Origin of the sequence: Bradyrhizobium nanningense (assembly GCF_004114535.1) — a bacterium.
In the GTDB taxonomy this organism is placed as follows: Bacteria; Pseudomonadota; Alphaproteobacteria; order Rhizobiales; family Xanthobacteraceae; genus Bradyrhizobium; species Bradyrhizobium nanningense.
Window position 1 is genome coordinate 110,804 of record NZ_LBJC01000027.1, and the last position, 55,684, is coordinate 166,487.

A 55,684-nucleotide genomic window follows, 5' to 3' on the forward strand; every position below is an offset into this window, starting at 1 on the left:
TCATCCGTTCCTCCCAATATGCGCGCCTTTTGACGCTGCGGGAACAACACTCCGTCGGAAACCAAAACGCGTCAATACGAAAGTCGCAAGTGTCGTGCCGATATCGCTGGTCGCTGTCGGTCACCTGACGGAAACCTTGCGGTGCACTTGTGCGGAGACGCTGAAAAAATTCCGCGCCACGAAGCAGCGCCGGGCGTAGGTCTCAGCGCGCACGGTCGAGTTCCCCGGGGGGCGTCGCGCGCGCAAGTTGCAATTCCGGACTTGAACCGGGAGCTGCTTGTGGATTTATCTCGTTGCTGGCCCGCCTCGCACCGAGGCTCTTTGTCTGGGAGGTCTTGATGATTTCGCGTCGCTCAGTTGCGCTTGCGCTCACGATCGCAATGTTGTCCGGTCCGGCGTGGTCGGCCTCCGGCAACGCCGTCAAGTTGTTCGACACCGACAATGACGGCACGCTCGATCTGGCCGAAGTGAAGAAGGCCGCCGCCGCATTGTTCGCGAAGCTCGACCCCGATCACGACGGTACGCTCGATGCGCGCGAATTGCGCGGACGGTTGACGGCGAAAGAACTCGCCGCCGCCGATCCCGACCGCGACGGGACCCTGACGCTCGACGAATATCTGTCCGTGGTCGAGCAGCGCTTTAACGCAGCCAATCCCGACAAGGACGGCACGCTGGACGCGAAGGAGCTGAATTCGCGCGCCGGCCGCCCGCTGTTGCGATTGTTGCGGTGAGCGGGGCAATCGGAACAGACGTGACGAGGGCGGCTTTTTGCGAGCATTTCCGCTCCGACACTCGGAACATCGGGCAGCTCGATCTGTTCTCCTCGCGATGTCCTGCCCGGCGCCGGGGCAGCGCGGCGGGAGAAGAGGAGATGCAGATGAACACGAAGCGTTCCGTTCTTGCCGCCTGCGCGATCCTGACGTTGAGCGCCGGCGTCGCCATCGCCGGCCCATGCAATACGGGCAGCGCCAGCACTGACAAGGATGCTGGTTCTGGTCCGGTCACCGTGGGCTCGGCGCAATCGCACTCGTCCAGCTCAGCGGGCGAGTCCAGCCAGCATCCGCCGACCAGCACGATGAATCGGGCAAGCGGCGAAACGCCGGCGTCATCCGAAGATGCGCAGCGGCAAATGCAGAGTGAGCCGACGGCGGCTCAGCAGGCCGAAGGCGCCAAGCCGAACGGCGCAGCAATGGCCGACAAGGGCTGCTGACGGCGCGATGTCGTTCGTGTCGATTCGACGCGCGGTGCGTCGCACAAGCCAGCGCCTCCCAGGTCGTGTTTGACCAAGAGAGAACTGGCTTTGTCCGAGAGAGAAATGCAGCCGTGAAGAATCGACACAGACGCGCTCGACAGACGAATCGAGGCTTGAACTGCATCTGACGCAGCCCTAGGTTTTGCGCCGCGCGATGTCGCGCTCAATACCTTGGGAGACCCGAATGGCTTGGAAAGCTCCGAAGATCGTGGAAGTGTCGGTCGGCATGGAAATCAACATGTACGCCTGCGCTTCGCGCAAGTAACGACGTGGCTTGAGAGTTCCGCGGCTTCGACGGTGAGTTCCGTCTGAGCCGCGGAAATTTTTTGGCGCTTGTGGAGAGCTTGTTGTGACGAGTCGGCCCAATCAGAGCTGCTGCCGGATGCGAGCCCGGACCATTACAACAAGGCGAGCGCACGGTCGGCACGGCTTTTGAACTGTGCAAATCGAAGCGCAAGCGTGGGCAGGACCAGCAGGTTCAGCGCCATCGACGTCATCAGGCCGCCGAGGATGACGATCGCCATCGGTCCCTCGATTTCCCGGCCCGGTTCTCCTGCGCCCATTGCGAGCGGCAACAGGCCGAGGCCCGTCACCAGCGACGTCATCAGGATCGGAATGAGGCGGTCGGCCGCACCGTCGATAGCCGTATCGGGCCCCCATGCGCGGCCTTCGACGAGAACGAGATGCTCGTAGTGCGAAATCATGAGGATGGAGTTGCGCAGAGTGATCCCGAACAGGGTGACGAATCCGACCAGTGAGCCGAGCGATAGCAGGCCGCCGGTCGAGGCCAGCGCGAACACGCCACCGACAAACGCAAACGGCAGGTTGATCATCACCAGCAACAGGTTGCGCCAGTGGCCGGTGACCATGGCGAGCAGGACGAAAATGCCGGTCCCGGCGAGCAGCGAGTTGACGAGGAGGTCGCGCCTCGACCGCGCCTGCGCCTCGGCCGCTCCGGCGAATTCGACATGCGTCCCGGGCGGCAACTTGACCTCGCGCGCGATCTTGCGCTTGGCAGCTGCAACGAAGGATTCGAGATCGCGCCCGCTGACATTTCCCGTCACGGTCTGAACGCGCTGCGCGTTTTGATGTGGGATCTGGTTGCGCCCCGCGGTCTCGTAGACGTCGGCGACCTGCTTCAAGAGAATGTAGCCCCCGCTTGATGTGCGCACCGGCATGTCTCCGATCTGACCGATGCGGGCGCGATCATACGCGTCGAGGATCACGATCACGTTGAAGACGGCGTTGCCTTCGTAGCCCTGGCCGACGACATCGCCCTGATAGGCGGTGCGGATCAGCTCGAGGACCTCGACGGCATCGAGGCCCCAGCGCTGCAGGTCGGTTGGACGCAGCGTCACGTTAACCTGGGGGATGCCCGGCGGGGATCGCTGCTGCACCTCGATCGCACCCCTGACTTCGCCGAGCTCGCGGGCGACGTCGCGCGCGGCTGCATCGAGCAGGTCGAGATCTGGCCCGTAGATGTTGATAACCACTGCCCCCGTGAAGCCGGAGACGGTTTCCTCGACGCGCTCCGTAAGGTAAGTCTTGCTCGAGGCGACAACGCCTGGAAAATCAGCCAGTGCCGCCCTGATACGCTCTTCTGTTGCAGATTGGTCGCGGCCGGAGAGGTCCGGCTGCAGGTCGACCTCGAACTCGCTGGAATGCGGGCCGACCGTGTCGATGCCGGCTTCTGCGCGGCCTGCGTGCTGCGCTACGCTGCGCACGCCCGGAATGCCGAGGAGCGCATCCGTCATCAGCTTGCCGACCCGGAGCGACTCGTCGAGCGAGGTGCCGGGAATCAGCGAGACGTGCAGGATCAGATGGCCTTCCCGCAGATCCGGCAGGAAGGTACCGCCGAAGAACGGCAGCAGAGCGGCGCCGGCGATCGTCAGGGTCGCCGTCATTGTGATCACGAGGTTTGGGAAACGGCCGATCCGGCGCAGCAGGGCCCGGTAGTGGCATTGCGACCACCGAACGGTAGGGGGCTCGTGCAGGCGCTCTCCGCCGGACCGGCCGACCAGCAGCAGCATGGTGAGCGCAGGGGTGACTGTCAGAGCCACCGCGAGCGAGGCCAGCACCGCGAGTATGTAGGCGGTGCCGAGCGGCGCGAACAGCCGGCCGGCAATGCCGGATAGCGCAAGGATCGGGAAGAACACCAGGATCACCGCGAAGGTCGCATAGGCAACGGCAGTGCGGACCTCGAGGAAGGCCTCGAGCGCGACCTGGGCTTCGGCCCTCGGCGCGGCCGCACGGCGGTTCTCGCGCAGCCGCCGCACGACGTTTTCGACGCCGATCACGGCGTCATCGACGACTTCGCCGATGGCAATGGCGAGGCCGCCCAGCGTCATCGTATTGAGGGTCTCGCCCATCCATTGCAGTGCCAATACGGCCGCAATCAGCGACAGCGGAATGGCGGTGCAACTGATGACCGAGGTGCGCCAGTCAAACAGAAACAGGAACAGGACGATGATCACGAGCGCTCCGCCGATCAACAAGGCGTACAGCACGTTCTCGGTCGCCGTGTCGATGAAATTGGCGGGACGGAACAGGTCAGCATGGAGCCGAATCCCGCCGGCTTCGAGGCCGGGTCGCAGTTCTCCGAGCGCGGCCTCGACCCGTGCGGTGACCTCACGCGTGTTGGCGCCGTACTGTTGACTAACCATCAGCATGATGCCGGGCACGCCATTGATGAGGGCGGCGCCGATCGGCGGCTCGGGCGCGGTCACGACGGTGGCAACGTCGCCCAGAACCACGCTTGCCCCGCCCTGGTGCAGGAGAACCGTGCGGGCAAGCTGGTCGGGCGTCAGAGACTGCCCCTGGGTCTGCAACGTGATGCGCTGGTTGGTCGTGTCGACGAACCCGGCACCGCGCACGCCGGTGGCCTTGCGCGCGGCGGCGAGAACGTCGTTCATGCCGACGCGGAAGCGGATCAGATCGTCCGGCCGGACCTGCACCTGAAGCGATCTGACGTCCCTGCCATAGGTGGAGACTTGCGCCACGCCGGCCACCGCGAGCAGCCGCCTCGCCACCGACCAGTCCGCGATGGTGCGCAGGTCCATCAGCGAGCGCTTGCTCGATGTCAGGCCGACGACCAGCACGGTGCCGGCGAGCGGCGTCAACGGGGTCATTGACGGCGGCTGCACGCCCTGCGGCAGCCGCGCGGCGACGACAGCGAGGCGCTCGGTCACGAGTTGCCGCGCGCGGTAGATTTCGCTGCCCGGCTGGAAGATCACGGTGACGACGGAGAGGCCCTGGATCGATGATGAGCGCAGGCTCTCGACGCCGGCCAACCCGTTGATCGAGGTCTCGATCGGCTGCGTGACGAGAATCTCGACTTGCTCGGGACTGAGGCCGGGAGCCTCGGTCTGGATCGTGATCTGGGGAGGCGCGAATTCCGGAAAGACGCCGTATTTGGCTTCGCCGAGCGCGATCAATCCGTAGCCCAGGAGCGCACATGCTAGCGCGAGCACGATGCCGCGGAAGCGAATGGCAAAGGAGACGAGAGCGACTTGCGGCCCTGATGTGGCAGTGCCAGTGCCGTCAGTCATCGTCAGCGCCGCCCCGAAGCTCGCTTCTAGCTTCCTCGGACAACAGGACCTGCGCGCCCCGGATCACGATCTCCGATCCCGACGGAATGTCCCGGACCACGTAGTCATCATCGGAGACCGGCTGATCGGTGCTGATCGGATGCCGCTTGAACGCGCCGTTGTCGACGCGAAGGTAGACCCACGACCGCCCTTGCCACCGCACGATTGCCGTATCCTCGACGAACACGCCCTCATAAGTATTGCCCGACGGCACATAGACCGTCGTGTTCATGCCGGGCAACATTCCGCTGTTGCCGGGCGCCGAGAAGAAATAGCTCAGTCCCTGGATGCGAGTGTCGGTACGCGTCGCCGGAGACACGTATGCAAGGTCGATATTCGCGTTGCGCGTCGGCGCCTGCGCGAGCGCCGTTCCCGGAGTCCCCGTGATGGTCACGCCGGGCGGTAGCGTGACTTGGACCAGAAACAGGTCGCGTTCGATCAGCCCGACCACGACGGGCGAGCGCTCGACGATTCCCTTGCCGACGATTGGTCCCCACTCCTGCTGCGCCGTTGCCGCGAGAGTCCTGAGCTGCGACTCCGCGGCCGCGAGCGCGGCCTTGTCGGTACGGAACGTTCCCTCCGCAACCTCGGCCTCCTTTTTCGGGAGCGCCGCCGACTCCACTAGATTCCTGATTCGGTCGAACGCGCTTTTGGCAACCTCGAGCCTGGCCTGTGCCGTCTGGAGCTGGGCCTGCGCGTTGGCGTAGCTGTTCGTCAGCTCCGTGATGCGGGAGATATCCAACACCGCGCCATAGGCGCGGAATTGTTCGGGATGGGGGGCAGCTTCCAGAACGGCGGTTTCGAGGCCGATCTGGCTTTGCTGGTTTGGCTTGAGCTTGACCAACGGCTGACTGGCGTCCGGGGCTCGAGAAGCCCCCTCGCGGGCCGCATTCGGACTTTCCGGCTGTGCCGATGCTGCAAGAGAACGCTGGCCCGGTCCGCTGACCACCATGCCGGCGGCCTGCACCAGCAAGCACATGGCGACCGCGAGGCCGCGCGAAGGGGTTTTCGTAAGGACCATCAGCGTGTTAGTAGTTGCATGGAACAAGCTTATTGACGAAATGAACCGGCGGCAAGGCGCTTGGGGGCGTGCAGTTCGCGCGGCCGGCACCGCCGAAGTCATTCGCCGCCTCTTTTCACACGCTCTTGAAACCTCACGCGGCGTCAAGCGTAGCCCTCTGTGCTAACTTCGACCACTGGCCGCGAGGATCCCGGCATGAGCCCGATTGACCTGGTGTTGACTGTGTGTGCGGTACTCTCGCCTGCGACCTGCGAGGAGCAGCATCTGATGTTCAACTATGGTGGGTCGCCGCGGCAATGCGCGATGGCCGCGCCGCCCTATATCGCGCAATGGGTCGGTGAGCATCCGAAATGGCAGGCGGTGCGGTGGCGCTGCGAATATCCGCACCCCAACGACAAGGCGTGAGGCGGCTTGCGCAACCCTTAATCCCTCATGGTGAGGAGCCGCGAAGCGGCGTCTCGAACCATGCAGGCCCCGCCGCTGCAGCCGGGCCCTTCATCCTTCGAGACGCCTGCTCCGCAGGCCCTCAGGATGAGGGAGAGCCACTGCGCTACTTGGTGCAGTCCTTCAGATCCTTGTCGGCAATCGAGAACACCGCATCCGCCCTGATCTCGATATCGCGAACGACGCATTGCCGCCCGTTGGGATAGCTGACCTTGGCGTCGTAGCGGCCGGACTCGACGCCGGTGATGCGCAGCCGCTCGTCGTGGTCGACCTCCTTGTCCTTGTCGTTCAAGCACTGGTTCGGGCCCCACTCGGTCTTGCCGGCGGGTGAGAGCTGGAAGCCGGAGATCGTCTCCGTCGTCAGGTTCCAGAGCCGGATGCCTTTGCCTTTGGTCTGCGCGGCGGCTTCACCGGCACACACCAACACCGCGATCAAAACGAGACACCAACGCATCACCTCATCCTCCCCAAAGCCCGCGCCGCTATTGCCTGATCAGGCGCTCACGGTTCTTTGCCTTGTCGAAATTCTTGGCCCGGTCAAGGCCGATCGGCGCAATCAGCCTGGCGGAGGTGAGATCGGCGCCGTCGAAATCGGCGTCGATGATGGTCGTGCCGGTCAGGTCGGCGCCGCCGAGCTGAGCGTTCCTGAGCGATGCGCCGGTCAGGTCGGCCCCCTTGAGAGAAGCAAATTCGAGGTCGACCCGCGACAGGTCGGCGTTGCGCGCGTTCAACCGCGCCAGATTGGCAGATCGCAGCACGGCGCGCATCAATCCCATCGACTGGTTGCGCATGTCGGCACCGAGATGCGCATCCGCGATCGACGCGCCGACAAGGCTCGCGCCGCTGAGATCGGCCGCGATGCGCGCACCGGTGAGATCGGCGCCGTCGAGGCGAGCGCGCGCCATCTGTGACGCGAACAAATTGGCTCCCTTCAGGCTCGCGCCTGTGAGATCTGCATCCAACAGCCACGCCTGATCGAGGATCGCCCCATCAAGCCGGGCGCCGGCGAGTTTCGTCTTGTTGAGCCGTGCCGTTCGGAGAATTGCGTTGGTCAGGTCGAGACCACTGAGATCGAGCCCCGATAACCGCTTGCCGGTCAAATCGGCGGGCGCGCCGGCGCCCGCTTTGGCCAGCGTGGCCTCGACCTCCTGCCGGCTCATCTCGGCGGAGACCATGGCGGGAGAAGTCAGATCTAGGTCGCGCATCAAGTCCTGCGCGCGCGCAATTGTCGCGAGCAGAGCGAGGCCAAGCGCCGTCATGGCGATCGTTCGCTTCATCAGCAGACTCCGCTGCGACCCAATCTAGCACGCGCCTCGCGCGGTTGCCTATGAGACATCCCGCCCGGCGCGTTCGTCGCCTTGTTCCCCTTGGATGCGCCGCGCAAGCCCGGCCTTGATCGCCGCAATCTCGGCATCGGCGCGCGCGTCGCGCGGGATGGCGATAGGAACCTCGGCGAGAATGCGCGCCGGGCGCGGCGACAGGAAGAACAGTCGATCGCCGAGCCGAACGGCGTCATCGAGGCTGTGGGTGACGAGCAGCGTCATCACCGGCCGGCTGGCCACCAGCGTCGCGATCTCGTCCCGCAAGCGGCCGGCGAGCGCGTCGTCGAGCGAGGCGAGGGGCTCGTCGAGCACCAGCAGATCGGGCTCGACCGCGAAAGCGCGGGCGAGCGCGACGCGCCGGGCAAGCCCGAGCGACAACTCGCCGGGAAAGTGGCTGCGATGCGCTTCAAGCTCCAGAATCCTGAAAAGCTCCGACAGCTTCGCGTCGGTTACGTCGGGCGCAGCTAACCGCACATTCTGCTCGACCGAACGCCACGGCAGCAGCCGCGGCTCCTGAAACACCATGCCGATCCGCGCCTGCGGCGGCCGCGCGATGCGCCCCTGAAATTCGTGATCGAGGCCGAGGATGATGCGCAGCATCGTGCTCTTGCCGCAGCCGGACGGACCGATGAGCACGCCGACCTCGCCGGAGTGAAGCGCGAATTTGAGCGGCGCCAGCACCTCGTGCGTTCCGCTCGTGGCACTCCTGAACGTCTTGCCTGTGATCTCGACCTCAAGCCGCACGGGGCCGCCACCGGGTTGCGCGGGCTTCGAACGGCTGCACCAGCAAGGTTTCGATCACGAGCACGACCGCGGCGAATGTCAACGAATAGGCCAGCAGCCGCGGCGTGTCGAACAGCTGGAAGGCGACGCCGATCTCGAAGCCAACGCCGTTCGGACGTCCGAGCAGTTCGGCGACCAGCACGATCTTCCACACCAGCGACAGTCCGGAGCGGGCGGCGGCCGCGATATAGGGCGCAAGCTGCGGCAGCACGACATGGCGGAACGCGCGCCAGCGCGGCATCGCGAACACGCTCGCCATCTCGTCCAGCGAGCGGTCAAGGGCGCGGGTACCCTCGCGCAAGGTGACGACCGCGGTCGGCAGCTTGTTGATGGCGATCGCCGCGATCGCAGCGGCCTCGGTCAGGCCAGCCCAGATATAGGCCAGCACGATCACCACCAGCGCGGGCAGATTGAGCAGCAGGATCAGCCAGGGATCGCCGAGCTTGTCTGCGAGCCTGACCCGTCCCATCAGGTAGCCGATGGCGCTACCGAGCGACATCGCCAGCACGAAGGCGAGTGCGACGCGCGCCAGCGTGGCGCCGAGATGCAGGAACAGCGCGCCGGATGAGGCTTCCGCGATCATCACCTCGAGCACGGCCGGCGGGGAGGGCAGCTTCGCGCCGCCGACGAACAGCGCGGCAATCCACCAGATCAAGAGAAATAGAGCGAACGACAGAAGACGCAGCACTTCAGTCTCCGGGCACGGCGTGATAGAAGGTGCCGGGATCGAGCTCGGCTGCGGGGCCGACGAGGTCGCGGCCGCCGGTCTCAGCCAGCACGCGATACAGCACGCGCGCGTCCTGTTCCTCATCAGCGATACTCCGGCGCGGAATACCGTCGCGATAGCGGTCGCGATAGGTCTTCAGCAGGGTGGCATCGCTCGTGCCGGTGAGCGGCGCGATCTTGTCCCAGGCGGCGTCCGAGGTCACCAGCAACTGCTTGGCCTTGCGGGTCATCGCGATGAAGCGCGCCACGGCGTCGCGATGGCTCGCGGCCCAATTCTCGTCGAAGACGTAGCCGACCGCGGAGACCGCGCCCTTGGCGCCAAGCTTGGGTAAAATCTCTTCGATGCCGGCGAGGCGGCGAAAACCCTTGGCTTCGAGCTGGGCACAGAAATTCCAAAAATTGAGGCTCGCCTCCATCTCGCCGTCGAGCGCCTTGGCGGCGATCAGGGGCGGTGCGCCATAGACGATGGTCGCTTCCGACTTCAGGTCGATGCCATCCTGCTTCATGCGCGCTTGCAGCAGCAGCCAGCTCTTGTCGATCGCCCCGCCGGCGATGGCGAGCTTGCGTCCCTTCAGGTCGGCGAGGGACTTGATCGGCGAGGAGGCCGGCACCATCACCGCGCCGAGCGCACTGGAGTAGGGATAGAAGGTGAGCTTGGCGCCGAGCGCCCGCTCGCGCGACACCCACAGCCAGTCCGACAGGATGATGTCGGCGCTGCCCGCGCGCATCGCGATCTTGCCGGCCTCGGTGCTCGCGAGCTCGCTGACCTCCAGCGCGAGGTCCGCTTCCTTGTCGAGAGCGCTTGCGCGGATCGCGGCCAGCTCCCAGGAGAATGTTCCGGTTTTCTGCACCGCAAGGCGGATGGTCTCCGCGGCGTGGCCGGGTGCGGCCAGCGTCAGCGCCAGCGTCGTTGCGAGCGCCAATGTTCGACCAAAGGCCTTTATCACGCCAAGTGCTCTCATCACCTTGTGAGCCGTTTCCTCTGACAGAGTGCTTTTCAGGACAATACGCATAGCATAGCTTTGGTCGCAACCCGCGGGAGGATGCGCATGAAACTGGCCGGACAGCTAGGACCGATTGTCGCCGCATTGACGGTGCTGGCGGCGAGCGCGTGCGTGGCGCGGGCCGAGGAAGCCAATGATTATCCCACGGCTGCGCGCGCGGAGTATGTCTATGGCTGCATGAAAGCCAATGGCGAGAGCCGGCAGTCGATCGAGCAATGCTCCTGCTCGATCGACGTGGTGGCCTCGATCGTCCCCTATGAGCGCTATGTTACCGCGGAGACCGCGCTCAGCATGTCACAGGTGCGCGGCAATCTCGGCGTCCAGTTCCGCACCTCGGAGCAGGCCAACACGGCGGTGAATGATTTGCGGCGGGCGCAGGCTGAGGCTGAGGTGAGGTGTTTTTAACGGCCTCGTGCTTTGTACTGACCCTGTACGTCATGCCCGGGCTTGTCCCGGGCATCCACGTTCTTGCCGTCGGCCCCAAGTTCGTGGATGGCCGGGACAAGCTCCGGCCATGAGGATCGAGATGATCACGTCCCCGGCTTCTCCACATCCCACTCGTTGCGGAACACGTGTCCCTCCGTGTCCTTTGCTTCCGCGCGGAAACGCCTGGCGCCGTTGGAGACGTAGGTGAAGCGCAGATTGGGATCTTCCGAGATCGAGATGCCGCCTTCCATCGACAGCACGGGGCTGTCGCCCTGCGTCAGCTTCAGCTGGTTGATGAAGAAGGCGGGAATATAGAGCTGCGTGACCTGGTCCATCTGCAGGCCGGAATTGTTGGGATGGCCGATCATGATCTGCGCCTCGCGGATGCGGCTCGCCGGAGCCTCCTCGCGCGCGAACTGCCGGTAGCGCATCTGGCCGAGCCGGTTTTGCGCCTCTTCGGCATTCTTTCCTGCCGGCGCCGAGCAGCCGCCCGAGGCCTTCACGTAGACCTTCGAGACATAGAGCTGGCCGTCGCTGAGCTCGGCGACCGCGTGGACGTCGGTGTAATTGTTGACGCGCACGCGCGTCGAGATCTCCGTGACATTGGCATCGGAGCCGAGCTCGAACTTTGCCGCCATCGGCGCGGGATTGCGGTCGATCACGAGCGTGATCGAACGGATACGGCGGGCATCTGCGGGCGACAGCTTGCTGCGCAGCGTCACCGGCACGATGGCCGCGTCCTCGGCGCGATACGGCATCTCGATGCCGATGACGGCACTGCCGTCATTCATCGGACGGCTATTGAAGATGTCCTGCACCAGGCCCGGCCAGGGATCGTAGGCTTCTTCAGCCTGCACCGGCACAGCAAACGCGATGCCCAGCAGTGCGGCGATCAGGGACAGGCGGCGTGTCCATCGGGTCATGTGGTCTTGATCCCCCGCGTCAGCGAAGCTGATCTCCTGCTGATGATAGCGCGCTCGCTACTCCCATTCAATTTCCGAAAATGCTGCAGTTGCGTTCCGGGCGTTGTAATCGCCGAACAGCTCCCAGCGCGACCGCTCCTCAGCAGCCGCCTTGTCGGCGGCCGCTCGGATCGGCTCGCCGTTCTTGTTCAGCGCGCGGACGTCGGACAGCAGCGTTGACAGGTAACGCCGTTCATCGGTCAGCGCGGCAGGCCAGTCACTCACGGGTCCGTGACCGGGAACGACGCGTTGCGCCGGGATGGTCTCCAACTCCCTCAATGTGTCGAGCCAGCCGCGGATGCTGCCGTCCATGACCGGAATGTGGCGAAGGAAGACGAGGTCGCCCCCGAACAGGGTCTTGGTCGTCTCGTCATACACGGTCACATCGTTGTCGCTGTGCCCGGCTCGCCAGGCGCGCAAGGTCAGGCGGCGCGAGCCGAGATCGAGCGTCATCGTGTCTGAAACCAGCAGGGTAGGAGCAATGATCTTCACGGGGTCTATCAGCTCGCGCCCCATGATGCGGCGAAAATTGTCGAGATAATAGGGTCCGCGCGTCGCGAGCGCCTGAGGCAGCTTGCTATGGCCGACGAAGATCGTGTCTCCGGCGGCGAAGGCTGCGTTGCCGAAGACATGGTCGGGGTGGCCATGGGTGTTGATGACATAGCGGATCGGCTTGGGCGTGCGAGTCCTCACGGCCGCCAGCAGGGCCTCGCCTTCGCGCAAGCTGCCGCCGGTGTCGATGACAGCCACGGCATCGTCGCCCACGATGAAGCCGACATTGGCAATGTCGCCCTCGTTCTCGCGACTCATCAGGGCAATGGCCCCGGAGTGTACGAAGATTCCGGTTGCGACTTCGCTCACAGGCAATTCGGCCGTCCCGGCCCGTGCTAGCGTTGTGATCCCCAGCAGGGACAAGGCTGCGATCACTCGAGCGATGCGAGACACTTTTCCGCCTCAGTTCAAAGGGTTTACTTCATTGCACTGCAATAAAGCGAAGCCAGCAAAGTCTGGCAAGACAATGCCTGCAGGACTTGGCGCGTCATGCGTTGCATGGATAGCATTCAAACAAAACGAGGAGGAAGCGCGATGACGGAGGCCGGACGACATCGTCGCTGGTTGTTTTCACTGTGGGTTCTGGTTGCGTCCTGCGCGCTCGGCAATATCGCCATCGCCCAGACCAATGACAGCGGCGACCTCTCGTTCGAGCTGGTCGATCCGAACGTGCTGCGCGTCTGTGCCGATCCACGCAATCTGCCGTTCTCGAACGAGAAGGGCGAGGGGTTCGAGAACAAGCTGGCCGAGCTGTTTGCAGACAAGCTCAAGAAGAAGCTCGACTACGTCTTCTTCCCACAGGCCACGGGTTTCGTGCGGATGACGCTGGGTGCGCATCGCTGCGACGTCATCATGGGCTTTCCGCAGGGCGATGACATCGTGCAGGGCACCAATCCCTATTACCGCACGACCTATGCGCTGGTCGCAAAGGCCGGCAGCGGGCTCGAGGACGTCGACACGCTCGAGGACCCGAAGTTGAAGGGCAAGCATGTCGGCATCGTCGCCGGAACGCCGCCGGCGACCAACATGGCCATTGCCGGCCTGATGAGCGATGCAAAACCCTATCCGCTGATGATCGACACGCGCTACGACAATTCGGCGCAGGCCATGATCGACGACCTCGCGGCCGGCAAGATCGATGCCGGCGTGCTGTGGGGTCCCATGGCCGGCTACTACGCGAAGAAAGTCGGCTCGCTTCATGTCACGCCGCTGGTGAAGGAAACCACGGGGCCGAAGCTGGTCTACCGCATCGGCATGGGCGTGCGTCCCGCCGACCAGAACTGGAAGCGACAGCTCAACAAGCTGATCCAGGAGAACCAGGCCGAGATCAACAAGATCCTGATCGACTTCGGCGTCCCGCTGCTCGACGAGAGCGACAAGCCGCTCGGCGCTGAGACGGCCAAGAAGACGCCATGAAGCGCCTTGCCGCTGCGCTCGTCGCTGCCGCGTTGGCGGTGCCGTCGTTCGCGCAGCAGCAGGAACCGTTCGAGCCCGAGGGTTATCGCGCCGACAATTATCGCGCGCCGGTGCCGGCGACGCTCGCCGGCGCGCGCGTGCTGACCACGGTGGAAGCCGAAGCGATCTGGCGCGCGAAGGGCGGTGCGTTCATCGACGTGCTGCCGCGCCCGCCCAAGCCGAAGAACCTGCCCGCAGGCACGGTGTGGCGCGATGCGCCGCGCAGGAACATTCCCGGCAGCACCTGGCTGCCGGATACCGGCTACAGCACTTTGCCGCCGGCCATGGAGGATTATTTCGAGCGCGGGCTCGCCCGTGTCTCGGGCGGCGACAAGGCCGCGCTGCTGGTGATCTATTGCCTTGCCGATTGCTGGATGTCCTGGAACGCCGCCAAGCGCGCGCTGGCCTACGGCTATTCCAACATCGCCTGGTACCCTGACGGTACCGACGGCTGGGAGCGCGCCAAGCTTCCCACCGAAGAGGCGCAGCCGGAGCCGCGGCCGGAGCAGTGAGTGTCTCGATTGGCTCCGCAGCTACATCGGCTCCGCACCTGCGGCCTCAAGAGCGGCGCAACTTTCTCCGCGTCATTGCTTGCAATGACGATGGGGGCGGAGCTTCGCGCATCTCCCCGCATCCGCCCTCACCGAAGCTCCGGCAGGACGAGAGCGGGGAGTGAAAGAAGCCCTACTGCTTCTGCAACTTCGTCAGCGTTCCCGTGCCGTTCGTCTCGGTCGCAGAATAGTTGACCCTGTCGCCGGCATGGACGGCGTCCAGCATCGCGGCGTCCTTGGCCTTGTACTCCTGCAGCGCGCCGGCACTGCCTGAGCTGGCCCCGACCGTGCCCTTCTGCGTCTGTTGGATCGAGATCGTGCCGTTGAGCCGATCGATCCGCGTGATCATCCCGGTCATGTCGTCAGCTAGGGCGCTGGTTGCGAGCATGCCGAGGGCCGCAGCGCCCACGAACATGAATCTTGTGGTTCCCATCGAGGCCTCCCGACGTCTTGGAGTTCACTTCGACAAGCCATCCTAGATCGATTTGGTTCCGGCAGATAGATCGGCCAAAGGTTAACGATGCCCGGGTCGATCCCGGAACTGTCGGGGCGCTATTCCATTTCCTGCTGAATCACGCGGCCGAGCGCGAACAGGCGCTGATCGATCGCGGTTGGAACCTCGCAGACGAACCGCACCACCTTGTTGCGGTCCTCGAAGATGCGGGTCTTCCAGATCAGGTCGTTGCTGAGCGCCTCGACCTTGGCCTCGTCACGCGGCGTGGCGCCCTGCAGCGTCTGGAGCTGAATTGCCTCCTCGCGGATCTTGTCGGCGGCCTCGCGCTGCTTGTGGCTGACGCGTTCGAGCCCGTTCATGACCTGTGAACGCTGGGCGTTGAGCGTATCGAACAGGCCGGCGAACAGCAGCTTTGCGTTCGTGGTCTTGTCGGCGGAGGCGGCCAAGAAGTCCTTCACCGACTTCTCGGCCTCGTCCATCGGCGTCTTGCGCGCCGACAGCTTTGCGACCAGCGCGGTGATTTTCGCGTCGTTCTTCCACTTGGTCTCGGCGTCGTCGAGCGCAGGACCGGCCCAGACGGCGGCGAGCGAGATTTCCGGCACCTTGGCCTGCGTGCAGGGCCAGTTGGGATAGCGGGGATCGGCCGCGCGGGCGGTCGTCCCCGACAGCGCGAGCGCCAGAGCAACCATCGCCAGAACCTTCATCCTTCGCCTCCTGCAGGCCCCCGTCGCGCCAGCCCACGCGAGGGATCATAGGCCCAAATCGCGCCGATCATGAAGACGATTGTGCAGGCCGCGACCACCGCGAGCGAGATCCAGTTGATTTGCCCGTAGAGTGCAAAACGGATCAGCTCGACCGCATGGGTGAACGGATTGGCCTCGCAGAGATAGTATAGATAAGGACTGCCCTCTTGCACCCGCCAGAGCGGATAGAGCGCGGAGGAGGAGAAGAACATCGGGAAGATGACGAAATTCATCACCCCGGCGAAATTTTCCAGCTGCTTGATGCCGGAGGAGATCAGCATGCCGAGCGAGCCCAGCATCAGCCCGGACAGGATCAGCGCCGGCAACACGGTGAGATAGCCCGACGACGGCGGCGTGATGTCCCAGAACCAGGCGATCAGGAGGAACGCATAGACCTGAAGCAGCGACACCGCGGTGCCGGCCAGCAGCTTGCAGAACAACAGAAAGCCGCGCGGCAGCGGGCTCACCAGCAGCGTGCGCATATTGCCCATCTCGCGGTCATAGACCATCGACAGCGAGGATTGCATGCCGTTGAAGAGCTGGATCATCGCCATCAGTCCGGGCGCGATATAGACCTCGTAGAGGATGTAGGTCTCGTAGGGCGGGATGATGGAGATGCCGAGCACCTGGCGGAAGCCGGCGGCGAAGATGAACAGCCAGACCAGCGGCCGCACCAGCGCCGAGACGAAGCGCTCGCGTTGATGCAGGAAGCGCAGGCCCTCGCGCCAGACGATGCCGGTGAGGCAGGTCATGTACTCGGCCAATGAGAAGCCACGCGGGGCCTCGCGCGTCGTGATGCTGCTCATGCGCCGCCTCCCGGCATCGCTTGCGCGCCGGTCAGGCGCATGAAGGCGGTGTTGACGTCCTGGGCGCCGGCTTCGGTGACGACGCGGCTCATCGGCCCCCGCGCCAGCACCTTGCCCTGGTGCAGCACCACGAGGTCGTCGCTGGGCATGATCTCGTCGAACAGATGCGTGGCCCAGAGCACGCCGATGCCTTGCTCCGTGACGAGCTGGCGAACCTGGCTGATGATGTCGGCGCGCGCCTTGACATCCAGGCCGACCGTCGGCTCGTCGAGCAACAATAGCCGCGGCCGATGCAGCAGGGCCCGGGCGATCTCCAGCCGCCGCATCTGCCCGCCCGAGAGATCGCGCACCTTGCTGCCGGCGCGCTCTTCGAGCCCGATGCGGCCGAGCAGCTCGGCGCTGCGCGCGGCGGCCTCGCGCCGGCTGATGCCGTGGAGCGCGGCGTGATAGAGCAGGTTCTGTGTCAACGACAGATCGAGATCGAGCGTGCGCGGCTGGAACACGACCCCGAGCAGCCGCAGCGCCTCGCCCGGGCTCTTGCTGATGTCGTGACCGAAAATGCCGACGCGGCCGGACTGGATGCCGAACAGGCGCGTGATCAGCGAGAACAGCGTGCTCTTGCCGGCGCCGTTGAGGCCGAGCAGCGCCGTAAAGCTCGCCGGCTGCACATTGAAAGAGACGTCGATCAACGCGCGGCGCGGCCCATAGGCATGGCTGACGCCGTCGATCGACAGCGCCGGCACCGCCGCCGGATCGGGCTGTGGCGTCTCGCGTTGTTCGGGAATCGGAGCGGGGCTGGTCATGGTGCGATCGCGATGCCCCAGGGCAGTTCGCCCACCTGAATGGTCTTGATCACCTTTTGAGCGGCGACGTCGATGACGGAGACGTCGTTCGACACCCCATTGGTGGTGAGCAGATACTTCTCGTCGGGCGTGAACGCCATGTGCCAGACCCGCTGGCCGACCAGCAGATATTTCGTCACCTTGCGCGAGGCGACATCGACCACGGCGATGCGGTTGGCGGGCCCGAGGGCGACGAAGGCGGTCTTGTCGTCCTTGGTCATGCCGATGCCGACGGGTTGGATCGCCTCTTTACGCAGGCCCGGGATCTCGAACACAACCTTGCCGATGACCTCGTGCTTCTTGGGGTCGATGATCGAGACGGTGCCGCCGATCTCGGAGGACACCCACAGCTCGGAAGAATCGTGCTTGAACTCGGCGAAGCGCGGCCGCGCATCGACCAGCACGTTGGCGACGATCTGGCGCTGGGCCGTATCGATGAAATGCGCCATGTTGGTCGTTTCGGACGTATTGATCAGCGTCTTGCCGTCGGGACTGATGGTCATGCCTTCGGGCTCGACGCCGACCTGGATGTCGCCGAGCCGGGCGCGCTTCTCGAGATCGATCACGGTCACCGTGTTGTCGTTCTCGTTAGCGACATAGAGGGTCTTGCCGGCGGCATCCTGGACGAACAATTCCGGATCGGGCCCGGAGGGCAGGCTGTCCACCACGCCCTGCGTCTTGGCGTCGATCATCTGGATGGTGTCGTCGTCGCCGACCGCGACCATCACGAACTTGCCGTCGCGTGTGAAATCGATGCCGCGCGGGCGCTGGCCGACCTTGATGGTCTTGGTCACGGTCCAGCTGTCGGTGTCGATCACCGAGACGGTGTTGCTCTTCTCGTTCGAGACATAGGCGATGAAGGCGTGCGCTGGCGCCGCCGCCAGCGCGAGCGCTCCTAACAAAGCTGCTCTTAGAATGTGCGATATCTGTCCGCGGGCGGTCCTCACCTCCCCCGCAAGCGGGGGAGGGGGCGCACTGTCTCTGCAGCGGCTCCATCGCATCACTTCGCTCACTTCAGCTTGCATTTGCTCTCCGGACGATCATAGCCGAGCGTGTCGAGCTCGGAGACCTGGTGCAGAAATCCCTCCTGCGGCGAGACCGACACCACCATGCGGCCGTCGACCAAAAGGATCGGTTGGCGTAGCTGCCAATTCCAGTCGCGCAGGGTCAGTCGCGTGCCCTTGAACGCGGCGACCGAGAAATCCGGGCCCTTGATGAAGTCCGTCACCTTCTTGACGTCGCCGGAATTGGTGCGCGAGGTCGCTTCGCCGATCATGCGGGCCGCGGTCCAGGCTTGCATGTCGAGCGCGGTCATGCGCCGCGAGTTCAGCTTCATGAAGCGGTTCTGCATCTGGATCGCGCCCCACTGGTCCTGCGCTGCGTCCCAGCTGCGCGGCACGAGGCCGGCCGAGCCTGCGACGGGGCGGGGATCCCAGGTGCGGTAGGGCAGATAGGCGCCGAACACCTCGCTCTCGTCGGCGGCGACGAGCACGTCATAGGCGGGCGCGCCTTGCGTGAACACCGGCATCTGGCGCTGGATCAGCGTCACGCCGCTGTCGGTGCGGCGCGCGCCGCCCTTGTCCTCGAAAGTCTTCTCCTGCACGATCTTGGCGCCGAACCGCGCGGCGGTGCGCCGGAGCGCGTCCGCGAACAGCTTGTCCTCGTCATGCGAGCCAACCACGAGCAACCAGCGCGACCACCTCTTCCAGACGAGATACTGGCCGAGCGCATCGGCCAGCATCGCGCGCGTCGGCGCGGTGTGGATGACGTTGGCGCGGCAATCGGCCTCGCGCAACCGCTCGTCGATCGCCCCCGCATTGAACAGAAGCGTGCCGCGATCGCGCAGGGCATCCGAGACTTTCAGCAGAGCATCGGCCGGCAGGTCGGTGATGATGAAGCCGTTCTTCTCCGCAAGCGTGGTGGCGGCCTGCACCGGGTCCTCGCCCTCCCTCATGCGGCGCTCTTCCAGCGCGAACCGCTGACCAAGGAATTTACCTGTGGTGTTGTTGTCCTCGATCGCGAGGCGCGCGCCGGCGACGCCGTCATTCTCCGCAGGGAGATCGACCAGCGACAGCGTCGATCGGGTAGGAGCGACGCCGAGATAGCCGACGCCGATCACGGCAGGCTCGGCCGCGAGCGCGCTCGTCGCAGCAAGACCAAAGCCGATCAGACCGGCCAACCATCGGATCATGTTTCCTCCGAACGATCCCCCCGGCTTGACCGCAGGTGGAGAATTGTCTCTGCTTCAAGCATGACCAATTTGTCAGGGCATGCAACCCCGCATTTCGCCCCCGCGCATGTGAGGCCCGGAATCACGATCATGCGAGCATTGACGGTGATCGCCGCTTTGCTGTTGACGCCTTCGGTCGCGCGCGCCGATCCGCCGAAGCTGGCCGTGTTCGATTTCGAGCTGATCGACACCAGCCTGCCGGGCGAGTTTTACGGCTCCAAGCCCGAAGAGGCGCGGCTCGTGCTCATCAGCGAGCAGCTGCGCAAGGAATTGACTGATTCCGGCAGGTTCCAGGTGCTCGACATCGCGCCGATCAGGGATGCCGCCCGTCACGCCAATTTACAGGCCTGCGGCGGCTGCGATCTCAAACTCGCCGAACAGCTGGGCGCCGAGCTCGAGATCACCGGCATGGTGCAGAAGGTCTCGAACCTGATCATCAACCTCAACATCTATCTGCGCGATGTGAAGACCGGCAACATGATCGCCGCGGCGAGCGCTGACATGCGCGGCAACACGGATGAAGCCTGGATGCGCACGATGAGCTATTTGATCCGCAACCGGTTGCTGGCGCCGAATTACGGTAAGCGGGAGTAGGATTTCTTCGCCTCTCCCCGCGTGCGGGGGAGGGAGAAGGCCTCACCCCTTCAGCTTCTCCGCATGCCAGTGCAGATGATCGCCCATGAAGGTCGAGATGAAATAATAGCTGTGGTCGTAGCCTGCCTGACGCCGCAGCGTCAGCGGGATGCCCGCCTTGGTGCAGACGGCTTCAAGCAGCTCCGGCTTCAGCTGTTCTTTCAGGAAATTGTCGGCTTCGCCGACGTCGACCAGGAAGCCGGAGAACTTTGCGCCGTCCTCGATCAGTGCCACCGTGTCGTGGCTGCGCCAGGCGTCCTTGTTCGGTCCGAGATAGCCGGTCAGCGCCTTGATGCCCCAGGGCACGAGCGAGGGCGCCACGATCGGCGCGAACGCGCTCGCGGCGCGATAGCGGTGCGGGTTGCGCAGCGCCACCGTCAGCGCGCCGTGACCGCCCATCGAATGACCCATCACCGATTGCCGTTTGGCGTCGACGGGAAAATTTCCCGCCACGAGCTTGGGCAGCTCGTCGGTGACATAGCTCCACATCCGATAATTACGCGCGAACGGCTCTTGCGTCGCATCGACATAGAAGCCGGCCCCTAAGCCGAAATCATAGGCATTGTTGGCATCGCCCGGCACGTCGGGGCCGCGGGGTGAGGTGTCGGGCGCGACGAAAATCAGGCCGAGCTCGGCGCAAGCCTTGCGGAATTCGCCCTTCTCGGTGACGTTGGCATGCGTGCAGGTGAGGCCGGACAGATACCAGACCACGGGCAGCTTCGCGCCCTCGGCATGCGGGGGAACATAGACCGAGAACACCATGTCGGTTCCGGTCGCCTGGCTCGCATGGCGATACACGCCCTGCACGCCGCCGTAGGATTTGTTGGTCGAGACAGTCTGAATCGTCATGCCTTAAGCTCCGTGGCATCTCACCACATCAAGATTGCAACGCTCGTGTGTCCGAATTTGTGGCGGCGGCCCGCGGGTCAGGCGACACCGCTGTCGATCGCCAGCCGCACCAGCTCGACCGAGGTCTTCACCCCGAGCTTCTGGCGCATGATGGACGAGGTGTTGGCGACCGTCTTGTACGACGACTGCACCAGCCAGGCGATCTCCGACAGGCTCTTTCCGGCGCTGAGCAGCCGCAGGATCTCCATCTCGCGCGCGTTCAGCTTGGATAGCGGGCTTTGCGCCAGCGCCGGCCCCGCAAAGGCGATGCTGCGCGCGATCGCGCTCGGCAAGTAGGTGCCGCCGCAGCCGACGGCGCGGATCGCCTCGACGAGGTCGTCGGGATCGCCGGTCTTGGAGACGTAGCCCTTGGCGCCGCATTCGATCGCGCGCGCGGCAAAGGCGGGGTCGTCGTTCATGCTGAACATGATGATGCGGGCCTCGGGCGCGCGCTCGAGGATGCGGCGGGCGAGCTCGAATCCGGAGACGGTCGGCAAATTGATGTCGATGATGCAGAGGTCCGGGCGTTCGACGATGAAGACGCACTCACCGTCTTCCGCGTCGGCGGCCTCCAAAATCTCGATCTCGCCCTCGTCGGCCAGCACGGCGCGGCAGCCGGAGGCGACGATGGGATGATCGTCGACGATCAGAATGCGCATAGGCGTTCCCCGAGACAGCGTTTCCTGTGACGAACTTGCCTGCTCTGCGCCGCATGATACCGACATGGGACAGGCGCGTGAGCGATGTGTCCGAGCTCGCCTCATGCAACCCGGCCGGGATTGCTGTACGCTTCCGATTAGATATCCACCGCTTCGCCTCTGTCAACGTCATCGGACAGCGGCGGGCAAGGCTTCGCGAGGCACGGGCGACCAATGTGGCAAAATCTATCCTTGCGCGGGCGTATCAACCTCCTGCTGGCGCTGCTGCTGGCGCTGGGACTCGCCGTCAATATCGGCCGCCAGGTCGCGGAGGCGGGTCCCCGCGTGCAGGCCGAGGACCAGAGCGTGATCCGCCTCGCGCGCGAGTTCATCGAGATGATCGTGGCCGATCTCAACGAAGCGCCCAATCCGGATGCCAGGCTGAACCAGATCGCGCGCGACCTCAGCCGGCTGCGCCATGTCAGCATCACGCTCCGGGATACCGGCGGCAACCCGCAGGCGCCGCCGCGGCTTGATGCCGATGCCGACACGCGCGGGCCGCCGGCCTGGTTCGTCAGCCTGGTTCATCCCGAGCAGACGGCGGTGAGCGTGCCGGTGTCGATCCATGGCAAGCCCGGCTCGCTCCTGATCACCTCGCATCCCGATGACGAGATCGCCGAGATCTGGGACGGCATCGTCACCCAGCTCGAGGTCGGCTCGGTGATCGCGCTGGCGCTGTTCTTCCTGATGATGAATGTGGTCGGCCGGGCGCTGGCGCCGCTGCAGTCGCTGGCGGAGGTGATGGGGAAGCTCGAAGGCGGGCACTACAAGGCCCGTGTCACGCCGGGCGGCGCGCCGGAACTGGCCGCGATCTGCACCAAGCTCAACCACCTGGCCGCGACGCTTCATGGGGCGGTCGAGGACAAGCGGCGGCTCGCCGAGCGCACCGTGTCGCTCCAGGACATCGAGCGCAAGGAGATCGCGCGCGAACTCCACGACGAGTTCGGGCCGTATCTGTTCTCGCTGCGCGCGCATGCCAGCGCGCTGGCGAAGCAGGCGGATGGACGCGCCCTGAACGCGGAGGCGGTGCGCAAGCACGGCAGCGCCATGCTGGAGCAGATCAATGCGCTCCAGCAGTTCAATCGCCGCGTGCTGGAGCGCCTCCGCCCCGTCGGCCTCGCCGAGCTCGGCCTGCGCCAGGCGCTGGAATCGCTGTCGAGGCTGTGGCGGGAGTCGCATCCCGATGTCGCGATCGAGACCGTGATCTCGCCGTCGCTTGGGGTTACCGGCGAGACCGCCGATCTCACCATCTACCGCATCGTGCAGGAGGCGCTCACCAATGTGTTCCGCCACGCCGGCGCGACCTCGGTCAATGTCGTGATCGAGCCGGTTGAGCAGACGGCTCACGATGGCCGCTTCTGCGCCCGGGTACGGGTCAGCGACAATGGCCGCGGCATGGAGCCGGGCCAGAAGCTCGGCTTCGGCCTCGTCGGCATGCGTGAGCGGATTCTGGCGCTGGGCGGCACGCTCAACGTCGTGTCCGGCGACGGCGGCTTGACGGTGGAAGCGCTGGTTCCGACCGCTGCTGCCTGATCGTGCCCGAGGCGATCGGGAAAAATTCCCGATTTCGTCGGGAAAACGGGTGCGGATATTGCCCGACCTTTTGTGGCTGGCGCACCCATTGCGGCCGAATACACTCGTCCCGACCAATCGGCGAAGAGCAAAACAGCCGGTGGTCGCGGATGGGAAGGCGGGGATGGGCAAGGTTCTTTGGTTCAAGCGTCGTTTGTTGATGGCCTCGGTGTCAACCGGTTTGCTGTCCGCCGTGCTGTCCGCAAGCCCCGCCGGGGCAGCGCAGGACGAGGAGACGAACGTCCAGAATCTGCCGCCGGTCGAAGTGACGGCGCCGCCGCCATCGGTGGCGCGGCGTACCGCGCCGACGCGGCCGGTCGCGCGCATCGGCGCTGCGTCGTCCGCCAGTGCCCGGACGCGCATCTACGTCTACCCGACTGCGCCGGGCACCGGCAGGGGTCTTGACGTCGACAAGGTCCCATCGTCGATCAACGCCGTCGATGCCAGCCAGATCAAGCGCACCGGTTCGCTGAACGTCACCGACGCGCTGCGCGACAACATCGCCGGCGTCAACATCACCGAGGTCACCGGCAATCCGTTCCAGCCGGACGTCGAATTCCGCGGCTTTGTCGCCTCCCCCGTGACGGGCACCCCGCAAGGCCTTGCGGTGTATCAGAACGGCGTCCGCATCAACGAAGCCTTCTCGGATGCCGTCAATTGGGACCTGATCCCGACCGCCGCGATCAGGTCGGTGACGCTGGTGACCAACAATGCCGCCTTCGGCCTCAACGCGCTGGGCGGCGCCATCAACCTGCAAATGAAAGACGGCTTCACCTATCAGGGCGCGGAGCTCGATCTGATGGGCGGCTCGTTCGGCCGCATCCAGGGCTCGGCGCAATGGGGCAAGCAGGTCGACAAGAACTACGGCGTCTATGCCGCGCTCGAAGGCCTGCGCGACAACGGCTTCCGCAACTTCTCGCAATCGACCGTGCGGCGCTTCTACGGCGATGTCGGCTACAAGGCCGGCGACAGCGAATTCCACGCCAATATGGGCGTCGCCAAGAACGATTTCGGCGCCAACGCCACCGTTCCGGCCGAGCTGCTCGACAAATATTGGGGCGCGACCTACACCACGCCGCAGACGACGTCCAACCGCGTCGGCTATCTCAACCTGACCGGCAAGGTCGATGCGACGCCGACCTGGACGCTCGAAGGCACCGCGCATGTGCGCAGGTACGAGCAGAAGCTCGTCGACGGCAATCCGACTGACGTGCAGGAATGCGCCGATCCGGCGTTGCTCTGCTTTGGCGATGACGCCACGCCCGCGAACGGCGCAGGCGGAGTGCAGCTTGCCAATCCCTTTACGCCGGGAACCATCCTCGGCGAGATCGACCGGAGCACCATCCGTTCGACCAGTTTCGGCGTGTCGGGCCAGGCCACCAACACCGATCAGTTGTTTGGGCACGACAACCGCTTCGTGATGGGCGCGAGCTATGACGCCGGCGTCACGCGCTACGACGCCACCGCCGAGATCGGCTCGATCGGAGAGAACTACGTCGTCAGCGGCAGTGGGCTCTTCCTGGGACCGACCGGCCAGCCGCAAACAGTTGCCGGTCCCGTCTCGCTGCGGACCGTCAATCAATATAACGGCCTGTATGCGATGGACACGTTCAACGTCACCGATGCCTTCGCCATCACCGGCGGCGGCCGTTTCAACGTGGCGCGCATCTCGCTGGAAGATCAGCTCGGGACCGATCTCAACGGCGACCACACCTTTACCCGTTTCAATCCCGTCATCGGCGGCACCTACAAGATCACGCCGGAGCTGACCGCCTATGCCGGCTATTCCGAGGCCAATCGCGTGCCGACGCCGCTGGAGCTCGGCTGCGCCGATCCTGTCCGGCCTTGTCTCCTTGCGGCGTTCTTGGTCTCCGATCCCCCTCTCAAGCAGGTCGTATCCAAGACCGTGGAAGCGGGCCTGCGCGGCACCAGGGAGCTGAACATCGGCACCCTCGGCTGGAAGCTCGGCGGCTTCCGAGCCACCAATTATGACGACATCGTCGCGATCCCCGCCGTCGGGCGCACTGGCTTCGGCTATTTCTCAAATGTCGGCCGTACCAGGCGGCAGGGCTTCGAGGCCGAAGTCAACATCAAGTCGCCGACGCTCCAGTTTCAGGCGAGCTACGCCTTCGTCGACGCGCGTTACCTAGACCCGCTCGAGCTCGGGTCGGAAAGCCCGTTTGCCGATCCGGCCACCCATACCATCCACGTCTCTCCCGGCAACCAGCTCCCCGCGATCCCCCGCCACCGCGTCAAGGTTGGCATCGACTATGCCGTGACCGATGTCTGGAAGGTCGGCGGCAACGCGCTGTTCGTCTCCAGCCAATATCTGGTCGGCGACGAGTCGAACCAGTTCGCAAAGTTGCCATCTTATACGGTTTTCAATCTCCACACCTCCTACCAGGTCACGAAGAACATCCAGCTCTATGGCAAGGTCGACAACATCTTCGACAAGCGTTATGCGACTTACGGACACTTCTTCGACCGCGGGGCCTTGCCCAACTTCACCAATGGCGGCGCAGATTTCACCGACCCGCGCTCGTTGAGCCCGGCAAGGCCGCGCGCGTTCTACGCGGGGATCCGGGTGACGTTCTAGGCACGGCTGCCGCGCCCCTCGTGTCCGCGATGGCGCTCGCTGAGCTTGCAGAATATTCCGCCTCCGGCATGATGGCTTCGGAGGCCTGCTTTGCCGTGTCGTTGAAGAATCCGGATGCCGTCGCTTCGATCGTTGCAGCGCTTCGGCACGTCTACGGCGATGAGATCGCGCGACTTATGCTCGTCGAGGGTATGAGCCTCGCCGACTTGATCGATGCGATGTTCTCCGCGCCGTTGAGCCACCGCGAGGCCGTTCGAGACATCACCGACGGATTGGACGATTTTGTCGTTTCACCGAACCTCGGTCTGATGTGGCACCTCAGATACATCTATGCGGATGAGCCCGGATCCCTGCACGTCGTGGACATGGAGATCGCCACGCCGAATGGCACGCTGGCAAGCAAGGACGTCTGGCTTCGTCTGTCCTCTTAGAGGGGCGGCGCTTTGGATGATTTGATCTCGGCGCCGGCGAAGGTCCGGCGGCGTCATCTTTACTAATCAGAAACCATGTCAAATGATCCGAAAACTTTAACGAAACCACTCGGTGGTCTCCGCGTCAGTTTGTCGGAGGACCCGTGTGATGACAGAGCGCCAATTGAGAGAGCAGGAATGCCGGATCGCGCGTTATCGGCGTCTGGAGCGGGAGGTGACGGATCCGCTGGCCGCGTATCTGCTTCACGGAATCGTCGAGGAGCTCGAAGCCGAGCTGCGCAAGGACAGGCCGGATTGGCACGGGCCGCATGATTAACGCTTTTTTAGCGCTAATCATGCGGATGATGTGGAGGATTGCCAGGGAGACTGCTCCCATGCTCAAGGACGGGACATATGCGGCGTGGTACAAGACGCCGCTCGACCAGGGGACCGGGATCGTCCATGTCGCGAACGGACAGATCTGGGGCCGCGACAGCCTGATGACGTATCACGGCTCGTGTCGGGTCGATGGAGATCACTTCACTGCCACCGTGTCGACGAAGCGCCATACCGACGGACGTGCAACGGTGTTCGGCGTGGAAGACGAGCTCACTTTGGACATCGAGGGAAACTGCCCCGGCAAGATCGCGACTTACACCGCGACGGCACAACAAGTGCCCGGAATGATTCTTCAGGGAACGCTCATTCTCACCGAACAGCAGGAACCTTCGCGCATCGAGCCGCCTCCGGCGTTCAACCCCGGCAAGCTGCCAAAGTTGCCGAAGCGCTCGCGCTGATCGAGGCCGTAGCACCAGTCGACTGATCGTTGAACCGGCATCTTGCCAGCGACGACCCGAACTTCGACCCCAGCAAATTCCGGCTCTGCGGCTGCCTCGCGCTTGTTGAGCTCGGCAAGTCCATGGTCACCCGGTGCAGAATGCGGACCCAGGCGGGGTCCGCAGCGGACATGCACTGTTAAGGAAGCCTTTGCAGCGGAAGCCCCGTGCTTCCAATCTGCAAGCTGAACTTGCCAAAAGCTCGGGATGCTCTTCCGCGGGGTAGATATCCCGCGCTCACTCAACCGATTAACGTGCTGTTAGCAGACTCTATCGCAAATAGTTCCGCAGGATAACGACAACCCGGCCGGGTTCCAGCACCCGGAGCATTTGCGTGAACGTACCGGCTCCCCTGACCGCAGAAGATTTCGTCGCACGCACCGCTCGCTCGGATCGATCGGTCGCGACCGTGGTGTTCGCCCTTCTGGCCGTCGCCTCGTTTCTTCCGACGCTGCTTGTCCCCATTCCGGCGATGGGGGATTACGTCAACCATCTCGCCCGCATGTATCTTCTGACCGAAATGGGCACCGCCAATGCCAATCCATACTACCAGGCGGCATGGGCTTTCTATCCGAATCTGGCGATGGACTTGGTGGTTCCGCAGATGGCGCGGCTGCTCGGCGTTGAAAATGCCACCCGGCTTTTTCTTCTCTTCAGCCAGATACTCGTCGTCGGCGGCGCGCTTGCGCTCGAATGGGTCGTGAAGGGGCGCGTTCACCTCGCCGGTTTCGCGGCGTTGATGTTCCTTTACTGCCTTCCGTTCTCCTGGGGATTCACCAACTTCGAATGCGGCCTCGGCATCGCGCTTTGGGGCATCGCCGCCTATCTGGCCATTGCCGGCCGATCAGCACCCGTACGTCTCGCGGTCAACGCAGCTTCCGTCATGGTGCTGCTTGCGGCGCATTTCTTTGCCCTGGGCGTCTACGGCGCGACGCTCGGATTCTACGAATTGTGGCGCGCTTTCGACCGGAAATGTTCCGTGCGCGAGATCGCGCTCCGGTTCCTCACGCTTGCAACACCGGCGGTCGTGCTATTGGCGACAATGAAGCTGGCCCACGGCTCGGTGGGAAACGAGGGCACCCTCTGGTATTTCGATTGCAAGCTGCTCTGGCCGTTCTTCATCGTCAATGGCTACAGCATGGCTGTCTCAGGAGCTAGCGCGATCGTGCTGCTTGTGGCGGTATACATTGCGGCGAGATGCCGTGCGCTCAAGTTGATGCCTGCCGGGATCTGGATCGCAGCCGGCTTCGCGTTACTCTATCTTGCTATTCCGCCAAGGCTATTTAACACGGCGTACGCCGATATCCGAGTTCTCCCTGCAATTGCCTTGATACTTCCGGCTTTTGGCTTGCTGTCGTTGCCCGATCGACGATGGACGATGGCTGCGCTCGTCATTGTCTGCGGCATCACGCTCGCAAATCTGGGCGTGGTGCTCAATGTCTGGCTCTCTTACCGTTCGGAGTACGCGGCCGTCATCAAGTCCCTCCAGCATATCGACCGGGGCTCGAAGATACTGATTGGGACCAGCGCGGAAGGCGAGGATCCGCCGTTCGAGGATCTCACACAATTCCCCATATATTACGCGCCGACGCTCGCCGTGCACTATGCCAATGCTTTCGTGGCGAACGTGTTCACCGAGACGGGCAAGCAGCCGATTCAGGTGCGCGACGATGTCCGCCGGCTCAGCATACCCAACGGCACGCCCGTGCCGGTGCGTTGGCTGAGCGCCATCTTCGAAGGAAAAACAGCCGTGCCCGAAGGCAGGGCTGCCATCCGCACCTGGTATCGAGACTACGACTACCTCTATTTGGTTGGCCCTGCCATGGCGAACCCGCTGCCAGACCTGCTTGAAGAATTGGACAGGTCCGGACGCTTCGCTCTCTATAAGATCCGCCGCGCACCCTGAGAGGCAAGGCAATTTGCCACGTCCGGCAATTCTGCACCCTCAGCCCTCGGCTCCCCGCTTCTCAAACCGCCCTGGACTCGCCATTGTGCGCCCGCAACAGGCTCGGAAGCGGAGAAGCATCAATGTCGGACAAGGTCTCGCGTCGCCGGTTCGCGAAACTCGCGGGGCTGTCTGCAGCCGGTCTGACCGGTTCGCTCGATGCGGCCGAGGCGAGGCCGGCAGCAGCGCCGCGCACCGGCTTTCCGGCCGGCTTTGTCTGGGGCACGGCCACTTCGTCCTATCAGGTCGAGGGCGCCGTCAACGAGGACGGGCGAGGGGCCTCGATCTGGGACAAGTTCGTGCGCATCCCCGGCAAGATCGAGGACGGCACCACTGGTGACCGCGCCAATGAGCACTATCACCGCTACAAGGAGGACATCGCGCTCATCAAGACGCTCGGCTGCAAGGCCTACCGCTTCTCGGTGGCGTGGCCGCGGCTGTTTCCGGACGGCGACGGCAAGCCTAACCCGAAGGGGCTCGACTTCTATAACCGGCTCATTGACGAGCTCTTGAAGAACGGCATCGACCCGTGGCTGACGCTCTATCACTGGGACCTGCCGCAATCGCTTGAGGATCGCTTCGGCGGCTGGCGCTCGACGGAGACCTGCAAGATCTTCGGCGACTATGCGGCCTATGTCGCCGAGCATCTGACCGATCGCGTCAAAAACGTCTTCACGCTGAACGAGAGCGGCCGCTTCGTCTATTTCGGCTACGGCATCGGCATCGACGCGCCGGGCTTGAGACTGCCGCAAGCCGAGGTCAACCAGATCAGGCACAACAGCGCGCTGGCGCACGGGCTCGCGGTCCAGGCGGTGCGCGCCCACGGCCGGCGCGGCACCAGGGTCGGGCCGGCCGAGAACGTCGATGCTTGCGCGCCCGCGATCGACACGCCGGAGAACGTTCGCGCTGCCGAGATCGCGCTGCGCGAGATGAACGCCGGCTATCTCAACGTCATCATGACGGGCCGCTATACCGACGCCTTCCTGAAATTCGCCGGGCCCAACGCGCCCAAATACACAGATGCGGAGCTGAAGATCATCTCCTCGCCGGTCGATTTCCTCGGCCTCAACATCTACGCGCCGCAGAACTACGTAGTGGCCTCCGACCAGGGCGCGGGATTCATGCCGCTGCCGATTCCGAAATCGTTCCCGCACATGAATTCGGACTGGCTGCGCATCGGACCCGAGACGATCTATTGGGTGCCGAAGCTGGCGGCCAAGATCTGGAAGACGGATGCGATCTATATCAGCGAGAACGGCGCCTCCGGCGACGATTTCGTCACGCCCGACGGCAAGATCTACGACACCGACCGCATCATGTACCTGCGCAATTATCTCGCCCAGCTCCAGCGCGCCACGGCGGAAGGCGTGCCGGTGCGCGGCTATTTCCTCTGGAGCCTGATGGACAATTTCGAGTGGATATACGGGCTGAACAAGCGTTTCGGGCTGTACCATGTCAATTTCGACACTCAGGTCCGGACCCCGAAGCTCAGCGCCAGCTTCTACCGCAACGTGATCGCGAACAACGCGGCAGGGGCGTGATCGCCGCCGTCGTGTAGAGGCCGTCATGCCCGGGCTTGTCCCGGGCATCCACGTTTCCTCGCGCGGCGTGCCAAGGCGTGATGGCCGGGACAGGGCCCGGCCATGATGTCGTGGAGGCTTTCAGCGCTAGCCGTGCAGCGGAAAATCCGGGTGAGAAGCGGTGAACGCCGCGCATTGACTCTCCTCTCCCCCTTATCCAAAACCGTCCTCAACGCTTACAACAAGAGGACACGCCCATGACCGACGCACTCATCATCGATGCCTGCCGGACCCCGCGCGGCGTCGGCAAGGCCGGCAAGGGAGCGCTTTCGGGCATTCATCCGCAGCAGCTGGGCGCAACCGTGCTGCGCGCGCTCGCGATGCGCACCGGCATCGACACCGCCGATGTCGACGACATCGTCTGGGGCTGCAGCGCGCAGGTCGCGACGCAAGGCGGCGATCTCGGCCGGATGTCGGCGCTCGATGCCGGCTACGACGTGCGCGCCAGCGCCGTGACGCTCGACCGCTTCTGCGGAAGCGGCATCACCAGCGTCAACATGGCCGCGAGCTCGATCATGGCGGGCGCGGAAGACCTCGTCATCGCCGGCGGCTGCGAGATGATGTCGATGGAAGGACGCCGCGGCTCGGGTCCGATGATGATGGACAACGGCAATCTGCGTCTGCGCGCGCGGCATCCGCAGTCGCATCAGGGCGTCTGCGCGGATGCGATCGCGACGCTGGAAGGCATTACCCGAAGGGACGTCGACGCGCTCGGGCTGGAAAGCCAGAAGCGCGCCGCGGATGCGATGGCGAACGGGTACTTCAAGAAGAGCCTCGTGGCCGTCCACCGCGAGGACGGCAGCCTTGCGCTCGACCACGAGGAGTATCCGCGGCCGCAGACCACGATGGAGGGTCTGAGCAGCCTGAAGCCGGCATTCCCTGCGATCGCCGACTACGCGCTGGACGACAAGGGCACGACCTATCGCGGCCTGATCCTGCAGAAATATCCTGATATCAAGATCGATTTCGTGCACCATGCCGGCAACTCGTCCGGCGTCGTCGACGGCGCCGCCGCGATCCTCTTGGCCTCGCCCGCTTACGCCAGGGCGCATGGTCTTAAAGCCCGCGCCCGTGTGGTCGCGATGGCGAATATGGGGGACTCGCCGACCCTGATGCTGAACGCGCCGGTGCCGGCGACGCGCAAGGTGCTGGCGAAGGCGGGCTTGACCGTCGACGACATCGATCTGTTCGAGATCAACGAGGCGTTTGCGGTGGTGGCGGAAAAATATATCCGCGACCTCAAGCTCGATCGCGCCAAGGTCAACGTCAATGGCGGCTCGATCGCGCTCGGTCATCCCATCGGTGCCACCGGTTCGATCCTGATCGGCACCGTGCTCGACGAGCTCGAACGGCGCGACCTCAAGCGCGGTCTCGTCACCATGTGCGCCGCCGGCGGCATGGCGCCCGCCATCATCATCGAGCGCGTCTAGCCAAGCGCTCGCTCACTTTCTCCCTGTTTTTACGGGGAGGAAGACCGGCGACATCGATCCGGCCCTTATTTTTCAGGGTGAATCGCACTCCGCCTTACTCAAAGGGGCCGGTCGTCGCTTGTCGAAAGCGGCGAATCAGTTCTAGCAAGATGTCGTGCGGGCCTTTGAAACAAGGCAAAATCCGCTGCCTGAGGCTTCTTTCGCTCCGGAAGTAGCTAAAAAGCAGGGTTTTTTGCCACATGGGCGCAAAAAAGCCCGCAAAACCGCGACAAAACTGTGCAGAAGGCTATAGGCCTTCGCCGGTTGGTCTAATATGCAGCCGTCACGAATCAGAGGAGACACGATGGCAACCCAAATGTCCAAATCGCAGCTGATCGAAAAGATTGCGACCGCTACCGAGCTTTCCAAACGCGACGTCAAGAACGTCATGGAGACGCTGACCGACGTCGGTCACAAGGAGCTCAAGAAGAACGGCCTGTTCCTGGTGCCGGGCTTCGCCAAGTTCGTGGTCATCAAGAAGCCCGCGACCAAGGCACGCAAGGGCACCAACCCGTTCACGGGTGAAGAGATGATGTTCAAGGCCAAGCCGGCCCGGAAGATCGTCCGCGCCCGCCCGGTCAAGGCGGCCAAGGACGCCGTGGGCTAACGACGCAAAGGCCCCCTTGGTAGAGGGGGCCTTTTGGTTGGGGCAGCCGCGAGGACTTGAGACGGAGGGCTCAACCCTTGCGGCGCTTCACCCGGACCGGAATCGGTTGAAGCTGCGGCCCGGGCGCCGCCAGCGCATCGCGAACCCGGTCGATCGCGCGATCGAGCAATCGGCGCAGCCGCTGCGTCTTCCGCGATCCCTTCGCTCTTTCCAGCAGTTTCTTCATCGCATTCACTCCGCCGCTTCGACCTTGGCCCCGACCGGCTCCAGCGCCGCCGCGATGGCTTCGTCGACGCGCTCCAGCCAGATGAATTCGAGGTTGTCCCGCGCGCTCTTCGGGATGTCGTCATAGTCCCGCTTGTTGCGCGCCGGCAGCATGACCCGCTTCAGGCCGGCGGCCGCGGCTGCGACCACCTTCTCCTTGATGCCGCCGACCGGCAGCACCAGGCCGCGCAGCGAGATCTCGCCGGTCATGGCGGTATCGCTGCGCACCGTGCGATTGGTGAGCAGGGACGTCAGTGCCGTGAACATCGCCACCCCGGCGCTGGGCCCGTCCTTCGGGGTCGCGCCCGCGGGGACGTGAACGTGGATGTCGCTCTTCTCGAACAGCTGAGGATCGATGCCGAGCTGCGCGGCACGGCTCTTCACCAGCGTCATCGCAGCCTGCACGCTCTCGCGCATGACGTCGCCGAGCTGGCCGGTCAGGATCATGCCGCCCTTGCCGGGCACCCGGGAGGCTTCGATGAACAGGATGTCGCCGCCGACCGGCGTCCAGGCAAGGCCGGTGGCGACGCCCGGAACGCTGGTGCGCTGTGCGATCTCGCCTTCGAAGCGCGGCTGGCCGAGCACGGTGGCGATGTCCTTCGCCGCTATCACGACCTTCGCGGCCGTGCCCTCGGCGACCTGCACCGCGGCATGCCGGAACAGCTTGCCGATCTCGCGCTCGAGGTTACGCACGCCGGCCTCGCGGGTGTAGCCCTCGACCACCAGCTTCAGTGCTTCCGGCTCGATCTCGGCCTGTTCGGGTGTCAGGCCATTGGCCTCGAGCTGCCGCCGCACCAGATAGCGCCGCGCGATCTCCAGCTTCTCGTCCTCGGTGTAGCCGGCGAGGCTGATCAGCTCCATGCGGTCCAGCAGCGGCCCCGGGATCTGGTCCAGCATGTTGGCGGTCGCGATGAACACCACGCGCGACAGATCGAAGGGCACGCCCAGGTAATTGTCCCGGAACGTCCCGTTCTGCTCGGGGTCCAGCACCTCCAGCATGGCCGCCGAGGGATCGCCCTGCACGCCACGCCCCATCTTGTCGATCTCGTCCAGCATCATGACGCAGTTGCGTGCGCCGGCCTTCTTGATGCCCTGAATGATGTTGCCCGGCAGCGCGCCGATATAGGTGCGCCGGTGGCCGCGGATTTCGGCCTCGTCGTGCACGCCGCCCAGGCTGACGCGCACGAAGGGACGGTCCATCGCGCGGGCGATGGATTGGCCGAGCGAGGTCTTGCCGACGCCGGGCGGACCGACGAAGCACAGGATCGGCGCCTTGCTCTGCGGTGCCAGCTTGCGCACCGCAAGATATTCGATGATCCGGCTCTTGATCTTCTCCAGGCCGAAATGGTCGGCGTCCAGGATGGCTCGCGCTTCCTTGATATCGATCGGCTTCTCCGCGGGCAGCGCCCAGGGCAGCTCGATCAGCCAGTCGAGATAGGTGCGGACCATGCCGGCTTCGCCGGCAGCCTCCGGCATGCGCTCGTAGCGACGCAGCTCCTTCTTGGCGTGCGCGTCGGCCTCGGGCGGCATGTTGGCCTTGGCGATGGCAGAAGTCAGCTCGGCGACCTCGGCCGCCTTGCCGTCGCCTTCGCCGAGCTGGCGCTGGATGGTCGCCATCTGCTCGCGCAGGATCGCCTCGCGCTGCCGCTCGTCGAAGGAGGCCTTGGTCTTTTGGCCGATTTCGTTGGAGATGCGCAGCACCTCCAGCCGCTCGGCCAGGTGCTTGGACACCTTCTCGACGCGCAAAACGAGGTCGATGGTCTCCAGCACCTCCTGCTTGTCCTGCGGCTTGATGTCCATGAACGAGGTCGCCAGATCCGCCAGCGCACCGGGCGCACTGGTGCCCTGGAACATCGCGGCCAGCTCGGGCGGTGCCTGCGGCAGCAGCTCGATCGCCTCGATCGCCTGGCGCTGCAGGTTCAGGGCGCGCGCCTCGATCTCGGGCGAGGTCGTGGTCGGCTCGGGGATCTGCTGGAAGCGCGCAACGGGGAACGGCGTCCCCGGCAGGAAGTCGAGCAGGCGCGCGCGCTGCACGCCCTGGCAGACGATGTGGTGGGTGCCGTCGGGCGCGGTGATGTAGCGCACGATGTTGGCGATGGTCGCGACCCGGTAGAGATCGTCCGGCCCCGGCTCCTCGGTCGTGGGGCTGCGTTGCAGGACGATGCCGACCGGCCGCTGCTCGCGCAGCGCCTGCTGCGCGGCGGCGATCGACCTTGCCCGGCCGATCGTGATCGGCGCGATGGCGCCGGGGAACAGCACCATCTCGCGCACGGGGATGATGATCAGCGCGTCGTCGGGGATCTTCACGTCGTTATTGGTCTGTTCGTTGTTCATCTGTTCGGTGGCCATGATCGACCTCAGGATTTGGCGAGGCGCAGTGCGACGCAGCCGTCCATCACGAAGCGGCTGATGGCGTAGCGGCCGAAGGGCAATGCAATGCGGCGCTCAAAACGCCCCTGCGGCAGCTCGAGCCGGTGGATGCGGGCGTTGCGGAGCTCCGGCGGAAGGGTGCGCTGGCCGGAGATGACGAGCACGCCGTCATGAATGACAGTCTCGACGTTGTCCGGATTGACGCCGGGAAGCGCCACCAGGATCAGAAGCTCGTGCTCGGTTTCCAGCACGTCGATCGGCGGCTCCCAGCAGGCTTCCTGGCGGCCGAACTGCTGGCGCAGCCGGTCGGCGCGGGTCAGCGAGTCCAGGGCTTCGGACAGCATCCAGTCGAGGGGATTTTTGGGTTGCATGGCAAGTCTCGGGGGGAGGCGCTGCGATTGGAAAAACAGCATATGGGGATGGTTCCCCGGAAATCCAGCGCGCGTCCGAGACATGCCTGCCCTCGACCGAGGAGCCCTTGCAGTCAAACGCATTGGCGCCGCGGACATGTTCCCGCGGCGCCGTCGGCAACATTCAGGCCACGCACGGCATCAGGCTGCGGCGCGGTACTCGTCTTCCGCTTCGAGGTTGATCACAGACGTCGCGAGCTCGGTCAGCGTGTGGTCGGTCGCCTCTTCCTCGTCGAGCGTCGCCTGAAGCAGCCTTGCCGCGTCCTGCATGCCGAGCTCCTCGGCCCAGGTGCGCAAGGTGCCGTAGCGGGAGATCTCGTAGTGCTCGACCGCCTGGGCGGCCGCGAGCAGTCCGGCATCGAGCGCCGGTGCTCCCTTGAACTCCTTCATGATCTCGGCGCCCTCGTCGGTGATGCCGTTGATCGCCTCGCAGGGCTTGCCGCGTGCGGGCTTGCCCAGCATCTTGAAGATCTGGTCCAGCCGCTTGACCTGGCCCTGGGTCTCGCGCAGGTGCTTGTTGAAGGCGGCCGTCAGATCCTTCGATTGCGCCGCCTTGGCCATCTTCGGCAGGGTCTTGATGATCTTGTTCTCGGCGAAATAGATGTCCTTCAGCGTCGCCAGAAACAGGTCGCTCAGCATCTTCGGCGCCTGACGCGGCCGGCGCGAAGCGGTCTTCTTGGTTGCGCGTTTCTTCGCTCGTTTAGCCATATGTCCTCCTCTTGAGGTGACACGGGAAGGCGTCGCCTTCCGCAATCCTCAGGCGATCAAGACTCTTCGAAAGCAAATGTTCCTCGCGAAGGCCGCCGCGAGCCGCTAAGGCTTGCTGCCTGAGCCACGCCCGAGACGCCCATGCTTGATTTCTCCCTGTCCGCTTTCGTGACGCTGCTGCTGGTGGTCGATCCGGTCGGCCTTGCACCGGCCTTTCTGGCAGCCACCGGAGGCATGCCCGACAAGGTCAAGCGGACGATCGCGTTGCGAGCGCCGCTGATCGCGGCCTCGATCCTGGTGATGATCGCGCTGGTCGGAAACTGGCTGCTCCGCCAGCTCGGGATCGGCATTCCCGCCTTCCAGATCGCCGGCGGACTGCTGCTGTTCGGCGTGTCCTACCAGATGATCTTCGGCGATCGTCCGCATCGCGAGGCCCGCGAGGCCGACAAGGCAACAGCGGAGCACGCCTCAGATGTCGCGGTGTTTCCCCTGGCCATCCCCATGATGGCCGGCCCGGGGGCGATTGCAACCACGCTGCTCCTTTCGGGCGACGCCGGCCATGGGGCAAGGCTCGCGATCATCATCGCCGTCGTCCTCTCGGTCTGCCTGCTTTGCATGCTGTGCTTCGTCTCAGCTCACCTGATCGCGCGCACCCTCGGACGCACCGGGAATGCCGTGCTCTCGCGCGTTCTCGGCATGCTGCTCGCCGCCTATTCCGTGCAGTTCGTGATCAACGGGATTGCGGCCGTCCGGAGCAGCCTGTCATAGGGCTGCGACAATCCGTGAATCCATTGGTTTTGCCGTCCGTTTCGTGGTTTTGCAGGAAAGGCGCCATGGCGGCACCCGATCCGGGCCGCTTTCGCTTGCACTGCCATGTTGCTTTGACGTACTTCCGGTCTAACAAGTCCATCGTCGGGAAAACGGGATGTCGGTGACAGCAGACGAGCTCGCCAAGAGACAGGCCATCATCGACGCCTGCCGGCGCATGAACGCGCTCGGCATCAACCAGGGCACCTCGGGCAATATCTCTGTCCGGCATGTGGACGGGCTTTTGGTCACGCCGACCAGCGTGCCATATGAGGCCATGACCCCGGACCAGATCGTCTTCATGACCATGGACGGCGCACATGCGCCCGATCAGAAGCCGTCGAGCGAATGGCGGTTTCACCGCGACATCCTGAAGTCGCGGCCCGATGTCAACGCCGTCGTGCACGCCCATCCGACCTATTGCACCATCCTGGCGATCATGGGCATGGAGATTCCACCGGTGCACTACATGATCGCGGCGGCCAGCGGCGACAGCATCCGCTGCGCGCCTTATGCGACGTTCGGAACCGCGGAATTGTCCGAGCATGCGGTGCGGGCGCTGGAGGGCCGGCTTGCGTGCCTGCTCGACCATCACGGCATGATCGCGATCGGCAAGACACTGGACAAGGCGATGTGGCTCGCCGTCGAGGTCGAGACGCTGGCGCGGCAATATCACGGCTGTCTCCAGATCGGACAACCGCCGCTGCTCTCCGGCGACGAGATCGAGCGGGTCCGCCAGCGCATGGCCGGCTACGGCCTGTCGGAAGGGTAGGGCAGGCAGAAAGTGTTCGTGCGGATCAGGCATATCGTCGATCGCAAGGGAACGAACCGGACCATGGTTCGGCTGCGCGCCCTCTTGCGCAGCAACGAGTTCTACCTGATCCCGCTGGCGCTGGTGATTGGCACGCTGGCCGGGGCGACCGTGACGCTGATGGCCGAGATCGCGCAGATCGCCCATGTGGTGATCTACGGCATCCCCATCGACGTGCGCCTCTCGTCCAACGCCTATGTGAGCCCGTGGGCGGCACTGATCGCGCCTGCGCTCGGCGGGCTGGCGCTCGGCATCATGGAATGGTCGCGGCGGCGCATGAAGATTTCGAGCGCGGTCGACCCGATCGAGGCGAACGCGCTGCGCGGCGGCAATCTGTCGATGCGCGACAGCGTGGTGGTGTCGAGCCAGACGCTGATCTCCAACGGCTGCGGCGCCTCGGTCGGCCTCGAGGCGGGCTATACCCAGATCGGCTCGGGGATCGCTTCGCTGCTCGGCAAGTTCTTCAATCTGCGCCGCAACGATCTGCGCCTGATGGTCGGTTGCGGCGCTGCCGCGGCGATCGCGGCGGCGTTCGGCGCGCCGATCACCGGCGCCTTCTATGCCTGCGAGCTGATCGTTGGCGTCTATTCGGTCGGCAGCGCGGCCCCCATCCTGGCAGCCTCGCTCGCCGGCGCGTTGACCGCGCAATGGCTCGGCGGCGCGCCTTATTCGCTGGAGATCCCCAAGGTCAGCGCCGTCGGCGTCGAGCAATATCTGGCACTGATCGGGCTCGCGCTCGTCACCAGCGGCGTCGGCATCGCCGTGATGCGCTCCTCGCCGACGTTCGAGCGCCTGTTCGCCTGGATGCCGGTCTGGCTGCGTCCGGTGATCGGCGGTCTCATCGTCGGCGGTTTCGCGATCGTCACACCCCAGGTCCTGGCGGCCGGCCACGGCGCCATGGTGCTCGATCTCTTTCACGAGATGGCGATCGGCATGATCGCGCTGATCATCGCCCTGAAGGTGACGGCGTGCCTGATCTCGCTGGCCTCGGGCTTCCGCGGTGGCCTGTTCTTCGCCTCGCTGTTCGTCGGCAGCCTGATCGGGAAGTTCTTCGCCGAGCTGCTGGAGCTGATCAGTCCGAACTTCGTGATCGACCCGCTGGTGGCGATGCTGACGGGCATGGCGACGCTCGGCGTCGCCATCGTCGGCGGCCCGCTGACCATGTCGTTCCTGGTGCTCGAGATGACCCGCAATGTCGACGTCACCGCCGTGGTGCTGGCCGGCTGCATCGTCACCTCGATCTGCGTCCGCTTCATGTTCGGCCATTCCTTCTCGACCTGGCGCCTGCATCTGCGCGGCGAGACCATCCGCAGCGCCAACGACGTCGGCTGGCTGCGCAATCTCACCGTGGAGCGCCTGATGCGCTCCGACGTCGGCAAGGTGCCCTCGACCACGACGATCGCCGCCGTCCGCCGCGAGTTCGTGCTGGGCTCGCGGCCCGGCGTCGTCATCGTCAACAATGCGGACGAATATGTCGGCCTCGTCCTGTTGCCCGATTTGTTCTCAAACGACCTCGACACCATCGCCGACGAAATCCAGGTGATCGAGCTGGCTCGCCTGATCGACATCGTGTTGATTCCGGAAATGAACGTGAAGTCGGCGATGGCGGTGTTCGACGAGGCCGAAGCCGAAATGCTGGCGGTGGTGGATTCCACCGACAGCCGCAAGGTGGTCGGCTTTCTCACCGAAAACTTCGCCCGCCGCCGCTATGTCGAGGAGATCGACAAGGCGACGCGGGGTGTGCTGGGCGCGCTGTCGTAAGCGACTTCTAACGGCGCAGCTGTTCATGATCCGCTCAGGTTGGAGGGTGCAAGCTGGATCCGGCCGTTCGGTTTACAATCGTTCAAAGCGTGGCAGATTGCCGCGATCAGGAAATCATTTCAGTGGTTTGCGCATTAAACGTGGTTTGCATATCTCTACGTTGCGCGAGAACATGGGAGGTCAAAATGACTGCTAGACCGATGATTTCTGCAGCCGGCCGCAACCTGGTGCTGGCCGCGTTCGCATGCCTGGCAATGGTCGCAACCTCCACATCGCCCTCGGCTGCGGCGTCCCTAGGGCCGGCTGAGGCGCTGTCCGCAAGGCCGGTCACGGCAGGGCAGGGCTCGTCCGACGTCACCGATTTCAGCGCAGCCCGGCGTCGCCATTACTATCGACGCGGGCCGAACGCCGCCGGTCTCGCCTTCATGGGCCTTGCGGCGGGGGTGATCGGCGGTGCGATCGCCGAGAGCCGGCGTCAGGAGTATTACGAGAACCGCTATTATTACGGCCCGCGTCCTTACTACGGTCCCGGCTATTACGGCGGCAGCCCCTATTATTACGATCCGGGCTACCGTTACGTGCCGTACTGAGCGATCTTTTTCGACGCTGCCCGGATTGGATTGCGCGCGAAGGGCGGTGCTTTGTGCCGCCCTTTTTTAGTGCGCTGGTACGTTCGTAGCCCGGATGAGCAAAGCTACATCCGGGGCCTTTGTGCTTGCCGCGCCAAATCCCGGCTATCGCTTCGCTCACCCGGGCTACGGCACCTTGCCTGTGTCGCGCTCTGTCAATCCGCTTCGCCAAAAATATTCCAATTTACCGAAATTCGGATTTGCTGCTGTGCGGTTCCTTCTGCGTGCGCTCCGGGCGATCCAGTATTCCAGAGGCGCCAGCGATAGAACCGAGAGGCCGCGGCGTACCGGATTCCCCGCCTTCGCGGACGCCTTCGCGGGGAATGACAGCGTCACTTGGAGAAGCAAGCTGACGCCTCAAACGCCGTCATTGCGAGGAGCCCTTGCGACGAAGCAATCCAGAATCCCTCCGCGGAAGGATTCTGGATTGCTTCCGCCTTTGCCAAGGCTTCGGCGGACAAGTCGCTTCGCTCGCAATGACGAGCAGGAGAAAGCGCGCGGCCACTCTCCGCTCCCGTGCCCCGAACGCAGCGGGGCGCTTCTTCAGCGGTGCGCTGCTGAGCCGGGACCCGAGCGGAGCCGGCGATGAACAGTTGCGCCCCCGAGGTCGTCTCGACCAGGCTGTGCTCAGGTCGCCCAGCCCATGCCGGCTAAATATTCGGCAATCATGCCCGCTGGCGCCGATGGACTTGCCCGCCGCAATCCGGTTCAATGGACCGATCGAGCTTTAGGCGACAACGATGTCGAGATATCTGCTGATCCTGCTGCTACTGGCCTCACCGGCGGCCGCGCAGGTCAAGATGACGGCGAAGACCGCGGCCGGACGTCAGGATCCCTGTGCTCCGATCGGGCGTACCGCAGACGGCAAGCTGGTCTACTCCATGGCATGCGAAAACCTGCCGGCACCGCTGCCGCCGCCGCAGGCGGAGCTGAAGGAGGCGCCGCAGCCTGCCGCCGAGCCGGAACCGGAGACGCGGCGGAGCGGCATTTTCGGCTGGTCCTACGACCGCAGGTGATGCGGCTGCGCCACTTGCGCGAAGCCGCCGGGAGTGCTCTTGCTTGAGAGCTTCCGGGGCCCACAGGCCCCGATCCAGAGAGATGAGATGAGCAAACTCGTTATCCGAGCCGGCGATTTCACCTTCGATGCCCGCTTCGAGGACCAGCTGGCACCCAAGACCGTCGCCGCCTTTCGCAAGTCACTGCCGTTCGAAAGCCACATCATCCATGTGCGCTGGAGTGGCGAGGGCGTGTGGATGCCGCTCGGCGATCTCGATTTCGGCGTCGGCTACGAGAACCACACCAGCTATCCCGCGCCCGGCCAGATCATTCTCTATCCCGGCGGCATCAGCGAGACCGAGATCCTGCTGGCCTATGGCAGCGTGCATTTCGCGAGCAAGATGGGCCAGCTCGCCGGCAACCATTTCATCACGCTGACCTCTGGCCTGGAGAATCTCGCGCCGCTGGGCAAGAGTGTGCTGTGGAAGGGCGCCCTGCCGATCCGCTTCGAGGAAGTCTAAGTGACCGATACAAGCTACCCGCGCGATCTCCGCGGTTACGGCCGCAACCCGCCGCACCCGCGATGGCCCGGCGATGCCCGAGTCGCGGTGCAGTTCGTCGTCAATTTCGAGGAGGGCGGCGAGAACAACATCCTGCACGGCGACCGCGCCTCGGAAGCGTTTCTGTCCGACGTGCTCGGCGCGCAGCCTTGGCCCGGCCAGCGCCACGCCAATATCGAATCCATGTTCGAATACGGCTCGCGCGCCGGCTTCTGGCGGCTGTGGCGGATCTTCACCGCGCGCAACTGGCCGACCACGGTGTTCGGCGTCGCCACCGCGCTGAAGCGCAATCCCGAGATCGTCGCGGCGATGAAGGAAGCGGGCTGGGATATCGCCAGCCACAGCCTGAAATGGATCGAGCACAAGGACATGACCGAGGCGCAGGAGCGCGCCGAGATCGCGGAGGCGATCCGCGTCCATACCGAAGCCACCGGCGCGCGTCCGCTCGGCTGGTACACCGGACGCTCCTCGATCAACACCAACCGTCTGCTGATGGAAGAGGGCGGCTTCCGCTATCTCTGCGACTCCTATGCCGACGATCTGCCGTACTGGGTCAAGGGTGCGAGCGGCAAGCAGCTCGTCATTCCCTATACGCTTGACGCCAACGACATGCGGTTCATCAACCCGCAGGGCTTTGCTGAAGGCGAGCAGTTCTTCACTTACCTCAAGGACGCCTTCGACGTGCTCTATGCCGAAGGCGAGACCGCGCCGAAGATGATGTCGGTCGGTCTGCACTGCCGCCTCTCCGGCCGGCCGGGCCGCGCTGCGGGCCTGATCCGCTTCCTCGACTATATCGCCAAGCACGAGCGCGTCTGGGTGCCGACGCGATTGCAGATCGCGCAGCACTGGCACGCCAGGCACGCGCATCTTGCCGCCGACGCATTTGAGATCGGTTGACGATGCCGCAGATCTCTCTGTCCGATCTCAATGCCGCTGCCAAGGCCGATTTCGTTGCCGCGCTCGCCAACGTCGTCGAATATTCGCCGTGGATCGCCGAGCAGCTCGCCGACAAGCGGCCGTTCGCCGGCATCAACCAGTTGCACGCGGCGCTGATGGCGGCGATCCAGAGCGCCGCCCCCGATGTGCAGCTGGCGCTGATCCGGGCGCATCCGGATCTCGCCGGTAAGACCCAGCGTGCCGCGGGGCTCACGGCGGAATCGACTGCCGAGCAGAACAGCGCCGGCCTCGACCGGCTGTCGGATGCCGAATATGCCGCGTTCGAGCGTGTCAACGACGCCTATCGCGACAAGTTCGGCTTCCCCTATATCGTCTGCGTGCGCCGGCACACCCGGGATTCCGTGCTGCACGATTTCGAGATCCGGTTGCGCAATATCGCCAAGACCGAGACGCGCCGTGCGATCGAGGAGATCGGCCGTATCTCGGCGCTGCGGCTCGATCAGCTCGTCATTGCCGACGACAAGTTGAAGGTGCATGGCCGGTTGTCGACGCATGTGCTGGACAATCACATTGGTAAGCCCGCGGCCGGCATTCCGGTGGAGCTCGTGGAGTTCTCCGCGCTTGGCGACAACCGCGTCATCGCGCGCGCGGTCACCAATGCGGACGGCCGCACTGATCAGCCGCTGATCGGCGGCCGCCCGCTGCCGATCGGCCGCTACGAGCTCAGATTCAGCGTTGCCGGATACTACGCCGAGCGCAACGTGCAGCTCGCCGACCCGCCGTTCCTCGACGAAATCCCGCTGCGCTTTTCGATCAGCGAGCCGGAAGGGCACTATCACGTGCCGCTATTGGTCACGCCGTGGAGCTATTCGACCTATCGCGGCAGCTAGCCCCCAAACTTGTCGAGCAGGTCCGGAAACAGCCGGTCCGGCTTGAATGGCGGCGCCGTGAATCGGATGCCAGTGGCATCGGCAATGGCGTTGCCGAGCGCGGCGGCGACCGGATTGTACGGACTCTCGCTCATCGACTTCGCCCCCAGCGGGCCGATGGTGTCGGACGTCTCGGCGAAGAACACCTCGGTGCGCGGCACGTCGGCGAAAGAGGGCAGGTGGTAGTCGCGGAATTTCGCGTTGATGACGCGGCCCTCGGCGTCGATCACCATCTCCTCGTAGAGCGCGGCGCCGAGCGCCTGCGCGACGCCGCCTTCGACCTGACCGCGGCATTGCGTGGGATTGGCGATGACGCCCGCATCCGCGGCATGCACGCTCCTGAGAATCCTGAGCTCGCCGGTGCCCTTGTTCACGGCGACGCGAAAACCCTGCACGTTGAAGCTGACCGACCGCGGCGTGCCGCTGGAATTGCCGCTGCTTGCGAACGGCTGTCCACGTTCACGCGCGAGCTTCGCCAGCTCGGTAAAGGGCATGCGACGAACGCCGCTGACGACGGCGTTGTCCTCGAGCACACAGGTCCCGATGTCACACAGCCACGCGCTGGCGGCGGCTGCCTTCAGTTCGGCCGCGAGCTGCATGGAAGCGGCATGCGTCGCCTTGCCGGCGACGAAGGTGCCCGCACTGCCATAGGCGCCGGTGTCATGGCCGCCATGGGCAGTATCGGATTGGCGCAGGCGGATTCGGTCGACGGTGGTCGCCAGCGTGGTCGCCGCGATCTGCCGGTGTACGGTGCTGGTGCCGTTGCCGAACTCGGCCGTGCCGACGGTGAGGTCGAAACCGCCGTCCTCGTTGAGCGCGATCACAGCGTCGGCGATGTGCCCGGCCGGCGGCACGGTGTCGATCATGGTCAGCGCGATACCGTCGCCGATCAGCCATTCCGGCGACAGGTCCGGCTGGGGACCATCGGCTTGCATGGTGCGCTCGACGAGGTCGAGACACTGGTCGAGCCCGTAAGAGCCGTAGACCACGTCGTGGTATTCGGACGGCGGCGGCGACAGCATCGAGTCACCGGGCTTGACGACGTTGCGCCGGCGCATCTCGTAGGGGCTGATGCCGAGTTGCCGCGCAAGCTCGTCGATTGCGGCTTCCACGGCGATCAGCGCCTGCGGCAGGCCGTAACCGCGAAACGCGCCCGCTGGCACCGTGTTGGTGTAGACGGCGACGCCATCGACCCGCTTGTTCGGACAGTTGTAGACGCTGATGGACTCGGCCAGCGCATGGAGCATCACGGGGCCGGCGTGATTGCCGTAAGCGCCGGTGTTGGAGAGCACATCAAGCTGGAGCGCGGTGAGCTTGCCGTCGGCGTCGGCGCCCGCCTTGATGTGGATCCGCATCGGGTGCCGCGTCGAGGTCGCGATGAATTGCTCCTCGCGGGTGAACTCCAGCTTCACAGGTTGTCCGGTCTTCAGCGCAGCGAGGGCCAGAATGTCCTCGGCGAACATCTCCTGCTTGCTGCCGAAGCCGCCGCCGACGCGCTCGCAGAACACGCGAACCTGGTCCAAGGGAAGCTGGAAGATGTCCGACAGCGCGCGCCGGGTCAGGAACGGCACCTGCGTCGAGGTGCGGACATTGAGCACGCCCGCTTCATCGAGCCAGGCGAGGCCGCCATGCGTCTCCAGGGCTGCATGCTGCACGCGATGGCTGTGGAAGGTGGCTTCGTAGGTGACGGCGGACGTGGCGAGCGCTGCTGCGACATCGCCGTACTCGCCATGCGTCTCCGCAGCAAGGTTGCGCTGGGAATCGGCGATGCGGTTCGCGGTGGTTCGATCAGGATGAATGATGGGTGCGCCCGGTGCCATCGCTTGCTCGGGATCGATCAGCGCCGGCAGAATCTCGTACTTGACCTTGAGCCGCCGGCAGGCCTCCTCAGCGGCGGCTTCGCTCTCGGCGACGATGGCGGCAACCCGCTGCCCGATGAAGCGGACGACGTCGTCGAGAACACGGGTGTCCTCGGGATCCATCCAGTCCTTCTCGTGCCGCGCGGTCGAGATCAGGATCGACGGTGCATCCTCGTGCGTCAGCACCGCGTGCACGCCGGGAACGCTCAGCGCTTCGGACTTGTCGATCGCGACGATCCTGGCATGGGCATGAGGCGATCGCGCCAGCTTTATATGGAGTAGGCCGTCGATCGCGGTGTCGAACGTGTAGCGCGCCGTGCCGCGGACGATATCGGGGCCTGCCGGCGCCGGCAGGCTGCGGCCGAAGGCTGCTCCGGCCTCGACGTTCGCCTCGACATTGGACTTGCCGAGCAGGGCATCCTCGATCGTGCGATAGCCGGTGCAGCGGCAGATGTTGCCCTTCAGCGCCGCGCCGAGATCGGCGCGTTGAGCCTGGTTCAGCGAGGCACAGGTCAGGATCATGCCAGCGGTGCAGAAGCCGCACTGAAAACCCTGCGCGTCGAGGAAGGCTTGGTGCATCGGATGCGTGCCGTGGTCTCCGCCAAGACCTTCGATCGTGGTCACAGGGCGTCCCTCGGCCCGGAACGCCGGGATCAGGCAGCTATGCACCGGCTCGCCGTCGAGCAGCACGGTGCAGGCGCCGCAGTCGCCGGCATCGCAGCCCTTTTTCACGCCGAAATGGCCGAGCTCGCGCAGGAACGTGCGCAGGCATTGGCCGGCGCGCGGCTCCTGCGCAAATGTCTTGCCGTTGATCTCGAAACTCACGGCGTTGCTCCCAAGAGCTCGCGGCGAATCTCCTCGGCGAGCCGCAGTGTCATGTACTTGCGCCAGAGCGGCTGGCCGTGGAGGTCGGTATGGTACAGATCGTCCGTGATCTGCTGTGCGATTGCCTCGCGCAGGGCGTTCGCATCCGGGGCGCCGCGAAAGGACAGCTGGATCGGCCGCACCGTCGATGCGGTCACCGTGAGCGTCAGCATGCCATCGCTATCGAGGCTGCCGATCAGCAGCGCCGCCGAGCGGCCGACCGGTGCCAGCGAGATCTGGCGAAATGCCGTGCGGCGTTTCAATGCGACAATCGGAATATCGATCTGGCGAAGCAGGTCACCCGGCGTCAGGCGATTGCGCTGGTTGCCGGTGACGAAGTCGATGACCGGAATCTTCTGCTCGCCGCCACCGGCCTTCCAGATGGTGCAGATGCCGTCGAGCGCGGAGGTGAGCGAGATCATCGGCCCTGCCGGCAGCGACATGCAGAGATTGCCGCCGACCGTCGCGGTCTTCCAGATCTTGAACGAGGCGAGAAAAGCCCGGCAGCACTGTCCGATCTGCGGCGCTGCGAGCCAGTCAGGCGGGCAGGCTAAACCATCGAGCTGGGCGATGGTGCAAGTCGCGGCGATGCTGAGATGGCCCTCGGTGACCGTCAGCGCCGGCCATTTCAGATCGGTGAGATCGATCAGCCGTGTCAGGTGGGTTTGCGGTTCCGAGAACAGCCAGGTGCCGCCTGCGAGCCAAGCATCCCCTGCCGTCCAAACCGGCAGCTGTGTGCGCGTTTGCGGATGGGCGACCGCTGTGATGGTATTCAAGTCCATGGCTGCGCCCACGCTTGCGTCGGGTGAATCGTCCAACAGAAAGTCTTGCAAGACCGGAGCCAAGTCGCAAGAAGAAGTCGAAATGACGAGTCGCGGCAAGACCGCGATCGGACCCGCCTCCGCCTTGCGGTCCCGTCGTCAGCGAATGTGAGGAGAAGCGGGATCATGAGCGATGCAAGGCCGATCTGGATCAGGGATCCCCTGGCCATCCTCGCCGACGGTGCCGAGCGTGGGATTGTGGTGACGAACGGCCGGATCGTCGAGTTGGTGCCGGCCGGCGGCACGCCTGCGACCGCTGATGTCGCGGTGCTCGATGCGAGCGAACACGTCGTGCTGCCGGGCCTGATCAATACCCATCATCACTTCTACCAGACGCTGACGCGGGCGGTGCCGGCGGCGATGGACCGCGAGCTGTTCCCCTGGCTCCAGGCGCTTTATCCGGTGTGGGCGCAGCTGACGCCTGACGCGCTCGAGCTCGGTGTCAGCGTGGCGATGTCCGAGCTTCTGCTGTCGGGCTGCACCACTACGACGGATCACCATTACGTCTTCCCGGCAGGGCTCGAGGACGCCGTGGATATCGAGGTCGGCGTTGCAAAGCGGCTCGGCATGCGCGTGCTGCTGACGCGTGGTTCGATGAACCTGTCGCAGCGCGACGGCGGCCTGCCACCCGACAGCGTGGTGCAGGACGAGGATACGATTCTCGTCGACAGCGCGCGCCTGGTTGCAAAGCATCATCAGCGCGGTCCGGACGCCACGGTGCAGATTGCGCTGGCGCCGTGCTCGCCGTTCTCGGTGACGTCCTCCCTGATGCGCGCCACCGCCGATCTCGCCGGCAAGCTCGATGTGCGTCTGCATACCCACCTCGCCGAGACCGAGGACGAGAACAAGTTCTGCGAGCAGATATATGGCTGCCGTCCGCTCGACTATCTCGAACAATGCGGCTGGCTCAATGCGCGAACCTGGCTCGCCCATGGAATCTTCTTCAACGCGGACGAGATGAAACGGCTTGGCAAGGCGAGGACGACCATCAGCCATTGCGCGTGCAGCAACCAATTGCTTGCCTCCGGCTGCTGTCCGGTCTGCGAGATGGAGGAGGCCGGCGTCGGTATCGGCATCGGCGTCGACGGCTCGGCCTCCAACGACGGCTCGAACCTGATGCAGGAGGTTCGCGCCGCCTTCCTGCTGCAACGAGCGCGCTATGGCGTGACCAAGGTCAGCCACAAGGATGCGCTGCGGTGGGCCACCAAGGGCTCAGCGGCCTGCGTCGGCCGGCCGGAACTCGGCGAGATCGCCGTCGGCAAGGCCGCCGATCTCGCGCTGTTCAAGCTCGATGAGCTGCGCTTCTCCGGCCATGGCGATCCCCTGGCCGCGCTGGTGCTGTGCGGAGCGCATCGGGCCGACCGGGTGATGGTGGCAGGACAATGGGCCGTGATCGACGGTGCGATCCCGGGCCTCGATGTCGCCGATCTCATCCGCCGCCACGGTTCCGCGGCGCGGGCCATGCAGGCGGGATAGGGGCTGAATTGAAAGAGGGGGCGACCACAAGTGCCGGGTGCTTCTGGCCACCCCCTCCGAACCTCCTCCGGGAGGAGCAGGTGATCTGGTCAAAGCAAGAAGCGTGCTACTTGCCCGGCAGCTTGTCGTCGATGCCCTTGACGTAGAAATTCATGCCGAGGATCTGGCCGTCGTCGAGATGTTCGCCGCCCTTGCACTCCACCGGCTTGCCGTCCTGCCCAACGATCGGGCACTTGAACGGATGCAGCTTGCCTGCCGTGATCGCGGCCTGGGCATCCTCCGCCAGTTTCTTCACCTCGTCGGGCATGTTGGTATAGGGCGCCATCGCGAACATGTGGCTGTCGAGGCCGCCCCAGCTGTCCTCGGACTTCCACGTGCCGGCGAGCTCGGCCTTGACGCGCTCGATGTAATAGGAGCCCCAGGTGTCGAGGATCGAGGTGAGCTGGGTCTTCGGCCCGAACTTGATCATCTCGGAATCCTGGCCGAAGGCCAGCTTTCCGCGTTCGCTGGCGATCTGCATCGCGGCAGGCGAATCCGTGTGCTGCATGATCACGTCGGCGCCCTGATCGATCAACGCCTTGGCGGCGTCGGCCTCCTTGCCGGGGTCGAACCAGGTGTTGGCCCAGATGATCTTGACCTTGATGTTCGGGTTGATGGTCTGCGCCGCCAGCATCGTCGCGTTGATGCCGGAGACGACCTCGGGAATCGGGAACGAGCCGATATAGCCGAGCACGCCCGACTTCGACATCTTGGCGGCGATCAGGCCTTGAATGTAGCGGCCCTGATACCACCTGGCCGAATAGGTCGACATGTTCGGGTTGCGTTTGTATCCGGTGGCGTGCTCGAAATGCACGTTCGGATATTTCTTGGCGACCTTCAGCGTCGGGTCCATGTAGCCGAACGACGTCGTGAAGATCAGCTTGTTGCCGGCGCGGACGAGCTGCTCGATCGAGCGTTCGGCGTCGGGACCTTCAGGCACGTTCTCGAGATAGGTGGTCTCGATCTTGTCGCCCAATTCCTTCACCAGAGCCTGGCGCGCGAGATCGTGCTGATAGGTCCACCCCAGGTCTCCGATCGGGCCCAGATAGATGAAGCCGACCTTGAGCTTGTCGGCGGCCGAGGCGGCACCGATGCTCCCGGCGAGCAAGAGTGTGGCGGCCAGCGCAAGAAGTGATTTCCTCATCATCGATCTCCAAACATCAGGGGAAAGCCACGATCCGCAACGCGCGCGCCCCATCGCGCCCGTCGCGAAAATAAAATTCAGCGGTCAGGCACGAACACGGTCCCGAGCGCGGCCGGTGCGGTCGAGCCGCCGCTGCGCGCGCGCGAGAGCAGAACCAGAACGACGATGGTCGCGAGATAAGGCAGCGCCGACATGAATTGCGAGGGAATGCCAACGCCCCAGCCTTGCGCATGCAGCTGCAGGATCGTCACCGCACCGAACAGATAGGCACCGACCACGAGCCGGCCTGGCCGCCATGACGAGAACACCACCAGCGCCAGCGCGATCCAGCCACGGCCCGCAGTCATGCCGGGGATGAAGAACGGCGTATAGGCGAGCGGCAAATAGGCCCCGGCGAGCCCGGCACAGGCGCCGCCAAACATCACGGCGAGGGTGCGGATGCGCAGCACGGGATAGCCGAGCGCATGGGCGGAGACATGGTTGTCGCCGCAGGCGCGCAGGATCAGTCCCGCGCGCGTGCGGTATAGGAACCACCAGACGCCGACGAGGAGTGCAATGGAGAAGTAGACGAAAGCGTCCTCGCCGAACAGCACGCGGCCGACCAGCGGGATATCGGTGAGGCCGGGAATGGAGAGATGAACTGCCGGCGTGATCCGCTCGCCGACAAAGCCGGCACCGATCAGTCCGGACAGCCCGACGCCGAGGATGGTCAACGCGAGGCCCGTCGCGACCTGGTTGACGGCGAGCCCGAGCGCCATCAATGCGAAGAACAGCGACATCATCGTGCCTGCGACGATGCCGAACAGCGCGCCAATGAAGATCGATCCAGTGAGCCAGGCGCCGGCAAAGCCGCAGGCCGCGCCGACGATCATCATGCCCTCGACGCCGAGGTTGAGCACGCCGGAGCGCTCGGTCACGAGCTCTCCGGTCGCCGCGATCAGGAGCGGAGTCGAGGCGGCGAGCACCGAAAGGATGATGGCTTCAACCAGCTCCACTGGTCACCTGTCGGTTTGGGAACACCAGCTTGAAGCGATAGAGGATCAGGGAATCGCAGGCGAGCACGTAGAACAGCAGAATGCCCTGAAAAACCTTGGTGACGTCCAACGGGATCTTCATTGTGATCTGCGCCTGCTCGCCGCCGATAAAGGTCAAGGCAAGGAAAAGGCCTGCAATTAATATTCCAAGCGGGTTCAGCCGGCCGAGGAAGGCAACGATGATCGCCGTAAAACCGTAGCCCGGGGAGATGCCAGGCTGGAGATGGCCGACGGGACCTGCAACCTCGATGATGCCGGCGAGGCCCGCGAGCGCGCCTGATACCGCGAAGGTCAGGATGATCAGCCGATCGGCTTTGAAGCCGCCGAACCGCGCCGCGCGGGGGGCTGCGCCGACGACGCGGATCTCAAAACCCTTGATGGTTCGCCCGAGCAGGATTGCGGCTGCCGCCACGACAAGAAGCGCGAGGATGGAGCCGAAATGAAGCCGGCCGCCCTCGATCAGCAGCGGGACGGTCGCCACCGGGTCGAACTCGGCCGTGGTCGGGAAGTTGAAGCCGTGCGGATCGCGCCAGGGTCCGCGCACGAGATAGTCGAGGAAGAGGTCGGCGACATAGACCAGCATCAGGCTGGTCAGGATCTCGCTGGCCCCGAACTTCACCTTGCAGATCGCCGGGATCAGCGCATACAGCGCACCTGCAGCGGCGGCAAGGACAAGCATGACGGGCAGCACCCAGGCGCCGGCGTCGGTGCCTTGCGTCCTCACGGCGATCCAGCTTCCGGCCACCGCGCCGATCAGGAATTGGCCTTCGGCGCCGATGTTCCAGGCATTGGCGAGATAGCACAGCGACAGCCCGATCGCGATCATCACCAGCGGCGTCGCCTTTACCGCGATCTCCTGGAGCGAATAGCCGTCGGTCAAGGGCGCGATGAAATAGGCGTGCAAGGCGAGCAGCGGATTCTTGCCGAGGATCGCGAACAGGATGACCATGGTCGCGATCGTGAGGCCGATCGCAATCAGCGGCGAGACCAGCGCGATCGTGCCAGAGCGCTCGGCGCGCTTCTCAAGCACCAACTGCATGTGCGGCCTCCTTCGGCTCCAGGCTGCTGCCGCCCATGAGAAGACCGAGCTTTTCGCGCGTCGCCTCGCTCGCGGCGAGCGGCGCTGATAACCTGCCGTGGAAAATCACGGCGATACGGTCGGCGATCTCGGCGAGTTCGTCCAGATCCTGGCTGGTCACGAGCACGGCGGCACCCGCGGTCGCGAGATCAAGCAGCGCCTGGCGAATGACGGCGGCGGCTCCGGCGTCGACGCCCCAGGTCGGCTGGCTCACGACCAACACCGCGGGGTTGCGCAGGATCTCGCGTCCCACGATGAATTTCTGCAAATTGCCGCCGGAGAGGGATGCTGCTTCGGGATCGCGCTTGGCCTTGCGGACGTCGAACGTCTCGGTTGCACGGTCGACGGTCTTCAGCGCGGCGGCGGTGTTGATGAAGCCGCGATGGACCATGCCGCTCGCGGCATGTCCGGTGAGCAGCGCGTTCTCCGAGAGTTTCATACGCGGCGCCGTGCCGTGGCCGAGCCGCTCCTCGGGAACGAAGGCGGCCCCGAGCTTGCGCCGCTCCGTGATCGAAAGGTGGCCGGCGGCAATGCCTTCGATCACCACGGTGCCCGGGTCCTTCGACAATCGCTCACCGGACAGCGCGGCGAACAATTCGTCCTGGCCGTTGCCGGCGACGCCGGCGATACCCAGGATCTCGCCGCCCTTCAGTTCGAACGAGATGTGCTCGAGCCGCACGCCATGGGCTTCGCCAGGTGCGAGCGACAGATCATTGACGACGAGTCGCGGGACGGTGGTCGTCCGGCCTGCCGCCGCCTTCACCTCCTTGATCTCTCCGCCGACCATCATGCGCGCGAGCGAAGCGGCGGTCTCGCGCCGGGGATCGCAGGTCTCGACCTTCCTGCCGCCGCGCAGAATCGTAGCGGTATCGCAGAGCCGCTTCACCTCCTCGAGCTTGTGGCTGATGTAGAGAATGGCGCGGCCTTCGGCCCTGAGGCGTTCCAGCACGATGAAGAGCTGGTCGGCTTCCTGCGGTGTCAGGACGGCGGTGGGCTCGTCCAGGATCAGGAATTTCGGGTCCTGCATCAGCGCACGGACGATCTCGATGCGCTGGCGTTCGCCGACCGACAATTGCCAGACCTCGCGCTTGGGATCGAGCGGAAGGCCGTAAGTCTTCGACACCTGCGCCAGCCGCGCGGACATGTCGTTGAAGGATTCCCGACCATCGAGGCCGAGCGCGACGTTCTCGGCGACCGTGAGATTGTCGAACAGCGAGAAGTGCTGAAATACCATGCCGATGCCGCGCTTGCGCGCTTCCGAGGGGCCGGACAGCACGATTCGTTTGCCCTGCCAGCGAATCTCGCCGGCACTGGGTTGGATCAGCCCGTAGATCGCCTTGACCAGCGTCGACTTACCGGCCCCATTTTCACCAAGCAGCGCGTGGATTTCGCCGGGCCAGATATCGATGTCGATGGAATCGTTGGCGAGGAAATCGCCATAACGTTTGGTGAGCCCGATCGTCCGCAGCAGCGGGGACTCGCCGAAATTCAGGCCGTCAGGTGTCGAATCCAACATTCGCTAATGCGCTTGCATGGGTGAAGTGTCTCGATAGTGGTCCAGTTTGAACGCCGGCGTAAGGTGTGAAAATGCGTCATCCCTTGCTCAACGCTTTGGCAGGCGCCGGGTGGCGGTGCGCTTGCTCTCGCCGGAGGAAGATCCGGGGCTCAAGCGCCCTCGCATTGCCCTGCGGCGCGGTTTCCGCGGGCGCCTGTTGCAGATTTGTGACGGTCTAAGCCAAATCGGAACCCGCTATGCAGACGTGACGCCGCAGTGAGCAAAGTTGCGCCATCACGCCGACGCACTGCGGATCGACGCAACATCGGCTCCCAACCATCGCGCTCGGCAATCGCCGCTCGATATAAAAGAAGAGCGAAATCAAACGGGAATGTCCGGCAATAGCTGGCTTCGCCTTGCCGCATGCTCCGGTGAGGTGGCGCGCAAAAACCTTCTAATTTCACGATAGAAAGCCCGCTTCTTGCCAAAACAAGCGGCATGCATTGAAAAAAGTTGAGGCTTCTCCCTCCGGGAGATCGGCGCAAGTCTCGCACCCAAGGGCGTTCATTGACGTGTCCAAACTTGGGGGTATTCAGGATGTTGTTTCGTTTCAGGGCAATTGCAGCCGCGGCGCTGTCAGTTGCTACGCTCGCCACCGGTGGCCTGGCTCGGGCCGCGGACTTGCCGGTCAAGGCTGCCAAGAAGGCGCAGGACCTTCCGTTCTTCCTGGTGATCGATAACCGCGTCACCTTCTCGTACATCTTCAACGCCTCTCAGCCCGGTGCGTGGTCGTTCCGGCCGGATGGGTCGATCGACAGCAAGACCACCAAGCAGGTCTACTCGTTCACGCATTTCGATCTCTGGGCATACGGCACGAACTTCTTCACCATCTCAATGTTCAAGTCCGATCACAATGACCCGGCCGGACCCTGCACCAACGCGGGCACGATCTTCGGCGCGCCGGCATCGTGCGCGGGTGCGACCGAAATCTATGGCCTGTTCCGCTCGACCTTCGGCTGGAACGAGATCTTCGACACCAAGGCTTTCAGTGCGGGGCCGCTGCACAACATCTCGTTCGAGGTCGGCATGGATGCCAATACCGAAAACAGGTATTTCGGCGCCGCCAAGCGCGACGTCGTCGGCGGTCTGCAGTTTGCGTTCGATCTGCCCTACAAGGGTTACGTCAACGTCGCGCCGCTCGTGTATTGGGAGTTCGCCAATCACAACTCATTCAGCCAGTGCGGCCTGTTCGGTGCGGGCGTTCCCGGCGTCACGTGTCTTGCGGACGGCAACACGTCGTTCAAGCCAACCTGGGCGGTTGAAGTCAATTACTACATGGACCTCGGCTTCCTGCCGCCGAACATGCAATATTTCTCGATCAGCGGCCGCGCCGGCTGGTACGGCAAGAAGGGCACCGACACCGAACCGCTTCCATATAGCCCGGCGAACGGCGTCTATAATACAGCGGTCGAGTTGAATTCGGAGCCCATCCGCCTGACCTTCGATGCCTCGAAGGCCGCCTGGGGCGACAAGTACTCCCACTTCGTGGACGTCTGGGTGGCTTACCGCTACTGGCAAAACAAGTTCGGTCTCGATCACAACCTTGCCGTCGGCTGTACCACCTCCGTCGGTGGCCGGACGGTGAGCACGGGGTCCTGCACTGAGTCCTCGCTCTATTCCGGTATCACCGTGAAGTTCTGATCGGTTGAGGTCGAAAGGTTCGGATGGCGCCGCGTCGAAATGCGCGGCACCATTCGCGCTTGCCAAGAGGGCTCTCGTAGGGTGGGCAAAGCGAAGCGTGCCCACCATTTCTGCTGCGGTGTTGGGATAGATGGTGGGCACGGCGCAAGCGCGCCTTTGCGCACCCTACGGTAGCGGTTGTTCAAACATCTACTTCGTCCACACGCCGTCGTGCAGCGCTTCGGCTTCGTGCTCGAGCAGTGGGCCAACGACCTCGGTCGGCCGCTGGCCGCTGGCAAAGACTTCGCGGCACGGCAGATCGAGGGTCGGATTCTCCGGATGGTTGCCGGTGACGCCGCGCAGGCGATGCTCGCTGAGGCCATAGACGACGCGGCCGATGCCGGCCCAGTAGATCGCGCCGGCACACATCGCGCAGGGCTCTGCCGAGGAATAGAGCGTCGCTGTTGCCAGCACCTCGCGGCTGAGCGCGCGGCAGGCCTGGGTGGCCGCCAGACGTTCGGCATGCGCGGTGCCGTCGTGATCCGGCATGTAACCGTTCTCGGCCTCGATCAGGACCTTGTCCCCGGCGACGACGATACAGCCGAAGGGATGATTGCCATGGGTGAGGGAGCGGCGCGCGACACCGAAGGACAGACGC

The 55,684-nt window shown here is 64.5% G+C and carries 56 protein-coding genes (2 of these 56 cut by a window edge); 27 read left to right on the plus strand and 29 right to left on the minus strand.

All coding sequences use genetic code 11. From position 1 onward, the window contains the following. Positions 1-4, minus strand: the 5' end (the start) of a protein-coding gene (locus XH84_RS22470) for a methanol/ethanol family PQQ-dependent dehydrogenase (protein WP_128919775.1). It extends 1,661 nt beyond the left edge of the window; 4 of the gene's 1,665 nt are visible here — the first part of the coding sequence; the start codon lies at positions 2-4; the stop codon falls past the left edge of the window. 334 nt (positions 5-338) lie between these two features. Here XH84_RS22470 and lanM point away from each other — a divergent pair, with 334 nt between their 5' ends. From lanM to pqqA, 3 genes are all read left to right on the plus strand, one after another. After that, a complete protein-coding gene (gene lanM, locus XH84_RS22475; protein WP_128919776.1) occupies positions 339-731 on the plus strand; it encodes a lanmodulin LanM in 393 nt (130 codons plus the stop codon). Positions 732-877: 146 nt separating this feature from the next. Then, positions 878-1,210: a hypothetical protein gene (locus XH84_RS22480; protein WP_245471809.1), complete on the plus strand. Its 333-nt coding sequence runs from the start codon at positions 878-880 to the stop codon at positions 1,208-1,210. 226 nt (positions 1,211-1,436) lie between these two features. Continuing rightward, the gene (pqqA, locus tag XH84_RS22485) at positions 1,437-1,517 is read left to right on the plus strand and encodes a pyrroloquinoline quinone precursor peptide PqqA (protein WP_035663753.1); all 81 of its coding nucleotides are present in this window, start codon (positions 1,437-1,439) and stop codon (positions 1,515-1,517) included. Between the two features lie 133 nt (positions 1,518-1,650). On the opposite strand, the gene XH84_RS22490 is transcribed toward pqqA, so the two are convergent. Both XH84_RS22490 and XH84_RS22495 read right to left on the minus strand, forming a co-directional pair. Beyond that, the gene (locus XH84_RS22490; RefSeq protein ID WP_128919778.1) at positions 1,651-4,800 is read right to left on the minus strand and encodes an efflux RND transporter permease subunit; all 3,150 of its coding nucleotides are present in this window, start codon (positions 4,798-4,800) and stop codon (positions 1,651-1,653) included. After that, positions 4,793-5,818: an efflux RND transporter periplasmic adaptor subunit gene (locus tag XH84_RS22495; protein WP_245471810.1), complete on the minus strand. Its 1,026-nt coding sequence runs from the start codon at positions 5,816-5,818 to the stop codon at positions 4,793-4,795. The genes XH84_RS22490 and XH84_RS22495 overlap by 8 nt, the downstream gene beginning before the upstream one ends. A 237-nt stretch (positions 5,819-6,055) precedes the next feature. Here XH84_RS22495 and XH84_RS22500 point away from each other — a divergent pair, with 237 nt between their 5' ends. Continuing rightward, positions 6,056-6,265: a hypothetical protein gene (locus XH84_RS22500; RefSeq protein ID WP_128919779.1), complete on the plus strand. Its 210-nt coding sequence runs from the start codon at positions 6,056-6,058 to the stop codon at positions 6,263-6,265. 145 nt (positions 6,266-6,410) lie between these two features. Here XH84_RS22500 and XH84_RS22505 read toward each other — a convergent pair whose 3' ends face one another. From XH84_RS22505 to XH84_RS22525, 5 genes are read right to left on the minus strand one after another with little or no spacing between them, the layout of a single operon-like run. Further along, a complete protein-coding gene (locus XH84_RS22505) occupies positions 6,411-6,758 on the minus strand; it encodes a hypothetical protein (RefSeq protein WP_128919780.1) in 348 nt (115 codons plus the stop codon). 28 nt (positions 6,759-6,786) lie between these two features. Beyond that, the gene (locus XH84_RS22510) at positions 6,787-7,581 is read right to left on the minus strand and encodes a pentapeptide repeat-containing protein (protein ID WP_164936293.1); all 795 of its coding nucleotides are present in this window, start codon (positions 7,579-7,581) and stop codon (positions 6,787-6,789) included. 48 nt (positions 7,582-7,629) lie between these two features. Next, the gene (locus tag XH84_RS22515) at positions 7,630-8,370 is read right to left on the minus strand and encodes an ABC transporter ATP-binding protein (protein WP_128919782.1); all 741 of its coding nucleotides are present in this window, start codon (positions 8,368-8,370) and stop codon (positions 7,630-7,632) included. Next, the gene (locus tag XH84_RS22520) at positions 8,360-9,097 is read right to left on the minus strand and encodes an ABC transporter permease (protein WP_128919783.1); all 738 of its coding nucleotides are present in this window, start codon (positions 9,095-9,097) and stop codon (positions 8,360-8,362) included. Before XH84_RS22520 ends, XH84_RS22515 begins: the two co-directional genes overlap by 11 nt. 1 nt (position 9,098) lies before the next feature. Beyond that, complete coding sequence (locus XH84_RS22525; protein ID WP_164936305.1) at positions 9,099-10,097, minus strand: ABC transporter substrate-binding protein; 999 nt, start codon at positions 10,095-10,097, stop codon at positions 9,099-9,101. An 87-nt stretch (positions 10,098-10,184) separates the two neighbouring features. Here XH84_RS22525 and XH84_RS22530 point away from each other — a divergent pair, with 87 nt between their 5' ends. Then, a complete protein-coding gene (locus tag XH84_RS22530; RefSeq protein ID WP_128919785.1) occupies positions 10,185-10,544 on the plus strand; it encodes a hypothetical protein in 360 nt (119 codons plus the stop codon). A 125-nt stretch (positions 10,545-10,669) separates the two neighbouring features. Here XH84_RS22530 and XH84_RS22535 read toward each other — a convergent pair whose 3' ends face one another. After that, positions 10,670-11,488, minus strand: a complete 819-nt coding sequence (locus XH84_RS22535; protein ID WP_128919786.1) for a quinoprotein dehydrogenase-associated SoxYZ-like carrier — start codon at positions 11,486-11,488, stop codon at positions 10,670-10,672. Positions 11,489-11,545: 57 nt separating this feature from the next. Continuing rightward, on the minus strand, positions 11,546-12,472 hold the full coding sequence (locus tag XH84_RS22540) for a quinoprotein relay system zinc metallohydrolase 2 (protein WP_128919787.1): 927 nt from the start codon (positions 12,470-12,472) through the stop codon (positions 11,546-11,548). A gap of 141 nt (positions 12,473-12,613) precedes the next feature. Here XH84_RS22540 and XH84_RS22545 point away from each other — a divergent pair, with 141 nt between their 5' ends. Beyond that, entirely contained in the window at positions 12,614-13,495 is an 882-nt protein-coding gene (locus XH84_RS22545; RefSeq protein WP_128919788.1) for a substrate-binding domain-containing protein, read from the plus strand. After that, entirely contained in the window at positions 13,492-14,046 is a 555-nt protein-coding gene (locus XH84_RS22550; RefSeq protein ID WP_128919789.1) for a PQQ-dependent catabolism-associated CXXCW motif protein, read from the plus strand. The genes XH84_RS22545 and XH84_RS22550 overlap by 4 nt, the downstream gene beginning before the upstream one ends. A gap of 172 nt (positions 14,047-14,218) precedes the next feature. Here XH84_RS22550 and XH84_RS22555 read toward each other — a convergent pair whose 3' ends face one another. From XH84_RS22555 to XH84_RS22580, 6 genes are all read right to left on the minus strand, one after another. Beyond that, a complete protein-coding gene (locus tag XH84_RS22555; RefSeq protein ID WP_128919790.1) occupies positions 14,219-14,518 on the minus strand; it encodes a copper-binding protein in 300 nt (99 codons plus the stop codon). Positions 14,519-14,637: 119 nt separating this feature from the next. Further along, a complete protein-coding gene (locus XH84_RS22560; RefSeq protein ID WP_128919791.1) occupies positions 14,638-15,243 on the minus strand; it encodes a hypothetical protein in 606 nt (201 codons plus the stop codon). Further along, positions 15,240-16,088 (minus strand): ABC transporter permease, encoded by an 849-nt coding sequence (locus tag XH84_RS22565; RefSeq protein ID WP_128919792.1) that lies wholly within the window; start codon positions 16,086-16,088, stop codon positions 15,240-15,242. Before XH84_RS22565 ends, XH84_RS22560 begins: the two co-directional genes overlap by 4 nt. Further along, positions 16,085-16,891, minus strand: coding sequence for an ABC transporter ATP-binding protein (locus tag XH84_RS22570; protein ID WP_128919793.1), 807 nt, complete (start codon positions 16,889-16,891; stop codon positions 16,085-16,087). Before XH84_RS22570 ends, XH84_RS22565 begins: the two co-directional genes overlap by 4 nt. Then, on the minus strand, positions 16,888-17,856 hold the full coding sequence (locus XH84_RS22575; protein WP_164936306.1) for a YVTN family beta-propeller repeat protein: 969 nt from the start codon (positions 17,854-17,856) through the stop codon (positions 16,888-16,890). Before XH84_RS22575 ends, XH84_RS22570 begins: the two co-directional genes overlap by 4 nt. Before the next feature lie 83 nt (positions 17,857-17,939). Continuing rightward, positions 17,940-19,121, minus strand: coding sequence for an ABC transporter substrate-binding protein (locus XH84_RS22580; protein ID WP_128919794.1), 1,182 nt, complete (start codon positions 19,119-19,121; stop codon positions 17,940-17,942). Positions 19,122-19,181: 60 nt separating this feature from the next. Here XH84_RS22580 and XH84_RS22585 point away from each other — a divergent pair, with 60 nt between their 5' ends. Continuing rightward, positions 19,182-19,754, plus strand: a complete 573-nt coding sequence (locus tag XH84_RS22585) for a DUF3280 domain-containing protein (RefSeq protein ID WP_128919795.1) — start codon at positions 19,182-19,184, stop codon at positions 19,752-19,754. Between the two features lie 42 nt (positions 19,755-19,796). Here XH84_RS22585 and fghA read toward each other — a convergent pair whose 3' ends face one another. Continuing rightward, a complete protein-coding gene (gene fghA / locus XH84_RS22590) occupies positions 19,797-20,642 on the minus strand; it encodes an S-formylglutathione hydrolase (RefSeq protein ID WP_128919796.1) in 846 nt (281 codons plus the stop codon). Between the two features lie 77 nt (positions 20,643-20,719). Continuing rightward, positions 20,720-21,340, minus strand: coding sequence for a response regulator (locus XH84_RS22595; RefSeq protein WP_164936295.1), 621 nt, complete (start codon positions 21,338-21,340; stop codon positions 20,720-20,722). Between the two features lie 213 nt (positions 21,341-21,553). Here XH84_RS22595 and XH84_RS22600 point away from each other — a divergent pair, with 213 nt between their 5' ends. The 9 genes from XH84_RS22600 to XH84_RS22640 all read left to right on the plus strand — a co-directional run bounded on the left by XH84_RS22600 (position 21,554) and on the right by XH84_RS22640 (position 32,394). Continuing rightward, positions 21,554-22,912: a histidine kinase gene (locus XH84_RS22600; protein WP_128948500.1), complete on the plus strand. Its 1,359-nt coding sequence runs from the start codon at positions 21,554-21,556 to the stop codon at positions 22,910-22,912. A gap of 163 nt (positions 22,913-23,075) precedes the next feature. Continuing rightward, positions 23,076-25,547, plus strand: a complete 2,472-nt coding sequence (locus XH84_RS22605; protein ID WP_206734131.1) for a TonB-dependent receptor — start codon at positions 23,076-23,078, stop codon at positions 25,545-25,547. 68 nt (positions 25,548-25,615) lie between these two features. Beyond that, positions 25,616-25,978: a hypothetical protein gene (locus XH84_RS22610; RefSeq protein WP_128919874.1), complete on the plus strand. Its 363-nt coding sequence runs from the start codon at positions 25,616-25,618 to the stop codon at positions 25,976-25,978. Positions 25,979-26,126: 148 nt separating this feature from the next. Further along, positions 26,127-26,294, plus strand: a complete 168-nt coding sequence (locus XH84_RS39940) for a hypothetical protein (protein ID WP_164936296.1) — start codon at positions 26,127-26,129, stop codon at positions 26,292-26,294. 58 nt (positions 26,295-26,352) lie between these two features. Next, entirely contained in the window at positions 26,353-26,754 is a 402-nt protein-coding gene (locus tag XH84_RS22615; protein ID WP_164936297.1) for a hypothetical protein, read from the plus strand. A gap of 373 nt (positions 26,755-27,127) precedes the next feature. After that, a complete protein-coding gene (locus tag XH84_RS22620) occupies positions 27,128-28,699 on the plus strand; it encodes a hypothetical protein (protein ID WP_128919800.1) in 1,572 nt (523 codons plus the stop codon). Between the two features lie 122 nt (positions 28,700-28,821). Next, a complete protein-coding gene (locus tag XH84_RS22625; protein WP_128919801.1) occupies positions 28,822-30,279 on the plus strand; it encodes a GH1 family beta-glucosidase in 1,458 nt (485 codons plus the stop codon). 236 nt (positions 30,280-30,515) lie between these two features. Beyond that, the gene (locus tag XH84_RS22635; RefSeq protein WP_128919803.1) at positions 30,516-31,748 is read left to right on the plus strand and encodes an acetyl-CoA C-acetyltransferase; all 1,233 of its coding nucleotides are present in this window, start codon (positions 30,516-30,518) and stop codon (positions 31,746-31,748) included. 343 nt (positions 31,749-32,091) lie between these two features. Continuing rightward, positions 32,092-32,394, plus strand: coding sequence for an HU family DNA-binding protein (locus tag XH84_RS22640; RefSeq protein ID WP_025037698.1), 303 nt, complete (start codon positions 32,092-32,094; stop codon positions 32,392-32,394). A 70-nt stretch (positions 32,395-32,464) separates the two neighbouring features. Here the strand turns inward: XH84_RS22640 and XH84_RS39945 are convergent, their stop codons facing one another. The 4 genes from XH84_RS39945 to XH84_RS22655 all read right to left on the minus strand — a co-directional run bounded on the left by XH84_RS39945 (position 32,465) and on the right by XH84_RS22655 (position 36,146). Beyond that, entirely contained in the window at positions 32,465-32,629 is a 165-nt protein-coding gene (locus XH84_RS39945; protein WP_164937393.1) for a hypothetical protein, read from the minus strand. Beyond that, positions 32,626-35,007 (minus strand): endopeptidase La, encoded by a 2,382-nt coding sequence (gene lon, locus XH84_RS22645; RefSeq protein WP_128919804.1) that lies wholly within the window; start codon positions 35,005-35,007, stop codon positions 32,626-32,628. Before lon ends, XH84_RS39945 begins: the two co-directional genes overlap by 4 nt. An 8-nt stretch (positions 35,008-35,015) precedes the next feature. Continuing rightward, complete coding sequence (locus XH84_RS22650) at positions 35,016-35,399, minus strand: Hsp20/alpha crystallin family protein (RefSeq protein WP_128919805.1); 384 nt, start codon at positions 35,397-35,399, stop codon at positions 35,016-35,018. A gap of 180 nt (positions 35,400-35,579) precedes the next feature. Next, positions 35,580-36,146: a YciE/YciF ferroxidase family protein gene (locus XH84_RS22655; protein WP_128919806.1), complete on the minus strand. Its 567-nt coding sequence runs from the start codon at positions 36,144-36,146 to the stop codon at positions 35,580-35,582. Positions 36,147-36,287: 141 nt separating this feature from the next. On the opposite strand from XH84_RS22655, the gene XH84_RS22660 reads away from it, so the two are divergent. From XH84_RS22660 to uraD, 8 genes are all read left to right on the plus strand, one after another. Beyond that, positions 36,288-36,914 carry a MarC family protein gene (locus XH84_RS22660; RefSeq protein ID WP_128919807.1) on the plus strand — a complete coding sequence of 209 codons (627 nt, stop codon included), beginning with the start codon at positions 36,288-36,290 and terminating at the stop codon, positions 36,912-36,914. A 157-nt stretch (positions 36,915-37,071) separates the two neighbouring features. Further along, positions 37,072-37,725, plus strand: coding sequence for an L-fuculose-phosphate aldolase (locus XH84_RS22665; protein ID WP_206734132.1), 654 nt, complete (start codon positions 37,072-37,074; stop codon positions 37,723-37,725). 12 nt (positions 37,726-37,737) lie between these two features. Then, complete coding sequence (locus tag XH84_RS22670; protein WP_128919808.1) at positions 37,738-39,525, plus strand: chloride channel protein; 1,788 nt, start codon at positions 37,738-37,740, stop codon at positions 39,523-39,525. A gap of 185 nt (positions 39,526-39,710) precedes the next feature. Next, on the plus strand, positions 39,711-40,115 hold the full coding sequence (locus XH84_RS22675; protein ID WP_128919809.1) for a hypothetical protein: 405 nt from the start codon (positions 39,711-39,713) through the stop codon (positions 40,113-40,115). A gap of 779 nt (positions 40,116-40,894) precedes the next feature. After that, entirely contained in the window at positions 40,895-41,170 is a 276-nt protein-coding gene (locus XH84_RS22685) for a hypothetical protein (RefSeq protein WP_128919810.1), read from the plus strand. Between the two features lie 87 nt (positions 41,171-41,257). After that, positions 41,258-41,671, plus strand: coding sequence for a DUF3830 family protein (locus XH84_RS22690; protein ID WP_128919811.1), 414 nt, complete (start codon positions 41,258-41,260; stop codon positions 41,669-41,671). Further along, entirely contained in the window at positions 41,672-42,607 is a 936-nt protein-coding gene (gene puuE / locus XH84_RS22695) for an allantoinase PuuE (RefSeq protein WP_128919812.1), read from the plus strand. A gap of 2 nt (positions 42,608-42,609) precedes the next feature. Continuing rightward, complete coding sequence (gene uraD, locus XH84_RS22700) at positions 42,610-43,497, plus strand: 2-oxo-4-hydroxy-4-carboxy-5-ureidoimidazoline decarboxylase (protein ID WP_128919813.1); 888 nt, start codon at positions 42,610-42,612, stop codon at positions 43,495-43,497. Here the strand turns inward: uraD and XH84_RS22705 are convergent. Then, positions 43,494-46,220 carry a molybdopterin-dependent oxidoreductase gene (locus XH84_RS22705; RefSeq protein WP_128919814.1) on the minus strand — a complete coding sequence of 909 codons (2,727 nt, stop codon included), beginning with the start codon at positions 46,218-46,220 and terminating at the stop codon, positions 43,494-43,496. The genes uraD and XH84_RS22705 overlap by 4 nt on opposite strands. Next, positions 46,217-47,041: an FAD binding domain-containing protein gene (locus XH84_RS22710; protein ID WP_128919815.1), complete on the minus strand. Its 825-nt coding sequence runs from the start codon at positions 47,039-47,041 to the stop codon at positions 46,217-46,219. Before XH84_RS22710 ends, XH84_RS22705 begins: the two co-directional genes overlap by 4 nt. A gap of 165 nt (positions 47,042-47,206) precedes the next feature. Here XH84_RS22710 and XH84_RS22715 point away from each other — a divergent pair, with 165 nt between their 5' ends. After that, on the plus strand, positions 47,207-48,556 hold the full coding sequence (locus tag XH84_RS22715) for an 8-oxoguanine deaminase (protein WP_164936299.1): 1,350 nt from the start codon (positions 47,207-47,209) through the stop codon (positions 48,554-48,556). Between the two features lie 106 nt (positions 48,557-48,662). On the opposite strand, the gene XH84_RS22720 is transcribed toward XH84_RS22715, so the two are convergent. From XH84_RS22720 to XH84_RS22735, 4 genes are all read right to left on the minus strand, one after another. Beyond that, positions 48,663-49,739, minus strand: a complete 1,077-nt coding sequence (locus XH84_RS22720; RefSeq protein ID WP_164936300.1) for a BMP family ABC transporter substrate-binding protein — start codon at positions 49,737-49,739, stop codon at positions 48,663-48,665. 77 nt (positions 49,740-49,816) lie between these two features. Then, a complete protein-coding gene (locus XH84_RS22725; protein WP_128919818.1) occupies positions 49,817-50,734 on the minus strand; it encodes an ABC transporter permease in 918 nt (305 codons plus the stop codon). Continuing rightward, positions 50,721-51,812, minus strand: coding sequence for an ABC transporter permease (locus XH84_RS22730; protein WP_128919819.1), 1,092 nt, complete (start codon positions 51,810-51,812; stop codon positions 50,721-50,723). Before XH84_RS22730 ends, XH84_RS22725 begins: the two co-directional genes overlap by 14 nt. Next, positions 51,796-53,367 carry an ABC transporter ATP-binding protein gene (locus XH84_RS22735; protein ID WP_128919820.1) on the minus strand — a complete coding sequence of 524 codons (1,572 nt, stop codon included), beginning with the start codon at positions 53,365-53,367 and terminating at the stop codon, positions 51,796-51,798. Before XH84_RS22735 ends, XH84_RS22730 begins: the two co-directional genes overlap by 17 nt. Positions 53,368-53,943: 576 nt before the next feature. Here XH84_RS22735 and XH84_RS22740 point away from each other — a divergent pair. Beyond that, positions 53,944-55,047 carry a hypothetical protein gene (locus XH84_RS22740; RefSeq protein ID WP_128919821.1) on the plus strand — a complete coding sequence of 368 codons (1,104 nt, stop codon included), beginning with the start codon at positions 53,944-53,946 and terminating at the stop codon, positions 55,045-55,047. Between the two features lie 189 nt (positions 55,048-55,236). Here the strand turns inward: XH84_RS22740 and XH84_RS22745 are convergent, their stop codons facing one another. Further along, positions 55,237-55,684, minus strand: partial view of a nucleoside deaminase gene (locus XH84_RS22745; RefSeq protein WP_128919822.1) — the 3' portion only. The gene runs 23 nt beyond the window's last position; 448 of the gene's 471 nt are visible here — the last part of the coding sequence; the start codon falls outside the window, past its right edge; it ends in the stop codon at positions 55,237-55,239.

What these genes read in the sequence shown, in the direction of transcription:
- XH84_RS22730 (WP_128919819.1), bottom strand. Translation starts at nt 51,812, where the DNA reads ATGCAGTTGGTGCTTGAGAAGCGCGCCGAGCGCTCTGGCACGATCGCG.
- XH84_RS22560 (WP_128919791.1), bottom strand. Translation starts at nt 15,243, where the DNA reads ATGAAGGTTCTGGCGATGGTTGCTCTGGCGCTCGCGCTGTCGGGGACG.
- XH84_RS22615 (WP_164936297.1), top strand. Translation starts at nt 26,353, where the DNA reads ATGCTCAAGGACGGGACATATGCGGCGTGGTACAAGACGCCGCTCGAC.
- XH84_RS22625 (WP_128919801.1), top strand. Translation starts at nt 28,822, where the DNA reads ATGTCGGACAAGGTCTCGCGTCGCCGGTTCGCGAAACTCGCGGGGCTG.
- XH84_RS22600 (WP_128948500.1), top strand. Translation starts at nt 21,554, where the DNA reads ATGTGGCAAAATCTATCCTTGCGCGGGCGTATCAACCTCCTGCTGGCG.
- XH84_RS22715 (WP_164936299.1), top strand. Translation starts at nt 47,207, where the DNA reads ATGAGCGATGCAAGGCCGATCTGGATCAGGGATCCCCTGGCCATCCTC.
- XH84_RS39940 (WP_164936296.1), top strand. Translation starts at nt 26,127, where the DNA reads ATGACAGAGCGCCAATTGAGAGAGCAGGAATGCCGGATCGCGCGTTAT.
- XH84_RS22665 (WP_206734132.1), top strand. Translation starts at nt 37,072, where the DNA reads ATGTCGGTGACAGCAGACGAGCTCGCCAAGAGACAGGCCATCATCGAC.
- XH84_RS22505 (WP_128919780.1), bottom strand. Translation starts at nt 6,758, where the DNA reads ATGCGTTGGTGTCTCGTTTTGATCGCGGTGTTGGTGTGTGCCGGTGAA.
- XH84_RS22525 (WP_164936305.1), bottom strand. Translation starts at nt 10,097, where the DNA reads ATGAGAGCACTTGGCGTGATAAAGGCCTTTGGTCGAACATTGGCGCTC.
- XH84_RS22535 (WP_128919786.1), bottom strand. Translation starts at nt 11,488, where the DNA reads ATGACCCGATGGACACGCCGCCTGTCCCTGATCGCCGCACTGCTGGGC.
- XH84_RS22570 (WP_128919793.1), bottom strand. Translation starts at nt 16,891, where the DNA reads ATGACCAGCCCCGCTCCGATTCCCGAACAACGCGAGACGCCACAGCCC.
- XH84_RS22530 (WP_128919785.1), top strand. Translation starts at nt 10,185, where the DNA reads ATGAAACTGGCCGGACAGCTAGGACCGATTGTCGCCGCATTGACGGTG.
- XH84_RS22595 (WP_164936295.1), bottom strand. Translation starts at nt 21,340, where the DNA reads ATGCGCATTCTGATCGTCGACGATCATCCCATCGTCGCCTCCGGCTGC.
- XH84_RS22585 (WP_128919795.1), top strand. Translation starts at nt 19,182, where the DNA reads ATGACCAATTTGTCAGGGCATGCAACCCCGCATTTCGCCCCCGCGCAT.
- XH84_RS22710 (WP_128919815.1), bottom strand. Translation starts at nt 47,041, where the DNA reads ATGGACTTGAATACCATCACAGCGGTCGCCCATCCGCAAACGCGCACA.
- XH84_RS22740 (WP_128919821.1), top strand. Translation starts at nt 53,944, where the DNA reads ATGTTGTTTCGTTTCAGGGCAATTGCAGCCGCGGCGCTGTCAGTTGCT.
- XH84_RS22545 (WP_128919788.1), top strand. Translation starts at nt 12,614, where the DNA reads ATGACGGAGGCCGGACGACATCGTCGCTGGTTGTTTTCACTGTGGGTT.
- XH84_RS22495 (WP_245471810.1), bottom strand. Translation starts at nt 5,818, where the DNA reads ATGTGCTTGCTGGTGCAGGCCGCCGGCATGGTGGTCAGCGGACCGGGC.
- lanM (WP_128919776.1), top strand. Translation starts at nt 339, where the DNA reads ATGATTTCGCGTCGCTCAGTTGCGCTTGCGCTCACGATCGCAATGTTG.
- XH84_RS22655 (WP_128919806.1), bottom strand. Translation starts at nt 36,146, where the DNA reads ATGGCTAAACGAGCGAAGAAACGCGCAACCAAGAAGACCGCTTCGCGC.
- XH84_RS22500 (WP_128919779.1), top strand. Translation starts at nt 6,056, where the DNA reads ATGAGCCCGATTGACCTGGTGTTGACTGTGTGTGCGGTACTCTCGCCT.
- XH84_RS22565 (WP_128919792.1), bottom strand. Translation starts at nt 16,088, where the DNA reads ATGAGCAGCATCACGACGCGCGAGGCCCCGCGTGGCTTCTCATTGGCC.
- XH84_RS22675 (WP_128919809.1), top strand. Translation starts at nt 39,711, where the DNA reads ATGACTGCTAGACCGATGATTTCTGCAGCCGGCCGCAACCTGGTGCTG.
- pqqA (WP_035663753.1), top strand. Translation starts at nt 1,437, where the DNA reads ATGGCTTGGAAAGCTCCGAAGATCGTGGAAGTGTCGGTCGGCATGGAA.
- XH84_RS22550 (WP_128919789.1), top strand. Translation starts at nt 13,492, where the DNA reads ATGAAGCGCCTTGCCGCTGCGCTCGTCGCTGCCGCGTTGGCGGTGCCG.
- XH84_RS22480 (WP_245471809.1), top strand. Translation starts at nt 878, where the DNA reads ATGAACACGAAGCGTTCCGTTCTTGCCGCCTGCGCGATCCTGACGTTG.
- XH84_RS22735 (WP_128919820.1), bottom strand. Translation starts at nt 53,367, where the DNA reads ATGTTGGATTCGACACCTGACGGCCTGAATTTCGGCGAGTCCCCGCTG.
- lon (WP_128919804.1), bottom strand. Translation starts at nt 35,007, where the DNA reads ATGGCCACCGAACAGATGAACAACGAACAGACCAATAACGACGTGAAG.
- XH84_RS22640 (WP_025037698.1), top strand. Translation starts at nt 32,092, where the DNA reads ATGGCAACCCAAATGTCCAAATCGCAGCTGATCGAAAAGATTGCGACC.
- XH84_RS22635 (WP_128919803.1), top strand. Translation starts at nt 30,516, where the DNA reads ATGACCGACGCACTCATCATCGATGCCTGCCGGACCCCGCGCGGCGTC.
- uraD (WP_128919813.1), top strand. Translation starts at nt 42,610, where the DNA reads ATGCCGCAGATCTCTCTGTCCGATCTCAATGCCGCTGCCAAGGCCGAT.
- XH84_RS22605 (WP_206734131.1), top strand. Translation starts at nt 23,076, where the DNA reads ATGGGCAAGGTTCTTTGGTTCAAGCGTCGTTTGTTGATGGCCTCGGTG.
- XH84_RS22685 (WP_128919810.1), top strand. Translation starts at nt 40,895, where the DNA reads ATGTCGAGATATCTGCTGATCCTGCTGCTACTGGCCTCACCGGCGGCC.
- XH84_RS22555 (WP_128919790.1), bottom strand. Translation starts at nt 14,518, where the DNA reads ATGGGAACCACAAGATTCATGTTCGTGGGCGCTGCGGCCCTCGGCATG.
- fghA (WP_128919796.1), bottom strand. Translation starts at nt 20,642, where the DNA reads ATGACGATTCAGACTGTCTCGACCAACAAATCCTACGGCGGCGTGCAG.
- XH84_RS22720 (WP_164936300.1), bottom strand. Translation starts at nt 49,739, where the DNA reads ATGAGGAAATCACTTCTTGCGCTGGCCGCCACACTCTTGCTCGCCGGG.
- XH84_RS22660 (WP_128919807.1), top strand. Translation starts at nt 36,288, where the DNA reads ATGCTTGATTTCTCCCTGTCCGCTTTCGTGACGCTGCTGCTGGTGGTC.
- XH84_RS22490 (WP_128919778.1), bottom strand. Translation starts at nt 4,800, where the DNA reads ATGACTGACGGCACTGGCACTGCCACATCAGGGCCGCAAGTCGCTCTC.
- XH84_RS22580 (WP_128919794.1), bottom strand. Translation starts at nt 19,121, where the DNA reads ATGATCCGATGGTTGGCCGGTCTGATCGGCTTTGGTCTTGCTGCGACG.
- XH84_RS22690 (WP_128919811.1), top strand. Translation starts at nt 41,258, where the DNA reads ATGAGCAAACTCGTTATCCGAGCCGGCGATTTCACCTTCGATGCCCGC.
- XH84_RS22510 (WP_164936293.1), bottom strand. Translation starts at nt 7,581, where the DNA reads ATGAAGCGAACGATCGCCATGACGGCGCTTGGCCTCGCTCTGCTCGCG.
- XH84_RS22650 (WP_128919805.1), bottom strand. Translation starts at nt 35,399, where the DNA reads ATGCAACCCAAAAATCCCCTCGACTGGATGCTGTCCGAAGCCCTGGAC.
- XH84_RS22610 (WP_128919874.1), top strand. Translation starts at nt 25,616, where the DNA reads ATGATGGCTTCGGAGGCCTGCTTTGCCGTGTCGTTGAAGAATCCGGAT.